Below are 56,371 nucleotides of genomic sequence, written 5' to 3' on the forward strand. Positions count from 1 at the left end.
CGTTCGTCGCCCACCACCACGTCGATGCCCAGCGGCTCGGCACGGGTGCGCAGCACGTCGAGGGTTTGCGGGTGGCAGTGGCTGGAGGCGAAGAAGGCGTGGCTGGTCTTGTTCTTCGACAGGCGCTTGCAGAAGGTCATGGCTTCGGCGGCAGCGGTGGCTTCGTCGAGCAACGAGGCGTTGGCGATCGGCAGGCCGGTCAGGTCGCTGATCAGGGTCTGGAAGTTCAACAGCGCTTCCAGGCGCCCCTGGGAAATTTCCGGCTGGTAAGGGGTGTAGGCGGTGTACCAGGCCGGGTTTTCCAGCAGGTTGCGCAGGATCGGTGCCGGGGTGTGGGTGTTGTAGTAACCCTGGCCGATGTAGCTCTTGAACAGCTGGTTGTTGCCGGCGATGGCTTTCAGCGAGGCGAGTGCGTCGGCTTCACTCTGGCCGTCTTCAGCACCGAGCACGCTGGTGCCCTTGATGCTGTCGGGGATGACCGCGGCGGTCATGGCGTCCAAGGAGTCGAAGCCCAGGGTGGCGAGCATGGCCTGTTCGTCAGCGGTGCGTGGGCCGATGTGGCGGGCGATGAATTCGTTGGCGGTGCCGAGGTTGATGGTCATGGTGCGGTTCCTCAGGCGTCGTCGTTGGCTTTGATCAGGCGGTCGTAGGCGTCCTGGTCGAGCAGGGCGGTCACTTCGCTCATGTCGGCCGGGTTGAAGCGGAAGAACCAGCCTTCACCCATCGGGTCTTCGTTGACCAGTTCCGGGCTGCTTTCGAGCTGGCCGTTGACCTCGACCACTTCGCCGGTCAGCGGCATGTACACGCCGCTGGCGGCCTTTACCGATTCGACGGTGGACGCTTCGCTGCCTTTCTCATACTGCTGCAACTCTGGCAGTTGCACGAAGACCACATCGCCGAGGGCGTTCTGGGCGTAGGCGGTGATGCCCACGGTGACGCTGCCGTCAGCTTCGACGCGCAGCCATTCGTGATCTTCAGTAAAACGCAACTCGCTCATGGGAAATCCTCGAAAAGCAGGGCGGTAGGCGTGGTCAGCCACGCACTTGTTGGATTTCCTGTAGCAAAAATGTGGCCAATAAAATAAAACACTTATAAATCAATGGCTTGATCGATTATCGAAGTGCTCGTGAAAACGAGACCGGAATGAAATCGATACAGAAGGTCCACGGCCCAAATCGCCAGTCGTGGCAAACCCTTATAGATACAGATCGGTGTGGGTGTGTATCGATTCCATTACGATGTATTGAAATCAATACACACACGTCATCTAAGCCTAGCGGTCGGCCCTGGCTCAGGCTGGCGACGCTTGGCGCTGTTGCAGGCGCACCGTCAGCATCCCCGACAGCGAGATCAGCCAGAGCACCAGGAACACGCCTGCGATCGCCAGGTTGGACGCCAACGGCAGCGCACTGACGATGCCCGACGCCAGCGACCCGAACACCAGCATCAGGCAGCCTTGCAGGCTTGCCGCTACGCCTGCGCGGTCGGGGAACAGGGACATGGAGCGGGCCATGGCGTTGGAAAAGATAAAGCCCTGGCCGAACGCGACAAGCATGATGCCACCCAGGATGCTGACCAGGTTCAACCCGGCGGGCATGGCGGCGATGCTCAACACACCGAGCAGGAACAGCAGCATGCCCGTCCACATCAACGTGGCCGCCTGGACCCTGCGGATCAACGCGCGATTGACCAGCGTCCCGACCAGATAGCAACTGCCCACCGCCAGTGCCGTGGTGCCGAAGTATTGTGCGTCATGGCCCAGCCGCTCCTGGACGATATGCGGGCCAATCACGTTCCACAGCAGAAACGCCGAGAAACTTGCCCCCAGTACGATGACCGAAGAGCGGAAGCGCCCGTCAGCCAGGATGCACCGGTAGCCCACCAACGTTTGCATGGCACTGCGGCGAGCAGTGGCGGGCAGCGATTCCTTGAGCCCAGCCAGGACGAACGCCATCACGATCACGGCATAGACCGCATACAGGACGAAATTGTAGCGCCACCCCAGGTAGACCTCGATCATGCCGCCCACATAGGGTGCGATGACGGGCCCGAGGCCGAACGCCAGGCTCAGGTAGATGATCGCCACATAAAAGCGCGGGCCCTTGACGATATCGACCAGCAAGGCACGGGCAACCACTTGGCAGGCACCGATCGCAAAACCTTGCAGTGCGCGGGCCACCAACAGCATTTCGATGGAGGTCGAGAAGGTGGCCAGCAGGCTGCCGCTGAGGAACAGCGCCAGGCCCAGGATTACCGCCGGCCTGCGCCCGCGCGCATCGGTCATGATGCCGAAAAATAGCTGGCCGATGGCATAGAACAGCAAGGTGATGGTGATGGTGTTTTGCATGAGCGACGGGCTGGCGCCCAGCTCATGCCCGATTGACGGCATGCTAGGCGCATACAGGTCGATGGCGATCCCCCCGACGCTGTTGATCAGGGGCGCAAGGAACACGATGAAATTCTCGTAACGCTTGTTTGCGTTCATGGTTACCTCCAGTGCTCCGGGCACGGCCATGCCCGGAGCCAGATGTGGTCAGGCGGATGCCTGGCAGGTGAAATGCGGCTGGCTCAGCGCCAGGGCGGGGGCATTGCCCCAGGTACTCGGTGCAGACAGGCGCGAAGCCACCACCCGCGGTCCGTGTTCGTAGTAGTTGCCCCAGTTGACGCCAGGGTCCTTGAGCCTGTTGCGGTCGGCACCGCCCAGGTCCTCAAGGGTGTCTACCAGGGGGATCAGCAGCTGGCGCACCTGCTCGGTCGCGGTCAGCACCACCAAGCCGAAATTTCGCAGGGCCAGTGTCTTGATCACGTTGTTGAGCAAGTACTTCCCGGCCCCACTGCCGCTATGGAACGAGGCGAAGGCGCCCACTTCGGCAATGCGTGCCCGATCGATGTGGTAGCGCTGATCCAGGCTTTGATCCAGGTAGTACTCGCTGAACAGCTTGCCGGAATCGCCGTAGCTGATCCCCGCACAGGCGTAACCTGGGGCCCCACCGTTGGCACCGGTCAGGCAGACGAACAGATCGGGCTGGGGCTCTGGCGTCGCGCCATAGTGCTTGAGGTAGTGGGCACGTACCGCTTCCTGCAGGCATCGATAGCCAGGTCGGCCTTTGTAGAAATTACGCACGATGTACATGGTGGCTTCCTCAGGCGTACATCTGGTCGATGAATCGCGCTTCGATCTCAGCCCTGCGTGGCCGCCCCGTGACGGTGTAGAACTGATCACGGAAGGAGGCGATGTCAGCGATGACACGAATCTGCCTGACCCTGGCAAAGTCGGCGAGCCGGTGCTCCAGGCGCGCCATTTCCTGGCGGACCGAGTCAGCGCAGGCGCTGCTCAAGACGATGGCGCAGGGCTCGTCCTTGCCTTCGCCCATGACGATCATGTCGTCTACCAGGGCGCTCTCTTTGTAGACGTTCTCGACCCATTCAGGCGAAATGTTGCGTGCGGTAGACAGGATGATCACGTGCTTCTTGCGGCCGGTGATGTACAGATAACCGTCGCGAAATTCGGCGATATCGCCGGTATGCAGATACCCGTCGGACAGGTCGCAGGCAGTATCGTCGGCGTTGTAGTAACCGGCGCAGAGGGTCGGCGTGCGGACCAGCAATTCACCGTCGACCAGCTTGGGTTCGATACCATCGAGCAGTGTGCCTGCCGAGCCGATACGCCGTTGCGCCGGTGAGTTGAGCGAAATGATCGAAGAGTTCTCGCTCAGGCCATAGGCTTCGAACACCTGCACGCCGTGCGCTTCCAAGGCTTCCAAAACCGTTACCGGAATCTTCGCGCCGCCGGTGATGATGTGCGGGCGTTGTGGCCCGAACAGTTCCTCGACCGAGCAGTGCTCGAGCAGCAGGTTGGCCTCTTCCAGCAGCTTGGGCGGCAGGTACAGGAAGTTCGGCTGGTTGGGTGCTATCAGCTGCAGGTACTGCCGTGCGTTGCCGCTGGCTGCGCCGTATTCGGTCATGCCTTCGGGCATGAGGGTCAAGGTGCCGCCGGACAGAATCGGGATGAATACCCCCAGCACCTGCTCGATCAGCAAACTCATGGGGACGATCGAGAAGTAGTGCAGCGGCTGTTGTGGCAGGCGCTTCATCACGTTATCGACCAGCAACCCGACGGCCTCGTCGCGGATCATCACCCCTTTGGGTTTGGAGGTGGTGCCGGACGTGTGGATGATCGAAACAATGCCGTCCGGGATGAGCTCGTCCTCCTGGCGCCATTCATCACCAATGGTCTCGTGCATGAGTTGCGCGGGGATGAAGCACGCCTTGTCCGGCAAAATAGCGTGCAGGCGGCCGGCGGTTTGCTCATCGCTGACGAACACTGCCGCTGCCTTGCCCAGCAGGCTGCCGATCTGGTCGTCGGAGAACTCGATGGGCACCGGTAGCAACACACCGCCCACTTTCTGGATCGCCAGCAAGGTGTACACCCACTCGTAGCAAGAGCGCATGGCGATGCCGAACACTTTGCGTTCGCAGCGGCCAACCCGCCCCTCGAGGGCACTGGCCAGTCGCATCACGTCACGGCGCAATTCGTGCAACGTGTAGGCGCGACCGTTCATTTCCTTGATCACTACGCGGTCGGGGGTGGCGGCCAGGTAGTTCTGCATTTTTTGGCTGATCATTGGCCGATACCTCCAAGGCGGTAGCTTTGCGCGCCGAATATGCGCCGTGAGGGGTCATCCAGGCGTCGGCGACCGTGCATCACCCGGGTGTTGTCGATTACCACCAGGTCGCCCTTCTGCCAGAAGTGGCTATAGGTATTGCGGGCGGTGACTTCTTTGATTTCGTCCCAGATATCCAGGGCGATATCTTCACCATCGGCCCACGTGATAAGCGGCGGTTCATAATTGACGCTGGGGCCGAGCATTGAATTGCAAAACGCTTTCTTGCCGCTGAAGCAACTGGTTTCAACCGCGGAAATAACCAGTTCGGACGCAATCAGGTTCTGATCGATGCGACGGTAAGTTTGGCCACTGACGAGTTGATTGACGTGGTGCAAATGCTCGTCGGTAATGTCATCGATGGGCAGTTGCAGTTCAATGCTCAGAAAACGTTTTACATTGTTCCAAGGGATGCGCCGGCTGTAACGAATCTCACGGTTCTCAAAACACTTTCGGGTTTTCGAAGACAAGTCGAACAGTACGCGTTGGCCGTCGCACAAGGTCGTCTCAGAGCCCACGGCTGCCGGCTCCAGGCAGTAGAACCACTGCAGGTCGGGGTTGAATGGCAAGTTACCGTTCTCACGGTGAAGCCCCATTTCATTCACCCCGGCCTCGATTTCTGCCGTGTTGGACGTGGCGGCTTTGCGGGCCGGGTCGAATGTCACGCGGGCGGAATGCGCACTGACGAAGTCGTTGAAGTCCGGCAGTGTATCGGCAAAGTCGCGGTAGATAATTGCGCCACTGTGGGCGAGGTCTTCATACAGTGTTGCACTGTTGATTGAATCGCCTACCCGCAGGTCGCGGTCGACGGCATAGATACATTCGAAACCGTAGCACGGTGTCGGTTGTCGATAGAACGGAAACACCGTGGGTTGTACGTGCGCCAGCATGACTTATTCCTCCGTGAACTGTGGGTCAGGTAGAACACCGCTACCCGATGACCTCACAGTAAGTGAAAAGAACAAGCTGCTGGTTTTAAGAAATTTAAACGCGATGGGAAAATTTAATAAAGCCGGGTCATCGTTCCGTCAACAGCGTTTGCGCCACCGCTTCGACCAGTGCGCGCAGGCTGGAAATATCCTTGCTGTCGCTGCGGTCGCGCGACCAGATCATGTCGAGGGTGAAACTGGGGAACCCCAGTGGCGGTTTGCACACCTTCAGCCCAGGCGCGATGCGCAGGTGCGGCAACAGGCGTGCGGGCAGTGCCACCGTGGCGGGCACGGCGGCCACGATATTCACGCAGGCCTGATAGCCGTTGGCGCGCACCAGCACGTTGCGTGATCGGCCAACCTTGTCCAGCCAGCTGTCGACCATGTTCTTTTCCGATATCCACGGTGTGGGGAACACATGGGGCGACGCACAGAACTCGTCCAGGCTCATGGCCTCTTCACTGGCGAGCATGCCTTGGCTGGTTACGCACACGAAATCATCGCTGAGCACGGGTTGCCACTGCAGTTCGGGGTGCATCTGGTGATAGCCGGGGCCAAAGCCGATGGCAATGTCGATGTCGCCTGAAATCAGCCGGTCCACCGGCAGGTCACGGCTCAGGCGTTCGAGGTGCAGCGAGGTATTGCCGTGGGTACGTGACAGTACCGCCAGCGCCTGCGGCAAGAAGGACAGTTCGAAATACTCGGGCGCGCAGATGCGCCAGATCTTGCGCTGTGCTTGTGGCGAGGCGCTGCTGTCGTCCTCGGCACAGCGGTTGACGGACTCGACCACCACGCGCAGGTACGGCGCAATCTTTTCCGCTTTGGTGGTGGGTTTCAGCACCCCTTGCGACGACGAGAACAAGGTGTCGTCGAAGCACCCGCGCATGCGCTTCAGGCAATAACTGACGGTGGGCTGGCTGACATTCATCAATTCGGCAGTCCGCTTGGCGCTGCGCAGTTCGAGCAGGTTGATGAACACCACGATGTCCTGCAGATCCAATTGCTTCAGGTAATTGCTGTGAAGCATGAAAATTCCTCCTGAATTTTCCAGTTCATTGCCTGGGCGCACCCTCACCTGGCAGATGAGCGAGCATTTGCTTCAACAGCTGAGCGAAGTGTGCTCGCTGCTCGGCGCTCAGGGGGGCCAGTACCAGCTCCTGGATCTCAGTATGGGTAAGGACGGCCTTATCAATCAATGCCTTGCCCTGTGCTGTGAGGGCCACTTGGGAGCTGCGCTTGTCTTGATTGTCGGCAATGCGCTCGACCATCCCGGCGCTTTCCAGTCTCGCCAAGCGGTTGGTCATCGCGCCGGACGTTATCAGCAACGAGCGATACAGCTCGGTGGGCGTCAGGCGGTAGGGCGCCCCCGCACGGCGCAAGGTTGCCAGGACGTCGAATTCGCCCTCCTTGAAACCATACTGCGCCAGGGCTTCTGCACGCATGCGCTCCAGGTGCTTGCTGATACGCGCCATTCGGCCAAAGATTTCCATGGAGGAAACATCCACGGAAGGCATCGCCTGCGCCCACTGCGCGACGACGAAATCGACATGATCGTTCATTGCTGCACTCATCGTTCAACCTGGAAATGTGTAACCAGTGCACCTTCTGAACCCCCGCACCTTTTAACAATCTTAACGTTAAGCTATCTTGGCGCGGTGAAGCTCAAGGATCAGGAGGCAGCATGGCTTTTTTCATACATGGACAGCATCGTCACTATTATCATGACACCGGCTCCGGTAGCCCTGTACTCCTGCTGCACGGGTTGGGCAACAGCGGCAGGGCGTGGATGCCGCAGCTCAGCGCGCTGCTTGGCCTCGGGCACCGTGTCATCGTACCCGACCTGCTAGGGCACGGTGCATCCAGTGATGCACCCGAAGGCATCACCGCGCACGCCCAAGCCTTGGAGATGCTGGCGCTGCTGGACCACCTTGGGCTCGACAGCATCCAGCTGATCGGCTTGTCCCTGGGGGGCATGGTGGCCCTTGAGATGGCCTGCCATGCACCTCACGCCGTAGAGAAACTGATCGTTGCCGGCACCTTCGCCAGCATGAGCACGGCGCATCGCCGAGGGCTGCTCAGCGAGTGGGCGGCCGCCTTGGACAAGCGGGATGGTTGCCTCAAGCGGTTCAAATCGAGCTGGCCTGCATTGGTGGGTGCGGACTTCGCCGCCTCGCCCGATGGTCAGCGGCTTTACCAGGCGTGGCACGCCCAGGCGGCGCAGTTACGGGCGCACAACCAGGTCCGCTGGTGCGAGGGCATGAAGCAGTACGACCTGACTGGCGATTTGCAACGCATTGAGGCTGCCACACTGGTGCTCGCCGCAGAGTTTGACCCGATCAGCCCCAGCGCCGAGGCCGAAACCATCTGCAGCAACATCGGTCACGCTCGCCTGGCCACCCTCGCTGGCGAGGGGCACGTATTCAACGTACCGCTGGCACAGGCATTCAACCAGGTAACCGGTGCGTTTCTGCAGGAGCCCCTCCATCATGTCTGATACCCCCAACAAAGCTTGTGTCGGGTTGCTGGCGATACTGATCGGCTTGAACCTGCGCCCGGTCATGGCTGCCATCGGCCCGTTGCTGCAATTGCTGCAGCACGACCTGGGGCTGAGCAATACCCAAGCCGGCCTGCTGACAACCTTGCCGGTGATGATGATGGGCGTGTTCGCGTTGTCCGGCCCCTGGCTGCTGCGTCTGGTCGGCGAGACCACGGGCGTGGCGACAGGCATCGTGCTGATTGCGCTGAGCTGCGCTGCACGCGCCTACGTCAGCACTGCCGAAGCGCTCATCGCCACGGCGGCACTGGGCGGTATCGGCATTGCGATCATTCAGGCGCTGATGCCAGCGTTCCTCAAAGGCAGCCATCCGCAAAGTGCCGGCATGCTGATGGGGTTGTTCACCACCGGCATCATGGCGGGCGCCGCGTTGGCCGCCGCCACGGCAGCACCCGGCGCGAGCCTGTTCGGCTGGCAACTGTCGTTGGGCTACGCTGCCGTCCCGGCATTGGTCGCCCTGATCGTCTGGCTGTTGCTAGCGCGTGGTACGCCTGGCGGACAGGTGGCGGCCACATTGCCCTACCGCAGCGCGCGGGCCTGGCTGCTGTTGCTGTTCTTCGGCATTGGCACTGGTGCCTACACCTTGGTGCTGGCCTGGTTGCCGCCGTTCTACATCGAGTTGGGGTGGACAGCGGCCCAGGCGGGTTACCTGCTGGGGGCACTGACCGTCACCGAAGTGGTTGCCGGGTTGCTCGTGTCATCCTTGATCCAGCGCTTTCCTGACCGCAGGCACCCCTTGGTGTTGGTCATTTTGTTGTTGATAGCAGGGTTGGCGTGCCTGATGGTCGCGCCGGTAGCGTTGGCGGCCGTGGCGACGGTATGCCTGGGCCTGGGCATTGGGGCGCTTTTCCCTCTCTCGTTGATCGTTGCCATGGACCACGCGGATTCACCGTCCAAGGCCGGCGCGCTGTTGGCGTTCGTGCAAGGTGGTGGGTACCTGATTGCCGCCAGCATGCCACTGCTCGCCGGTATCGTGCGTGACCAGCTCAGCTCATTGCACTGGGCTTGGGCGGTGATGATGATTGGTGCCTTCGTGCTGTTGGGGTTGAGCACCCTGTTGCGTCCAGTCAATAACCTTCGGGCTGTTCAACAGGCCTCATGACTTTCCGGGTATACCGTACTTGCGCAGCCGCTGCGCAATGGCGGTATGCGAGGTCTGCAGCCTGCCGGCCAATTGCCGTGTTGAGGGGTAACTTGCATATAAGCGCTGCAAAAGTTCCCGCTCGAAGTCGCCCACAGCCTGCTCCAGGCTCGCCACTACGCCGTCCTGGCCGCGGGCCACCGAAGTGCCGGCGATGTCCAGGTCGCCAATGTCCACCAGGTTGCCTTCGCAGATGGCCGCAGCGCGGAAAATCACGTTCTGCAACTGCCGCACGTTGCCTGGCCATGGGTTGGCAAGCAGCGCCGAGTGGGTAGCTGGCGTAAGCCGGCAGGGTGGGCGCTGGATCTGCGTGCAGGCCTGCTGCATGAAGAAGTGCGCCAGCATCAGGATGTCCTGGCCACGGTCGCGCAGCGGTGGCACCTGCAGGTTGAGCACGTTGAGGCGGTAGAACAGGTCTTCACGGAAGGTGCCTTCGGCCACCATGCGCTCCAGGTCGCGGTGGGTGGCGCTGATGATGCGTACATCCACCTTCACCTCACGGTCGCCACCCACGCGACGGAAGCTGCCGTCGCTGAGAAAACGCAGCAGCTTGGCCTGCAGGTAGGGCGACATTTCGCCGATCTCGTCGAGAAACACCGTGCCTTGGTTGGCCAGTTCCATCAGCCCCGGTTTGCCACCGCGTTGCGCACCGGTAAAGGCGCCTGGGGCATAGCCGAACAGCTCGCTCTCGGCCAGGCTCTCGGGCAGCGCGGCGCAGTTCAGGGCAAGAAACGGCGCGGCATGGCGGCTGCTGATGGCATGGCAGGCGCGGGCCACGAGCTCTTTGCCAGTGCCGGTCTCGCCATGTACCAGCAAGGGTGCGTCGAGGGCCGCCACGCGCAGGGCACGGGCTTTGAGGGTACGGATGGCCGGTGACTCACCGAGCAAGGCATCGAAGCCTTCGGCGTGGTCGTGGTGCAAGGCTGACAGGCGCTCGCCCATGCGCGTCGGCGGGTACAGGGTTAGCAGGCCGCCGGCGTTGGTGATGGGGGTGGCGTCGAGCAGCAGGCTCTGGCCATTGAGCTGCATCTCGCGCATTGGCAGGTGGAAGTTGTTGTCTTGCAGGGCCTGAAGCAGGCCGTTGTCGCCGAACAGTTCACCCACCGAGCGCCCGGCCGACTCGCGCCCGCACAGGGCAATCAACGCCGGGTTGGCCAGCAGCACCAGGCCTGCGCTGTCCACCGCCAGCACCGGGTCGCTCATGGCCGCGAGCAGGGCGTCGAGCTGCAGGTGGCGGCGTTGGCCCGGGAGGATGTCGACCACATCCACCGACTGCACGCCCTGCACTTCGAACAAGGCGTCGTGCAACTCTTCGAGCACGGCGGGGCTGAGGGTCGGGGCGTCGATGTAGACGTTCGGCGGGACCATCTCCACGGCGTCCAGGTTGAGGTTGCGGGCACCGAGCAGGGCGAGGACTTCCTGGGTGATGCCGACGCGGTCGATGAAGCTGACGTGGATGCGCATGGGGAGGGTTGCGGTGATGGCCGGGGAGGGCGCTAGTATGCCTTAACATTGCCGGGGCCGCTTTGCGGCCCATTCGCGACGCAAGGCCGCTCCTACAAAGGTAGAGCGTCTTCTGTAGGAGCGGCCTTGCGTCGCGAAAGGGTCGCAAAGCGGCCCCAATTGCATTGTCACTCCAGATGTTCAGGCTTGATCGCGTCGCCCGATTTCACGTCCAGCTTTTCGCGAATGTCCGCGAACATGTAGTCGTAGAGTTTGTGCGGTGAACTCAGGTTCTCGAACTTCTTCGGCGGGGCCAGGTAAGACTGAGCCTTGCGGGTCAACAGCATGAGGAAGCTGGGCAACACTTGGTCCTTGGCGAGGAAGAACTTTTCTTCCACCGGCTTGCCTTCGATGCTGCCATGCATGTGAAACTGAATGCCTCTGCCTTCCTTGGGGTCCGTCGCGGCCTCGTATTCGATGTTCAGGTCATAGCTGTGGTCATTGGTGTTCAGCGCGCTGCGCTCGATGTGTACATGACCAGGGTGGTACTGGGCCATGGCAAGCTCCTTTGGAAGGTCGAAAATGGCGGGCGCTAGGCGCCCACCCACTGCATTCAACGGTAGCTGATCCCAGGCTTGGCGGTGGAAACCCGGGTGCCGGCGGTGCCTTTGACGATGTCTTCGATGTTCTCCAGCGAGCTGATCACCGCCACTTTGCCGGTGTTGCGGGCAAAGTCACTGGCCGCCTGCACCTTCGGCCCCATGGAGCCAGCGGCGAAGCCCAGGCGTTCGAGTTCGTCGGGGTGGGCCTGGGCAATGGCTTTTTGCGTAGGCTTGCCCCAGTCAATGTAGGCCGCATCGACGTCGGTGGCGATTATCAGAAGGTCGGCTTCCAATTGCTCGGCCAGCAGTGCCGAGCACAGGTCCTTGTCGATGACCGCTTCGATACCTTTGAGCTTGCGGTTTTCGTCGTACATGGTGGGGATGCCACCGCCACCGGCGCAGATCACGATGCTGCTTTTTTCCAGCAGCCACTTGATCGGGCGGATCTCGAAGATGCGCTTGGGTTTGGGGCTGGCCACCACACGGCGGTACTTGTCGCCGTCGGCCTTGACCACCCAGCCTTTTTCCTTGGCCAGGCGCTCGGCTTCTTCCTTGCTGTAGACCGGGCCGATGAATTTGGTCGGGTCTTTGAAGGCCGGGTCGTTGGCGTCCACTTCGACCTGGGTGAGCAGGGTGGCGAACGGCACTTCGAACGCCAGCAGGTTGCCCAGCTCTTGTTCGATCATGTAGCCGATCATGCCTTCGGTTTCGGCACCGAGCACGTCCAGCGGATAGGCTTCGTCCGGCTTGTAGGACAGCGCCTGCAGCGACAGCAAGCCCACCTGTGGGCCGTTGCCGTGGGCGATGACCAGTTCGTTGCCGGGGTGAATCTTGGCGATCTGCTCGGTGGCGGTGCGGATATTGGCGCGCTGGTTGTCAGCGGTCATGGGCTCGCCGCGACGCAGCAGGGCGTTGCCGCCCAATGCAACAACGATACGCATGGGGAATGTCCTTTATCGGAAATGTTGACGGTCGACGCCGATCCTGTGGGAGCGGGCTTGCCCGCGAAGGCGTCAGCTCAGGCAACGCGTTGTTGCGGCTGGCCTATTCGCGGGCAAGCCCGCTCCCACAGAGATCAGGTGTGGCTTTTAAAGGTCAGCCAGGGTCGACACCAGGATCGCCTTGATGGTGTGCATGCGGTTTTCCGCCTGCTCGAAGGCGATGCAGGCCGGCGACTCGAACACGTCATCGGTCACTTCGATACCGTTGGCCAGGTCTGGGTACTGTTCGGCGATCTGCTTGCCCACCTTGGTGTCCGAGTTGTGGAAGGCCGGCAGGCAGTGCATGAACTTGGTCCGTGGGTTGCCGGTGGCCTTCATCAGCTCGGCATTCACCTGGTAAGGCTTGAGCTGCTTGATGCGCTCGCCCCAGGCTTCGATCGGCTCGCCCATCGATACCCAGACGTCGGTGTGCACGAAGTCCACGCCCTTGACCGCCGCTTTCGGGTCTTCGGTGAGGGTGATGCGTGCGCCGCTTTCTTCCGCGTATTTCTTGCAGCGTTCGACCAGGTCGTCGTGTGGCCACAGCGCCTTGGGCGCGGCGATGCGTACGTCCATGCCGAGCTTGGCGCCGATCAGCAGCAGCGAGTTGCCCATGTTGTTGCGGGCATCGCCCAGGTAGGCGTAGCTGATGTCGTGCAGCGGCTTGTCGCTGTGCTCACGCATGGTCAGCACGTCGGCGATCATTTGGGTGGGGTGGTATTCATCGGTGAGGCCGTTGAACACGGGCACGCCAGCGAACTTGGCCAGCTCCTCGACGATCTCTTGCTTGAAGCCGCGGTACTCGATGGCATCGTACATGCGCCCGAGCACGCGGGCGGTGTCCTTCATGCTTTCTTTGTGGCCGATTTGCGAGGAGTTGGGGTCGATGTAGGTGACGTTGGCGCCCTGGTCATAGGCGGCGACTTCGAAGGCGCAGCGGGTGCGGGTCGAGGTCTTCTCGAAGATCAGGGCGATGTTGTTGCCCTTCAGGTGCTGCTGCTCGGTACCGGTGTATTTGGCGCGCTTGAGGTCGCGGGACAGGTCCAGCAGGTAGCGCAGCTCGCGCGTGGTGTGATGTTCGAGGCTGAGCAGGTTGCGGTTGTGAATATTGAACGCCATGACAGTTTCTCCTTGAGTTTGGCAAACATCCCGGCCGCCGCTTTGTGGGCGCGGCCGGGCGTATGGTCGTTAGTAGTCGATTGGGTCGCGCACGATTGGGCAGGTCATGCAGTGGCCGCCGCCACGGCCCCGGCCCAGTTCGCCGGCGCTGATGGTGATGACCTCGATACCGGCCTTGCGCAGCAGGGTGTTGGTGTAGGTGTTGCGGTCGTAGCCGATGACCACGCCCGGCTCAATGGCCACCACGTTGTTGCCGTCATCCCACTGTTCGCGCTCGGCGGCAAAGCTGTTGCCGCCGGTTTCGACCACGCGCAGCTTGTCTTTCTTACCCAGCAATTGCTCGGATACCACTTCGAGGAAGGAGGCATCCTGCGGCGCGATGTTCATGCCATAGGGCTTGCTGGAGTCTGGGGTGATGATGAAGGGTTTGATCTCCTTCACCACCTCGGGGAATACCGTTACCAGGTCGCGGTCGCAGAAGCTGAACACGGTGTCCAGGTGCATCGCTGCGCGGGACTTCGGCAGGCCAGCGACGATGACTTTTTCGGCAGCGCCTTTCTCGAACAGATTCTGAGCCAGTTGGCCGATGGCATGGCGCGAGGTGCGCTCACCCATGCCGATCAGCACGATACCCTTGCCGACTGGCATCACGTCGCCGCCCTCGAGGGTGGCATTGCCGTGATCCTTGTCCGGGTCGCCATACCAGACCTGGAAGTCGGCACCGGTGAACTCCTTGTGGAACTTGTAAATGGCGGTGGTCAGCAGCGTTTCCTGGCGCCGCGCAGGCCAGTACATCGGGTTGAGCGTTACACCACCGTAGATCCAGCAGGTGGTGTCACGGGTGAATTGGGTGTTGGGCAGCGGCGGCAGGATGAAGCTGGAGTGACCCAGGTACTTGTTGTACATCTTGATCACTTCGGCGCCTTCGCTTACTGGAAGGTCCTGGCCGGCCACGCCGCCAATCAGGAACTCCGCCAGGTGGCGTGGTTCCAGCCCTTCGAGCCAGCTACGCACCTCGTTGGTCAGGCCGACACCCACGGTGTCAGAGGTAATCTTGCGGTCCAGGATCCACTTGAGGGCTTCCGGTTGCTGCACGATGTCGGTCAGCAGGTTGTGCATTTCCAGCACATCGACGCCGCGCTCGCGCATCTTGGTGACGAAGTCGAAATGGTCGCGCTTGGCCTGGTCGACCCAGATCACATCGTCGAACAGCAGTTCATCGCAGTTGCTCGGGGTCAGGCGCTTGTGGGCCAGCCCAGGGGAGCAGACCATCACTTTGCGCAGTTTGCCGGCTTCGGAGTGGACACCGTACTTCTGTTTTTCAGCGGACATTGTTCATTCCTCCATGTGTGCGAAGACGTGGGTCAAAGGGTCAGGAAGCCGTCGTACAGGCCATAGGCAGCCACCAGGGCGCCGACGACCACGGCCGCGAAGATCAGTTTTTCCACGTTGGTAAAGATGGGTTGGCCAACCTCGCGCTTGGCCTTGGCGAACAGGATGGCCCCAGGGGCGTACAGCAGGGCCGAGAGCAGCAGGTACTTCACGCCGCCGGCGTACAGCAGCCAGATGGCGTACAGCAAGGCGACGGCGCCGATGAACAGGTCCTTCTTGCGTTCGGCCAGGGCTTGCTCGTAGGTTTCGCTGCGCAGTGCCAGCAGGAAGGCATACGCCGCCGACCACAGGTAAGGCACCAGGATCATCGAGGTGGCGAGGTAGATCAGCGACAGGTAGGTACTGCTGGAGAACAGCGTGATGACCAGGAAGATCTGCACCATGGCGTTGGTCAGCCACAGGGCGTTGGCCGGCACCTGGTTGGCGTTTTCGCGGCGCAGGAACTCCGGCATGGTGTGGTCTTTGGCGGCCGCGAACATGATCTCGGCGCACAGCAGCACCCACGACAGCAGTGCCCCCAGCAGCGAGATGATCAGGCCGACGCTGATCAGCACCGCCCCCCAATGGCCGACCACATGTTCAAGCACGGCGGCCATCGATGGGTTCTGCAGCTTGGCCAGTTCCGGTTGAGTCATGATGCCCAGCGAAAGTACGTTGACCAGCACCAAGAACAACAGCACGGTGACAAAGCCGATGACGGTGGCCTTGCCCACGTCACTGCGTTTTTCCGCCCGTGACGAGAAGATGCTCGCGCCCTCGATGCCGATGAACACCCAGACGGTGACCAGCATCATGTTGCGCACCTGGTTCATCACGCTGCCCAGCTCTGGTGTGCCCAGGCCCCAGATATCGGCGGTGAACACATCCAGTTTGAAGGCGAACAGGCAGATGAGGGCGAACAGCACCAGCGGCACGATCTTGGCGACCGTGGTGACCAGGTTGATGAACGCCGCTTCCTTGATCCCGCGCAGCACCAGGAAGTGCACGGCCCACAGCAGGATCGAGGCGCCAATGATCGCGGCGGGGGTATTGCCCTCACCGAAGATCGGGAAGAAGTAACCGAGGGTGCTGAACAGCAGCACGAAGTAACCGACGTTGCCGAGCCAGGCGCTTATCCAGTAACCCCAGGCCGACGAGAAGCCCATGTAGTCACCGAAACCGGCTTTGGCGTAGGCGTACACACCGCCGTCCAGGTCAGGTTTGCGGTTGGCCAGGGTCTGGAACACGAACGCCAGGGTCAGCATGCCGACCGCGGTGATGGCCCAGCCGATCAGCACTGCACCAACCCCCGCGCTGGCCGCCATGTTTTGCGGCAATGAGAAGATCCCGCCGCCAATCATTGAGCCCACTACCAGTGCAACTAACGCACCGAGTTTTAGTTTTCCGGATGAATCAGACATTTAACAACTCCTGCCAGGAGAAAGTTGACGACAGAGTAAATCCGACGCCTGCACCATGGGCTGACTTGGGTCAGTTCACGGGCACGTAAAGTAGGAAAAATCCTTCACGTGGCTCCTGGAGAGTGCCGACAGCTTTGCTGCAGGCCTTGCACGCTGGCACCTCCATGTCCTTCTAGAGCAAACGCTCTGTTCGGCCTGCGATGCTTGAAGCTAGCTGTTTTTGAGGCTTTCGCAAATTTTTCACAAGAATTTCGAGTTTTAACAGTTTCTTCCCTAGTTGCTGGGCAGCTGCTAGTTTTTACTGAGGCATCGCATAGACAAAGCAGTTATGACTGCTATAGCTTTTATGGCCTTATTCAATATAAATCATGCCTTTTATATGGCCGCCACGGCTGTTTCAAACGCATGACAGCGGGTGAAAAAAGGGAGGCACATGAGCGAACCGGGACAGAAGCTGCGCTTGGGCGCGTTGATCGCACTGGTGGTTGGCTCGATGATCGGCGGCGGGATCTTCTCGCTGCCACAGAACATGGCGGCGCGTGCCGATGTGGGGGCGGTGCTGATCGGTTGGGCCATCACCGCGGTTGGCATGCTGGCCCTGGCGTTCGTGTTCCAGACGCTGGCCAACCGCAAGCCCGAACTGGACTCGGGTGTGTATGCGTACGCCAAGGCCGGCTTTGGCGACTACATGGGCTTTTCGTCGGCCTGGGGTTACTGGATCAGTGCTTGGCTCGGCAACGTCGGCTATTTCGTGCTGCTGTTCAGTACGCTGGGGTTTTATTTTCCGGTGTTTGGCGAGGGCAACACGCCCATCGCCATCGGCTGCGCTTCGCTGCTGCTGTGGGCGGTGCACTTTCTGGTGTTGCGCGGGATCAAGGAGGCGGCGTTCATCAACCAGGTGACCACCGTGGCCAAGGTGGTGCCGTTGCTGATCTTCATCGTCATCGCGGCCTTCGCATTCCGGGCCGATATCTTTACCCGTGATATCTGGGGCTTGAGCAACCCGCAGTTCGGCAATGTGCTGGACCAGGTGCGCAACATGATGCTGGTGACCGTGTTCGTGTTCATCGGTATCGAAGGCGCCAGCGTGTATTCCGGGCGTGCGCAGCGCCGCTCGGATGTGGGCAAGGCCACGGTGATCGGTTTTCTGGGGGTGCTAGCGCTGTTGGTGCTGGTCAACGTGCTGTCCCTGGGGGTGATGACCCAACCCGAGCTGGCCGGGTTGCAGAACCCGTCGTTGGCCTCGGTGCTGGAGCACATCGTCGGCCCGTGGGGTGCGTTGCTGATCAGTATTGGCTTGGCCATTTCGCTGCTCGGCGCACTGCTTTCCTGGGCGTTGCTGTGTGCGGAGATCCTGTTTGCCACCGCGCGTGACAAGACCATGCCGCGCTTTCTGGCCAAGGAAAACGCCAACCATGTACCGGCCAACGCCCTGTGGCTGACCAACTGCATGATCCAGGGGTTTCTACTGATTACGCTGTTTTCGGCCGGGACCTACACCAGCCTGATCTACCTGGCGTCGTCGATGATTCTGGTGCCTTACCTGTGGTCAGCGGCGTATGCGGTGTTGTTGGCGGTACGTGCAGACACCTACGCCGGGCAAGCGGCGTTGCGGCGCAAAGACCTGCTGGTGGCGTTGGTTGCTCTGCTGTATGCGGTGTGGCTGCTGTATGCCGGTGGGCTCAAGTACCTGCTGCTGTCGGCACTGTTGTATGCCCCTGGGGTGATTCTGTTCGCCAGGGCCAAGCACGAGCAGGGGCAGACCCTGTTCACGACGTGGGAGAAGCTCATTTTTGCCGCGGTGCTGGCGGGCGCTGCGCTGGCGGCGTATGCCCTGTATTCAGGGTTGCTGAGCTTGTGAGCCGGCTGGGCAGGCCTGTTCTGGGCGTGACCAGATCCACAGGTTGCCCAGGGTCATGCCGCCAATCGCCAGAAACACGGGCCAGTGATGGTCGAGGAAGGTCAGCATCAGCCCCGCGCACAGCAGCATGCTGAGGGTTGCACTGACCTTGGCCCGACGCTGAATCACCTTGCCATTGCGCCAGTTGAACAGAATCGGCCCGAACAACCGGTGGTTCTCCAGCCAGGCAGAAAGGCGCGGTGAACTGCGGGTGGCGGCCCAGGCGGCCAGCAAGATGAACTCTGTGGTCGGCAGGCCAGGAATGACGATCGCGACCAGGCCTATCCCCAAGCTGACGTAAGCCAGGATTCCATACAGCAGGCGGGCGATTTTCGAGCGGGCAGGTTGGGTCATGGTCTCACTGCAAAAAACGGTTCGGCCACCGGTGGGGTGGCCGGGCATAGCGTGTCAGACCAACGCGGCATCCGCGGCATAGGCGTGTTTGAGCAGCTCGGTGAAGCGCTCGAAGGCTGCGACTGCGCCGCGTTCGGCGGCGGCCTCTTCGTCGGCCGACAGCGCCAGGCCATCGAGGATACGGGTGAACTGTTTCCAGCCTTCGGCACGGCCGCCGGCCGGTTCGCCCAGGTGGCGAGCGCCAAAGCTGTCGGACAGCTCCAGGGCCACGGCCCGCTTGATCAGAAACGCAGCGCCCAGTTTGGAGCCTTCGGAGACGAAGATCCAGCCCATGGCTTCGCCCAGGCTCGGATTTTGTACCGCGCCGGGCACTGGGCCAGGCACTTCGGTGTCGAGGTCGGCGAGGTCCAGGCGGGCCTGCTCGGCGCGGCAGCGCTCGGCCAGATCGGGGACGATGGCGATCAGTTGCGGGTCGGTGTACAAGGCCTTGAGTTCGGACTGGAACAGGTACTGGGCGACCACGAAGCGGGCGAAGCTTTCACGGCTGTCGAAGGGCGCGTGGGACTTGACCAGGGCATCCAGCTCGGCGTGCGGGGCGTGGGTGATCTGGTTGAGGCGCTGGGAGCGCAGGGCTGGGCGTTCGGTCATGGGGGCAGTCCTTGGAAAAAGGGGGCGTCTAGAGACAAGACGAAATAGCGGGGGCGGGACAGTAAAAAAACTGGGGTTTTCTGCTGTGGGCATTGAGTGGTGTAGCGCCTGGGAAATCGAGCGCCGCGCGGGCGGCGCTCGGTCTCATACGCGCTATAGCACCCAAGGCCTACCTCAGATATCCCACACCACATTGATTCCAAAGTTACGCCCCGGCATGGTCAGGCGGTCCATGTTGGCCGGTTGGGTCACAGCCGCTTCACCCTGGCCGTCGTAGCTGCGCACCGAATCCCACTGCCAGTACTTCTTGTCGGCAAGGTTGTACAGGCCGGCGTTGATGGTGACGTCGTCGGTCACCTTGTAGAAGCCGGTCAGGTCCAGCACACCATAGCCGGGGGTGCGGAACTTGCTGCTCGAACCGTCGGGCGCGTAGAAGTGGGTGTCGTCCACGCGGGTCTTGCGCTTGACCAGCGTCCAGCTCAACAGGCCGCCGTAGTTCTGCTGTTCGTAACCCAGGCCGAACACGCCCTTGAGCGGGTTGACGGTGTTCAATGGCTGGCCGGTGTCATCGTTGCGGCCGTAGGTGTAGGCAATCGAGCCCTGGGTGTACAGGCCTTGCGGCGCACCGAAGTGATCCAGGTTCAGGCGGCCCTTGACCTCGGCGCCCTTGATGGTGGCGTGCTTGATGTTGTTGGCCTGGAAGGTTTGCTCCAGGTTGGCGCTTTGCACGGCGTCTTCGTCGATGAAGTCGCGGTACTTGTTGTAGTACACCGCCACATCGAAGTTACCGGCATCGAAGTTGCCGCGCAGGCCGGTTTCGTAGCTTTTGCTCTTCTCAGGCTCAAGCCCCGGGTTGCCCTCTACGCGGTAGCCTTGTTCTAGGTTCTGGAAGCGGCCGTACATGGACTTGGCGGTCGGGGTGCGGAAGCCTTCGGCGTACTGGCCGTACCAGGTGTAGTTGTCGTTGAAGGCGTAGGTCAGGCCGAATTTGGGCGAGACGCGGTGCCACTTCTTGTCCGAGTTGTCCTGGGAGGTAGGCGCCGTGCCGGTAGACTCCAGGCCACGCAGGAAGGCGTCGGTGAACGTGGGCTCCATGTGCGTGTAGTCGTAGCGGGCGCCGGGCAGGAAGGTCCAGTTGTTCCAGCGGATTTCGTCCTGGACGAACAGGCTGTAGGTGTTCACGGTCGGGTCCGGGAAGTCGCTGACCAGGGCCTGGCCGTCTGCCGGGCGGTCTGCACCGGCGGCGCTGCAACCTGAGCCAACCGCCAGGCAGGTGCCCGTGCCACTGCGCGATCCGGTGACCTTCTCGTGCTTGAGGGTGGTGCCATAGGTCAGCAAATGGTCGGTAGCACCGATGCTGAAGGCCTTGTCCAGCTGGGCATCGAACACCCACTGGCGGTCTTTGTAGGTGGTGTCCCGGGTTCGCAGAACCTGACGGCCAGGTGGTGCGTAGACTTCCTCGGTGTGCTGGTCGGTCTTGGCGATCTGGTAGTTCAGGCTCCACTTCATGTGGTCGGCTACCAGCGAGTCCAGGCCAAATTCATGATTGATGCCGAAGCGCTCGCGAGTGATGGTGTCGTTACCACTGCGTGCCTTGTAGTAACCCATGCCGCCGAAACCTGGAATGAACGGCCCACCCACCGCACTGAGAATATTCTGGTCGCGGTCATCCTTGTAACGCTCGTAGGTGAACCCCAGACGTGCGTCGTCGGCGTAGTTCCAGCCCAGTTTGGCCAGCACGTTGGTGGTGCGCGCGTCCTGCGGGTTGGCTTCGGTGCGGGCCAGGCCGTCACCGCTGTGGCCACCGTACGATTCGGTCTCGTGGCCGTTGCGCTGGCTCAGGTGCAGCAAGCCATCGACGTCGCCCTGGCGGCCGGCAACGGTGGCGGAGGTCAGCCAGCTTTCGTCGGCCGAGCTGTAACCGGTCTTCAAGCGGGCGCCGACGTCCTTGCCGGGTTTGATGATGTCGTCTGGGTCGAGGGTGAAATAGCTCACCGCACCGCCGATGGCGTTGCTGCCGTACAGCACCGACGCCGGGCCGCGCAGGATCTCCACGCGCTTGACGATTTCGGGGTCGACATAGTTGCGCTGGGTCTGGGCGTAAGGGCCGTAGAAGAAGCTGTCGGGGATCGACACGCCGTCGACCTGGGTGAGGATCCGCTCACCGTCGATGCCGCGGATGTTGTAACCGTTCAGGCCGCTGCGTTGGCCGGTACCCGCCACCGAAACCCCCGGCTCGTAACGCACCAGGTCCTGAATGTTGTTGACGTTTTGCCGGTCCATTTGCTCGCGGGTCTGCACGCTGACGGTGCTCGGCACCTGGCTGACGTCCTGGGCGCTGCGCGTGGCGCTGACAGTCACCTGCTGCATGGCGATGACATTGCCCGTGGTCTGGCGTTCGAGCACCACATTGCCGTTACTGATCTTGCGATAGCCTAGGCCCGTGCCCTTGAGCAGGCGCTTGAGCGCAGCTTCTGGTGGCAGCGCGCCTTGCACCCCTGGCGAGGCCACGTTATCGGCCAACTCGGCACTGAAACCGACTTGCCAGCCGGTCACCTGGCTGAAGGCATTGATGGCCGAGACCAGCGGCTGCTGGCCGATGCTGAAGCGATAGTCGCCCATGCGCGGGCTGCTGGCCTGGGCAGGTTCGGCGGCCAGGGCCGGCAGGCTGCAGGCGCCGCAGGCGAGCAGGGCCAGGCTCAGCAGGGACAATTGCCCTGTACGGCGGGAAAGTGTGGACGGGCGAGTTGGACCTGTGGACATCGAAAGCGCTCCCAGACGCGCGAACTGTTATAGGTGATGACCGTTCTTGTTTTCAAACAAGAATCAGTTGCATTGGCTATAACGAGACGGGCGGGGCAGCGCGATCGCGTAAAAATAATTTATCGCGCAGGCAAGGGATGCAGCGGTCACTCAGTTGAGGATGACCACCGCGGGGTATTCATGCAGCCGGGCAGAGGTGATGTGGGCTAAGGCACGCAGGGTTTCCAACGGTTGGTCGAGGCGATAGTTGCCGGTCACCGCGACGTCTTCGAGGCCGGCGTTACGGTTGATGATCCAGCCGGGGTAGTAGCGCCTGACCTCGGCCAGCACCTGGCTCAACGGGCAGTTCTCGAACACCAGGCGGCCATCGACCCAGGCCAGGTCCTTTTGCATGTCTGCGCGCTGTCGCTGGCCAAAGCCCTGAGGGCCGACGCTGATGCTGTCGCCGGCACTGAGGCGGATGCGCTGGTCACTTGAGGCCTGCAGGTCAACGTCACCGCGCTGTACCCGCACCTGGGCTTCGCCGTCCAGGTAACGCACGGCAAAGTCGGTATCACGCACCTGGGCGCGCAAAGGGCCGGCCTGGACTTCGAGCGGCACTTGCCCGCCCTCAGGGACCTGGAAGTAGGCCTCGCCCTGGAGCAGACGGGCCACCTGACGCCCTTCGCGCAGGTCGCTGGCAAACGCCGAATTGGTGTTGAGCAGCACTTTTGCGCCGTCGTCCAGCTGCAGGCGCTGGCGCTCACCGACCACGGTCAGGTGGTCGGCCTGCAGGCGCATGGGCAGGTTGCCGAGGGTGAACAGGCCGACCAGCAGCACTGCAGCGGTGGCCAAGGGCTTCCAGTGGCTGCGCAGGCGCCCGCGCAACGACCGACGCTGGCCCTGATGCAGTTGCACGGCAGCCTGGTGCAGCGGCATGCCATTCCACAGTGCTTCTGCTTCAACGTAGGCTTCGGCGTTTTCCGGTGCGGCGCTGAGCCAGGCTTCGAAGGCCTGGGTGTCCTGTGCATCGGCGCATTGCAGGCGTACCAGCCAGTCCAGCGCCTCGTCCCTGGCACGGGCACGGGCATTGAGCCCGGCGGGTGTCGGGCGAGGGGCGGGGTGGTCGGTCACGGTGAATCCTTGAAAGGGTTATTCACGAATGATCAAGGCTAAGGCGGGGTGTGGCAAGCGCTTTGCGTTGCCTGGCGGGCCGGTGGTCGTTTCACTTGAGGCGGTCGGCGACGCCCATGCAGATCGCCATGATCAGTTTCAGTTCCTTCTGAACCGTGCTGGCCGAGACGTTCAATTGCTCGGCGATTTCCAGGTAGGTGGCGCCATGCAGGCGGCTGAGGATAAAGATGCGCTGCTGGCGCTCGCTGAGTTGGTTGAGGCTGACGCTGAGGTGCTCGAGCAACTGCTCGGCGTGGGCGGCGTCTTCGCTGCTGCTGGCAGGGGCGGCAATGCTGTGCAGCACCTCGTCGGGCACGTCGTCGACCAGCATGCGCGCCTGCACCCGGCGTGCGCGCAGGTGGTCGAGGGCCAGGTTGCGCGCAGTCTGGAACACGAAGGGTTCGATATGCTCGATGGGCCGCTCACTCAAGGCACGGGACACCCGCAGGTAGGTTTCCTGCAGCAGGTCCTCGGCCGTGCTGGGGTTGCCCACCATGCGTTGCAGGGTGCGCAGCAGGGTCAGGCGTTGGACGAGGAAGACGGAGTTGAACCGGGACTGACTCACGGGGGGACCTGGCCGACGAAAGGTTAATGATAATGCTTATCATCTGTACCAAAGGTCAAGTCTGGAAGTGTTTAGAAATGGTAAAGATTGTGATTAATCCAACCTAGCGCATCCCCCTGTAGGAGCAGCCTTGTGCTCCGAAGAGCCCGGTAGACGCCCCGAAAATGCTGGGCTGTACCGGCCTCTTCGCAGCACAAGGCTGCTCCTACAGGGAAACGTATGCCGCTGGGTTACTGGGCGCTGCACAACGCCAGGCAGTTATCCAGCATCCGGTTGGAGAAGCCCCATTCATTGTCATACCAGGCCAGCACCTTGAGCATCCGCCCATTGGCCCGGGTATGGTTGGCATCGAAGATCGACGATAACGGGTTGTGGTTGAAATCGCAGGAAACCAAAGGCAACGCGTTGTAGCCCAATACTCTGGAATGCCGGCTGGCCTCCAGGAACAGTTGGTTGACTTCGTCGGCGCTGGCTTCGCGCTTGAGGTTGACGGTGAGGTCCACCAGCGACACGTTGATCACCGGTACTCGTACCGCCATGCCGGTCAGCTTGCCGGCCAGCTCCGGCAGCACCAGGCCTACGGCTTCGGCGGCGCCGGTCTTGCTGGGGATCATCGACTGGGTGGCCGAGCGCGCCCGGTAGGGGTCGCTGTGGTAGACGTCGGTCAGTACCTGGTCGTTGGTGTAGGCATGGATGGTGGTCATCAGGCCCTGCTCGATGCCGAACTCGCGGTGCAGCACCTGGGCGATGGGCGCCAGGCAGTTGGTGGTGCAGGAGGCATTGGAAATGATCTGGTGCGAAGCGCGCAGCACGTCGTGGTTGACCCCGTACACCACGGTGGCATCGGCACCTTTGGCTGGCGCCGAGACGATCACTTTGCCAGCCCCGGCGGCGAGGTGCGCGGCGGCCTTGGCGCGTTCGGTAAACAGCCCGGTGCATTCGAACACCACGTCGATCGCTTCGGCCTTCCAGGGCAGTTCGGCCGGGTTGCGGATGGCACTGACTGCGATGCGGTCACCATTGACCGTCAGGCTTTCATGATCGGCTTCGACGCTGGCGTCGAAGGTGCCGTGCACGCTGTCGTACTTGAGCAGATGGGCGTTCATGGCGCTGTCGCCCAGGTCGTTGATGGCGACGACCTGCAGGTCCTGGCGGTAGCCTTGGGTATACAGTGCGCGGAGGACATTACGCCCAATGCGGCCGAATCCATTGATGGCGATGCGAAGGGTCATGGCATTACCTCTGGCGGTTCGAGTGAGGCCTGTGGCACAAAGGGGCTTCACTGAAACGGTTTTGTTGTTGGAATTACAAGATTATTCACTATCAGATAGAAAACAAGCCTTTTTAGTGGCAGTATTTTGTTTAAACATACAACGAGTGGTCGGGCAGGCCACCCCAGCGAGACCTCCAGGCCCTTTCCTAGAGCCTAGGTCGCAATCGTTTGGAGGGGAAATGCTCGGTAAGCCGCCCCTACAGTTAGCCTGGAGTCCAGTACATGCACCCGCGCATCCTTGAGGTCACCCAACGGCTGGTCGAACGCAGCCGTGCCACCCGTGAACGCTACCTGCAGCTGATTCGCGGCGCGGCCAGTGACGGACCCATGCGTGCCAGCTTGCAGTGCGCCAACTTCGCCCACGGCGTCGCCGGTTGTGGCGCGCAGGACAAGCAGAGCCTGCGCCTGATGAACGCGGCCAACGTCGCCATCGTCTCCGCCTACAACGACATGCTCTCGGCCCACCAGCCGTACCAGCACTTCCCCGAACAAATCAAACAGGCCCTGCGCGACGTCGGCTCGGTTGGCCAGTTCGCCGGCGGAGTGCCGGCCATGTGCGATGGCGTGACCCAGGGCGAGCCGGGCATGGAGCTGGCCATCGCCAGCCGTGAAGTGATCGCCATGTCCACCGCTGTTGCCCTGTCGCACAACATGTTCGACGCCGCGCTGATGCTCGGCATCTGCGACAAGATCGTCCCCGGCCTGATGATGGGTGCGCTGCGCTTTGGGCACTTGCCGACCATTTTCGTGCCAGGTGGCCCGATGCTGTCGGGCATCTCCAACAAGCAGAAGGCCGACGTGCGCCAGCGCTACGCCGAAGGCAAGGCCAGCCGCGAAGAACTGCTGGAGTCGGAGATGAACTCCTACCACAGCCCAGGCACCTGCACCTTCTACGGCACCGCCAACACCAACCAGCTGGTGATGGAAGTGATGGGGCTGCACCTGCCGGGCGCCTCGTTCGTCAACCCTTACACGCCATTGCGTGACGCGCTCACCGCCGAGGCGGCGCAGCAGGTCACGCGCATGACCAAGGCCAGCGGCAGCTTCATGCCGCTGGGCGAGATCGTCGACGAGAAGGCGCTGGTCAATTCGATCGTCGCCTTGCACGCCACCGGCGGCTCCACCAACCACACCTTGCACATGCCGGCGATCGCCCAGGCGGCAGGCATCCAGTTGACCTGGCAAGACATGGCCGACCTGTCCGAAGTGGTGCCGACGTTGTCTCACGTCTACCCCAACGGCAAGGCCGACATCAACCACTTCCAGGCCGCCGGCGGTATGGCTTTCCTGATTCGCGAGCTGCTCGATGCCGGCTTGCTGCACGAAGACGTCAACACCGTGGCAGGCCATGGCTTGCGCCGCTATACCCAAGAGCCGTTCCTCGACAACGGCAAGCTGGTCTGGCGCGAAGGGCCGACGCAGAGCCTGGACGAAAGCATTCTGCGCCCAGCGGCGCGGCCGTTCTCAGCCGAAGGCGGCCTGCGGGTGATGGAAGGCAACCTGGGGCGCGGGGTGATGAAAGTCTCCGCCGTTGCCCCCGAACACCAGGTGGTGGAGGCCCCGGCGCGGATCTTCCACGACCAGCAGTCGCTGGCCGATGCCTTCAAGGCTGGTGAGCTGGAGCGCGACTTCGTCGCCGTGGTGCGCTTCCAGGGGCCGCGTTGCAACGGCATGCCCGAGCTGCACAAGCTGACGCCGTTCCTGGGTGTACTGCAGGACCGCGGCTACAAAGTGGCGCTGGTGACCGACGGGCGCATGTCGGGCGCGTCGGGCAAGATCCCGGCCGCCATCCACGTGTGCCCCGAAGCCTACGATGGCGGCCCGCTGGCGCGCGTGCGCGAGGGTGATATCGTGCGGGTCGATGGCGTTGCCGGCACGCTGCAGGTGAAGGTATCGGCCGAAGAACTGGCCAGCCGTGACCTGCCACCCGCCCCCCAAGGCAATGATCTGGGTTGCGGGCGCGAGCTGTTCGGCTTCATGCGCATGGCGTTCAGCCCGGCCGAGCAGGGCGCCAGCGCCTTTACCTCGGCTTTGGAGAACCTCAAATGAAGGACTTGCTGGTTGGCGACATCGGTGGCACCAATGCCCGTTTTGCGTTGTGGCGTGACAACCAGCTGTACCAGGTGAAGGTATTCGCCACCGCGGACTACACAAGCCCTGAGCAGGCCATCGAGGCCTACCTGAAGGATCAGGGCATTGCCCGGGGTGGCCTGTCGGCGGTGTGCCTGGCGGTGGCCGGGCCGGTCGATGGCGATGAGTTTCGCTTCACCAACAACCATTGGCGCCTGAGCCGCCGTGCGTTCTGCAACACGCTGCAGGTCGAGCGGCTGATGCTGATCAACGACTTCTCGGCCATGGCGTTGGGCATGACCCGCCTGCAAGCGGGCGAGTTTCACGAGGTGTGCCCTGGCCATGCCGACCCGCTGCGGCCTGCGCTGGTAATCGGGCCCGGTACCGGGCTGGGTGTCGGCAGCCTGCTGCGCCTTGGCGAGCAGCACTGGCAGGCGCTACCCGGTGAAGGTGGGCATGTCGACCTGCCGGTGGGCAATGCCCGCGAGGCCGCGATCCACCAACAGATTCACAGCCAGATTGGCCATGTCAGTGCCGAGACCGTGCTCAGTGGCGGAGGCCTTGTGCGCTTGTATCAAGCACTGTGCGCGCTGGATGGCGACACACCGCGGCACAAGACCCCGGCGCAGATTACCGATGCCGCCCTGGGCGGTGAGCCGCGGGCGTTGGCGGTGGTCGAGCAGTTCTGCCGCTTCCTGGGCCGCGTGGCGGGTAACAATGTGCTGACCTTGGGCGCGCGCGGTGGGGTTTATATTGTCGGGGGGGTGATCCCTCGGTTTGCCGAGCTGTTCCTGCGCAGTGGGTTTGCCACGAGCTTTGCCGACAAGGGCTGCATGAGTGGGTATTTTGCCGGGGTGCCGGTGTGGTTGGTGACGGCTGAGTTTTCGGGGCTGCTGGGGGCCGGGGTGGCGTTGCAGCAGGCGCTGGATCGCTGATGGGGCCGCTTTGCGGCCCTTCGCAGCACAAGGCTGCTCCTACAGGATGGCGCTGGATTATTGATGGGGCGCTTTGCTGCCCTTCGTACAGGATGGCGCTGGATCATTGATGGCGTGGTTCCTGTAGGAGCAGCCTTGTGCTGCGAAGGGCTGCAAAGCAGCCCCAATGGCAATACCCGACAGCAGGCAAAAAGACCTGCACACAACAAGAGGACGGACCATCTTGAGCACTGCCGGAAAATCGATCCTGATGGTCGACGACGACCAGGAAATCCGCGAACTGCTGCAAACCTACCTGAGCCGCTCCGGCTTCCAGGTACACGCCGAGGCCGACGGGCGGGGCTTTCGTCAGGCCCTGGAAAACACGCCCTGCGACCTGGTCATTCTCGATGTGATGCTGCCCGATGAAGATGGCTTCAGCCTGTGCCGCTGGGTGCGTCAACACCCGCGTCAAGCGCGGGTGCCGATCATCATGCTCACCGCCAGCTCTGACGAAGCCGACCGGGTCATTGGCCTGGAGCTGGGCGCCGACGACTACCTTGGCAAACCGTTCAGCCCGCGTGAACTGCAGGCGCGGATCAAGGCCTTGCTGCGCCGTGCCGAGTTCGGCCAGGCGGCGCCGAGCAGCGCCGTGCTGGCCTTCGATGACTGGCGCCTGGACACGGTCAGCCACCGCCTGTTTCACCGCGATGGCGAAGAGGTGATCCTGTCGGGTGCCGATTTCGCCCTGCTGAAACTGTTTCTCGATCACCCCCAGCAAATCCTCGACCGCGACACCATCGGCAATGCCACCCGGGGGCGTGAACCGATGCCGCTGGACCGTATCGTCGACATGGCGGTCAGCCGCCTGCGCCAGCGTCTGCGCGACACCGAAAAGCCACCACGGCTGATCCGCACCGTGCGTGGCAGTGGCTACCTGCTGGCTGCCCATGTCTGCTGCGCTTCCTGAGCGGCGCTGGCGCCTGCTGCCTCGCTCGCTGCTGGGGCGCATGCTGCTGCTCACCTTGCTGGTGGTGCTGCTGGCCCAAGGCTTGTCCAGCGTCATCTGGGTCGCTCAATTGCGTGCCAGCCAGCTGCAAGGCCTGCGCGCCAGTGCCAGCAGCCTGGCCCATTCGATGAGTGCCAGCGTCAGCTACTTCCGGTCGCTGCCCGTGGCCTACCGGCCGATGGTGCTCGACCAGTTGCGCAGCATGGGTGGCACGCGCTTTTTCGTGTCGCTCAACGACAAGCCGCTGGACATGCCGGTGCTGCCCGTCACCCCACGCAAGCAGGCGGTGATTGAGGTGTTCCAGCAGGTGCTGCACGAACGCTTGGGGCCGCAGATGGAAGTCAGCGTGGCGTTCGTCGCCCCCGATGACCTGCGCATTTTCAACAGTGGCCTGAAACTCGATGAACTGCCACGTTCCTGGGCGCATTATTCGCTGACCCTAGAGCCGCTCAACCCACCCGTACTGGTGACACAGATCCGCCTGGGCGAGGGTGAGTGGCTGTACATCGCCTCGCTGCTGCCCGAGCCCTACACCGGCCTTGAGGCCGAGCGCCTGCCCCGCCAGCAGATCGGTTTCATCGTGCTCACCACCGCCTTGCTGTTGCTGTTCATCGGCCTGTTGGTGCACTGGCAAAGCTGGCCACTCAAGCGCCTGGCGCGCGCTGCGCGGGAGTTGTCGCTGGGCGCCGATGTGGCCCCCGTGGCCGAAGGCGGGGGCAGCGAGGTGGTTGAAGTCGGCCGGGCCTTCAACAGCATGCGCGAGCGTATCAGCCGCTACCTGACCGAACGCAGCCAGCTGTTCAGCGCTATTTCCCATGACCTGCGCACGCCCATCACGCGCTTGCGCCTGCGCGTCGAACTGCTGGAAGACGAGCGCCTGCAGGCCAAGTTCAGCCAGGACCTGGATGAGCTGGAGTTGTTGGTCAAAGGCGCGTTGCAGTGTGTGAAAGACACCGATATCCACGAGAACATCGAGCCGGTCGACCTTAACCAGGTGCTGGACATCCTGGCTGAGCCTTACCTTGGCGATGGCCGCATCACGGTGGAGGGCCAAGCGCTGGCGCCCTACCCGGGCAAGCCGCTGGCGTTGCGCCGCTGCATCGGCAACCTGATCGACAACGCCATCAAGTACGGCGAGCGCGCGCGGTTGCGGGTCATCGACAGCGCCGAGGGCTTTGTCCTGCAGGTCGATGACCACGGGCCGGGGGTGCCGCAGCAGCAGATGGAGCAGGTGTTCGAGCCGCACTTCAGGCTGGCTGGGCAGCAGCAGGGGTACGGGTTGGGCTTGGGGATTGCGCGCAACATCGCCCATAGCCATGGCGGTGAAGTGAGCTTGCTCAACCTGCGCGAGGGTGGTTTGCGGGTCACGTTGTATCTGCCGCGAGGGCTGGAGTGAGCGTGTGTGCGGGTATCCCCGCGAATGTCACCAAACGATGACATTCGCGCATCGCTTCGTTACCTGGCGCTCCGGCCACGCCGCTTAGACTGCATGCAACGCAAGCGACCGACTTGCACGGCATAACAACAAGAAAGGTGCTTCGATGAATTCCACGCTCCGTCTCGCTGCCGCGATTTCCCTCGCTTCTCTGTTCCCCCTCAGCGCCCTCGCTGCCGATGCCAAAGGCAATGTCGAGGTCGTGCACTGGTGGACCTCCGGTGGTGAAAAGGCCGCTGTCGATGTGCTCAAGGCGCAAGTCGAAAAAGATGGTTTTACCTGGAAGGACGGCGCAGTTGCCGGCGGTGGTGGGGCCACGGCCATGACCGTGCTGAAAAGCCGCGCGGTGGCCGGCAACCCGCCAGGCGTCGCGCAGATCAAAGGCCCCGATATCCAGGACTGGGCCGCGACCGGCCTGCTCGACAGCGACGTGCTGAAGGACGTGGCCAAGGACGAAAAATGGGACAGCCTGCTCGACCAGAAAGTCGCTAATGTCGTCAAGTACGACCGTGACTATGTCGCGGTGCCGGTCAACATCCACCGCACCAACTGGCTGTGGATCAACCCTGAGGTCTTCAAAAAGGCCGGCATCGAAAAAGCGCCCGCGACCCTCGACGAATTCTATGCCGCCGCCGACAAGCTCAAGGCGGCCGGCTTCATCCCGCTCGCCCACGGTGGCCAGCCGTGGCAGGACAGCACTGTCTTCGAAAGCGTGGCGCTCTCGGTGATGGGCGTGGAAGGTTACAAGAAGGCCATGGTCGACTTGGACAACGCCACACTGACCGGCCCGGACATGATCAAGGCGTTGACCGAGCTGAAGAAGATCGCCACCTACATGGACCCTGACGGCAAAGGCCAGGACTGGAACCTGGAGGCGAACAAGGTCATCAACGGCAAGGCCGGCATGCAGATCATGGGTGACTGGGCCAAGAGCGAGTGGACCCTGGCCAACAAGGTCGCGGGCAAAGACTACCAATGCGTGCCGTTCCCCGGCACGAGCAATGGCTTCCTGTACAACATCGACTCGCTGGTGGTGTTCAAGCAGAAGGACCCCGGCACGGCGGCCGGCCAGCAGGACATCGCCAGGAAGGTGCTGGGTACGGACTTCCAGAAGGTGTTCAGCACCAACAAAGGCTCGATCCCGGTGCGTAACGACATGCTCGCCGACATGGGCGCGTACGGCTTCGACGCCTGCGCCCAGACCTCGGCCAAGGACTTCCTGGCTGACGCCAAGACCGGCGGCTTGCAGCCGAGCATGGCGCACAACATGGCCACCACGCTGGCCGTGCAGGGCGCCTTCTTCGATGTGGTGACCAACTACATCAACGACCCCAAGGCCGATCCGGCCGACGCGGCGAAGAAGCTGGCAGCGGCGATCAAGGCCGCCCAATAGCCAATTCCAAATCAGGCGCATTGCTCTTGTAGGAGCGGCCTTGCGTCGCGAAGGGCTGCGTAGCAGCCCCAGGCCCTCAAGAAAAAGACAACCCGACAGAGCGTGCAGGCTGCCCGTGGGGCTGCTGCGCAGCCCTTTCGCGACGCAAGGCCGCTCCTACACAAGTGAGCAACGCCTTTAAGGTGATCTATGACCACAACCACCGCCCAACTGCGGGCCTCACCCCTGGACGCTCTCCAGCGCTGGCTACCCAAACTGGTACTGGCACCGAGCATGTTCATCGTCCTGGTCGGCTTCTACGGCTACATCCTGTGGACCTTCGTGCTGTCGTTCACCACCTCGACGTTCTTGCCCACCTACAAGTGGGCGGGTTTAGCGCAGTACGCGCGGCTGTTCGACAACGACCGCTGGTGGGTGGCGAGCAAGAACCTGCTGCTGTTCGGCGGCCTGTTCATCGCCATCAGCCTGGCCATCGGCGTGTTGCTGGCGGTGCTGCTGGACCAGCGCATCCGCCGCGAAGGCTTCATCCGCACTATCTACCTGTACCCCATGGCCCTGTCGATGATCGTCACCGGCACCGCCTGGAAGTGGCTGCTCAACCCCGGCATGGGCTTGGACAAACTGCTGCGCGACTGGGGCTGGGAAGGTTTTCGCCTGGACTGGCTGATCGACCCTGACCGGGTGGTGTACTGCCTGGTGATCGCCGCGGTATGGCAGGCCTCGGGCTTCATCATGGCGATGTTCCTGGCCGGCCTGCGTGGCGTCGATCAGTCGATCATCCGCGCCGCCCAGATGGATGGCGCCAGCCTGCCGCGCATCTACTGGACCGTGGTGCTGCCAAGCCTGCGCCCGGTGTTTTTCAGTGCGCTGATGATCCTCTCGCACATCGCCATCAAGAGCTTCGACCTGGTGGCGGCGATGACCGCCGGTGGCCCGGGGTACTCCTCCGACCTGCCGGCGATGTTCATGTATTCGTTCACCTTCAGCCGCGGCCAGATGGGCATGGGCTCGGCCAGCGCCATCCTCATGCTCGGGGCGATCCTGGCGATCCTCGTGCCTTACCTGTACTCGGAGCTGCGGAGCAAACGCCATGCATAGCCCTGCCGACAAACCGGCGCTGAGCCTCGGCCGCCTGGCCATTCACGCGGTACTGCTGCTTGCGGTGGTGCTGTACCTGGTACCGCTGGTGGTGATGCTGCTGACCAGCTTCAAAACCCCGGAAGACATCAGCACCGGCAACCTGCTGAGCTGGCCGACGGTGGTCAGCGGCATTGGCTGGGTCAAGGCCTGGGGTACCGTCAGTGGTTACTTCTGGAACTCGATCTTGATCACCGTACCGGCGGTGCTGATCTCCACGGCCATTGGCGCGCTGAATGGCTATGTGTTGTCGATGTGGCGCTTCCGCGGTTCGCAGCTGTTCTTCGGTTTGCTGTTGTTCGGCTGCTTCCTGCCGTTCCAGACCGTGCTGCTGCCAGCCTCGTTCACCCTCGGCAAGCTCGGCCTGGCCAGCACCACCGGTGGCCTGGTGCTGGTGCACGTGGTCTACGGCCTGGCCTTCACCACGCTGTTCTTCCGCAACTTCTACGTGAGCATCCCCGATGCGCTGGTCAAGGCCGCGCGCCTGGACGGTGCCGGGTTCTTCACCATTTTCCGCCGCATCATCCTGCCGATGTCGACACCGATCATCATGGTCTGCCTGATCTGGCAGTTCACCCAGATCTGGAACGACTTCCTGTTCGGCGTGGTGTTCTCCAGCGGCGACTCGCAACCGATCACCGTGGCCCTCAACAACCTGGTCAATACCAGCACCGGGGCCAAGGAATACAACGTCGACATGGCGGCGGCGATGATCGCCGGCCTGCCAACCCTGCTGGTCTACGTGGTGGCAGGCAAGTATTTCGTCCGCGGCCTCACGGCCGGCGCCGTCAAGGGGTAAGTCATGGCAACGCTAGAACTTCGCAATGTGAACAAGACCTACGGCAGCGGCCTGCCGGACACCCTCAAGGACATCCAGCTGTCGATCAAGGACGGCGAGTTCCTGATCCTGGTCGGCCCTTCGGGCTGTGGCAAGTCGACCTTGATGAACTGCATCGCCGGCCTCGAGCACATCAGCGGCGGCGCGATCCTCATCGATGACCAGGACGTCAGCGGCATGAGCCCCAAGGACCGGGACATCGCCATGGTGTTCCAGTCCTACGCGCTGTACCCGACCATGAGCGTGCGCGAGAACATCGAGTTTGGCCTGAAGATTCGCAAGATGCCCCAGGCTGCCATCGACGAAGAGGTGGCGCGGGTGGCCAAGCTGCTGCAGATCGAGCACCTGCTGGCGCGCAAGCCGGCGCAGTTGTCCGGTGGCCAGCAGCAGCGTGTGGCCATGGGCCGGGCGCTGGCGCGGCGGCCGAAGATCTACCTGTTTGACGAACCGCTTTCCAACCTCGACGCCAAGCTGCGGGTCGAGATGCGCACCGAAATGAAACTGATGCACCAGCGCCTGAAAACCACCACGGTGTATGTCACCCACGACCAGATCGAAGCCATGACCCTGGGCGACAAAGTGGCAGTGATGAAGGACGGCATCATCCAGCAGTTCGGCACCCCGCAGCAGATCTACAACGACCCGGCCAACCAGTTCGTCGCCAGCTTCATCGGCTCGCCACCGATGAACTTCATCCCAGCTCGTCTGGCCCGGCAAGAGGGGCGCCTGCTGGCGCTGCTCGACAGCGGCCAAGCGCGCTGTGAGCTGCCCTTGGGCCTGGCCAGTGATGAATTGGACGGGCGCGAGATCATCCTCGGCATCCGCCCCGAGCAGATCGCCCTGGGCACGGGGGAGGGCAACGGCCTGCCCGGCATTCGCGCCGACGTGCAGGTGACCGAGCCTACCGGGCCTGACCTGCTGGTGTTCGTCACCCTCAACCAGACCAAGGTCTGCTGCCGCCTGGCCCCGGATGTGGCGTGCCGGGTTGGCGACAGCCTCAACCTGCAGTTCGACCCGGCGCGGGTGCTGCTGTTCGACGCCGCCAGCGGTGAGCGCCTGGACGTGAGCACCGCCAACGCTTCAGTGAAAGACAACGTGACTCACTTCAAGAGCCGTTGAATCGTCTACACCATCAATAAGAAAAAAGAGGACGCAAAGGGATGGAACAGCGCAATCGCATCAAGACCTTGGGCTCATTGGCCTTGCTTGCCGTGGTGGGCAGTAGTGGGGCGCAGGCCGCCGAGGCTTTCTCCAGCGAGTCAAAATGGATGACCGGCGACTGGGGCGGCACCCGCACCGAACTGCTGGAAAAAGGCTACGACTTCACCCTCGACTACGTCGGCGAAGTGGCCGGTAACCTCAACGGCGGCTACAACGACGACAAGACGGCGCGCTACAGCGACCAGTTTGCCCTTGGCGCGCACTTGGACTTGCAGAAGATCCTGGGTTGGCACGATGCCGAATTCAAATTGGCGATCACCGAGCGCAGCGGCCGCAACCTGTCCAACGACCGCATCAGCGACCCGCGTGCCGGGCAGTTCAGCTCGGTGCAGGAAGTGTGGGGGCGCGGCCAGACCTGGCGGCTGACGCAGATGTGGGTCAAGCAGAAGTACTTCGACGGGGCGCTGGACGTCAAGTTCGGCCGCTTCGGCGAAGGCGAGGACTTCAACAGCTTCCCCTGCGACTTCCAGAACCTGGCGTTCTGCGGCTCGCAGGTGGGCAACTGGGTGGGGGGCATCTGGTACAACTGGCCGGTCAGCCAGTGGGCGCTGCGGGTCAAGTACAACATCACGCCGGAATTCTTCGTCCAGGTCGGCGCCTTCGAGCAAAACCCCTCGAACCTTGAAACCGGCAACGGCTTCAAACTCAGCGGCAGCGGCACCAAGGGTGCGATCCTGCCGGTGGAGGCGGTGTGGTCGCCCAAGGTCAATGGCCTACCGGGTGAATACCGCCTGGGTTACTACTACAGCACGGCCAAGGCCGACGACGTGTATGACGACGTCAATGGCAACCCCCAGGCCCTGACGGGCGCCGCTTTCAAGTCGCACTCGAGCAAGCACGGTTGGTGGGTGGTGGCGCAGCAGCAGGTCACGGCCCACGCCGGTGACGTCAACCGTGGCCTCAGCCTGTTTGCCAACTTTACCGTGCACGACAAGGCCACCAACGTGGTCGACAACTACCAGCAGGTCGGCCTGGTGTACAAGGGCGCCTTCGATGCTCGGCCCAAGGATGACATCGGCTTTGGCGTGGCGCGGATCCACGTCAACGACGACGTGAAGAAGCGCGCCGAGCTGCTTAATGGCCAGAGCGGCATCAACGACTACGACAACCCAGGCTTCGTGCCGCTGCAGCGCACCGAGTACAACGCCGAGCTCTATTACGGCTTCCACGTCACCAACTGGCTGACCGTGCGCCCGAACCTTCAGTACATCAAGAGCCCCGGTGGGGTGGATGAGGTGGATAACGCGCTGGTCGCGGGCTTGAAGATTCAGTCGTCATTCTGAGGGCATTTGTTGTAAATTTACGCCAATCCATTTTCGGCTCCCGGCATCCACTGGCTTGCAGTGGTTGTCGGGGATAGGCCGAGACAGCGCTATCTCAAACAACAAGAGCTCTGAACCATGCCCGAACATCCGCTACATCGCTTCTTTTCCTCGCAACGGCCACGGCCGACGTTCGAGTGGGAGCGTTACCAGCAGCGCGATGTGCTGATCATCGACCACCCCCGTTGCCAGGCTGTATTCAGCCGGCAGGGTGCGCAGTTGCTGCACTTTCAACCGGCCGGCGAACGGCCCTGGCTGTGGTGCGCCGAACAGTGGCCGCAAGTGGGCGCCATTCGTGGCGGGGTGCCAGTGTGCTGGCCCTGGTATGGCCGCCACCCCAGCGAAGACTTGTGGCCGGCCCATGGCTGGGCGCGCCTGCTCGACTGGAAGCTAGTGGACAGCCGCGAGGATGAAGAGGGTGTGACGCTGAAGTGGCGGTTGGACCTGTGCGACTGGCAGGTCGACCTGCATGCGCGGCTGGGCAGCCGTATGGAGCTGAGCCTGAGCACCGAGCACCAGGACAGCGAACCCTGCCAGCTGAGCCATGCGCTGCTGGCGTACTGGCGTATCAGTGACGTGTCCGAGATAGCGCTGTCTGGGCTCGAGGACATCGAAGGTTACGACCGCCTGAACCGCCAGGCCTGCCGCGAAGATGGCGCGCTGAAGCTCAAGGGCGGCTGCCAGAAAGTGTACCCGGGCACCCCGCGGGTGCAGCTACAGGACCCGGCCTGGCAGCGGGAGCTGTGCATCGATACCGGTGACAGCGACGATACCGTGGTCTGGCACCCGGGCAATCGCCCGCTGATGGGCGTGAGCGGTCGCGAGTGCCTGGGCTTTGTCTGTGTCGAAGCCGCCAGTGGCAGTGGCGAGGGCCTCAGCCTGGCCCCGGGGCAGCGTGCCCACTTGCGTTTGCAGGCGCACCGGCTCAGTTGAGCTCGTCGTCCTCGATCGGGTAGCGGCTGGCGTTGAGGCTTTCCTTGATCTTGCGCAGGTGCGGCTGGAAGTCCACGCCGCGGCGCAGGGTCATGCCGGTGGCCAGCACGTCGAGCACGGTCAGCTGGATGATCCGCGAGGTCATCGGCATGTAGATGTCGGTGTCTTCTGGCAACGGAATGTGCAGGCTCAGGCTGCAGGCCTGGGCCAGCGGCGAGCCGGCAGCGGTCAGGCCCAGTACCGAGGCGCCGTTTTCGCGGGCCACGCGTGCCACCTCGACCAGCTCACGGGTGCGGCCGGTGTAGGAGATGATCACGAACAGGTCGCCGGTGTGGGCCACCGAGGCCAACATGCGTTGCATCAGCACGTCGGCGTGGGCCGACACCGCCAGGTTGAAGCGGAAGAACTTGTGCTGGGCGTCCAGCGCCACGGGGGCCGAGGCACCCAGGCCGAAGAAGTGGATCTGCCGGGCCTGGATCATCATGTCCACGGCGCGGCTGACCTGCTGCGGGTCGAGTTGCTGGCAGGCACTGTCGAGCGAGGCGATGGCGCTGCCGAAAATCTTCTGGGTGTAGGCGGCAGGGTCATCGTCGGCCTCGACCGCGCGGCTGACATATGCAGCGCCACTGGCCAGGCTCTGCGCCAGTTGCAGCTTGAGCTCGGGGTAGCCGCTGACGCCGAACGAACGGCAGAAGCGGTTGACGGTCGGTTCGCTGACCTTGGCCGCCTGGGCCAGCGCAGCAATGCTGAACCGGGTGGCTTGTTGTGGGTTGAGCAGGATGACTTCGGCGACTTTGCGTTCGGCCTTGTTCAGCTCGTCGAGGCGTCCCTGGATCTGTTCCAGGAGGTTTCGCACGCGGTCCATGGGTGTGTCCTTGGGTCGGGAAGACAGCCGGCTGACGGAGCAGCAGGCCTTTTGCACGGTCGTCTATCGTACTGTCGGTGCGTGTGGCGCACCACTTGTCTGTAATACTCGTCGGTAATGTTGTTAGTTTTACTACATTACCCCTTGAAAACCGTATGTGAAAGCGGTATTCCTAGACCAACTTTAGGAAAGAACCAACATCATGGCTGCGATCAGTGTCGAACCTTGCACCTTTGCCCTGTTTGGCGCCCTGGGCGACCTGGCATTGCGCAAGCTGTTTCCTGCGCTTTACCAGCTCGACCGCGCCGACCTGCTGCACCCGGACACGCGTCTGTTGGCGCTGGCCCGCGAGAGCGGCAGTGCGCAGGACCACCTGAGCACCATCGAAGCGCATTTGCGCCGGCATGTCCCCGACGCGGACCTTGAGCCCGCGACACTGGGCCGCTTCCTCGGCCGGCTGAGCTACCAGCACCTGGATTTTCTCCAGCCCGAGGGCTACCAGGCGCTGGCTGAGCAGTCGCCGGGCGAGCTGCCCTTGATTGCCTATTTCGCCACGGCGGCGGCCGTTTATGGTGCCATCTGCGAGAACCTCGACAGAGCCGGCCTGGCCTCCCGTACCCGGGTGGTGCTGGAAAAGCCGATCGGCCACGACCTGGAGTCGTCGCGCCGGGTCAACGATGCCGTGGCACGGTTCTTCCCCGAGAACCGGGTGTACCGCATCGACCACTACCTGGGCAAGGAGACGGTGCAGAACCTGATCGCGCTGCGCTTTGCCAACAGCCTGTTCGAAACCCAGTGGAACCAGAATTCGATCTCCCATGTGGAGATCACCGTGGCCGAAAAGGTCGGCATCGAAGGCCGCTGGGGCTATTTCGACAAGGCCGGCCAGCTGCGTGACATGATCCAGAACCACCTGCTGCAGTTGTTGTGCCTGATCGCCATGGACCCGCCCAGCGAACTTTCAGCCGACAGCATTCGCGACGAGAAGGTCAAGGTGCTCAAGGCCCTGGCACCGATCACCGGCGAAGGGCTGAGCACCCGTGTGGTGCGTGGCCAGTACATTGCCGGTTACAGCGACGGCAAACCGGTGCCCGGTTATCTGGAAGAAGACAACGCCAACGCGCAGAGCGACACCGAGACGTTCGTTGCCCTGCGCGCCGACATCCGCAACTGGCGCTGGTCGGGCGTGCCGTTCTACCTGCGCACCGGCAAGCGCATGCCGCAGAAGCTGTCGCAGATCGTCATCCACTTCAAGGAAACACCGCACTACATCTTCGCCCCGGAACAACGTTTGCAGGTGGGTAACAAGCTGATCATCCGTCTGCAACCGGACGAAGGTATTTCTTTAAGGGTGATGACCAAGGAGCAAGGCCTGGACAAGGGCATGCAACTGCGCAGCGGCCCGTTGCAGCTGAATTTTTCCGATGCCTGGCGCAGCGCGCGGATTCCGGATGCCTACGAACGCCTGTTGCTCGAGGTGATGCGCGGCAACCAGAACCTGTTCGTGCGCAAGGATGAAATCGAATATGCCTGGAAATGGTGCGACCAGTTGATCGCCGGCTGGCAAAGCGCAGGTGATGCGCCCAAGCCTTACGCGGCGGGCTCCTGGGGGCCGATGAGCTCGATTGCACTGATTACACGAGATGGGAGGGCGTGGTATGGCGATATCTGAACTGCAACTGCCGGTGGCGGTGAAGGCGCACGAACTGGCGGATGCCAAGACCCTGGCCGCAACGCTGGCCCGGGATGTGGCCGAGCGCCTGCGGGCGGCAATTGCCGCCAAAGGCCAGGCCTGCGTGGTGTTGTCCGGTGGGCGCAGCCCGGTGCCGTTTCTCGAGCGCTTGGCCGCCGAGGCGCTGGACTGGTCGAAGGTCACCGTGAGCCTCGCGGATGAGCGCTGGGTGCCGGTGGAGCATGCCGACAGCAATGCTGGCCTGCTGGCCCGCCACTTGCTCAAGGGCACTGCCGCCAAGGCACGCTTCATGGGCCTGTATCAGCAGGCTGAAAATCTTGAACGCGCCGCCGCCAACGCCGACCAGGCGCTGGCAGACCTGCCCGCCATCGACGTGTTGGTGCTGGGCATGGGCGACGACGGCCATACTGCTTCGCTGTTCCCGAACAGCCCCAACCTGGACGACGGCCTGGCCCCAAACAGCTCCCGTCGCTGCCTGCCGATGCTGGCGCCCAGCGTGCCGCATCAGCGCCTGTCGATGACCCGCGCCTTGCTGGCCAGTGCCGCGTTTACCGCGCTGTCCGTGCAAGGCCAGGGCAAACTCGCTACCCTGCGCGCCGCGCTGGCGGGCGAAGACCTTACCGAAATGCCGATACGCGCCTTTCTTCACGACCCCCTGGACATCTACTGGTGCCCATGAGCCAAGGATCCACTGTCATGACCACCCTTGAACGCCCACAGACTCTGCTCTCGATGGCCGACAAAGCCGCCCGGATCGACGCGATCTGCGACAAGGCGCGCATCCTGCCGGTGATCACCATCGCCCGTGAGGAAGACATCCTGCCGCTGGCCGACGCCTTGGCTGCGGGCGGCATTCGTACCCTTGAGGTGACCCTGCGTTCCCAGCACGGCCTGAAGGCCATTCAGGTGCTGCGCGAGCAGCGCCCAGAGCTGTGCATTGGTGCCGGTACTGTGCTCGATCGCAGTATGTTCGCGGCAGTCGAAGCGGCTGGCGCGCAGTTCGTGGTCACCCCGGGCATCACCCAGGACATTCTCGAAGCCGGTGTGCAAAGCGATATCCCGCTCCTGCCGGGTATCAGTACGCCGTCCGAGATCATGATGGGCTACGCCCTGGGCTATCGCCGGTTCAAGCTGTTCCCGGCGGAAATCAGCGGTGGCGTGGCCGCGATCAAGGCGTTTGGCGGCCCGTTTGGCGACATTCGTTTCTGCCCGACCGGCGGGGTAAACCCGGCCAATGTGCGCAACTACATGGCGCTGCCCAATGTGATGTGCGTGGGTGGCACCTGGATGCTCGACAGCAGCTGGATCAAGAACGGCGACTGGGCACGGATCGAGGCGTGCAGTGCCGAGGCGATGGCGTTGTTGGACGCTAACTGAATTTGTTGTGTGCTTTACGGCTTATGGGGCGCTTGGTCGGCGCCCCTTTTTTTTGACCTTGATCCGGTTGTTAATCCCTTCTAGCTGTCCAGTGTGCATGGGCAAACGCACCCCTGCTCAGGACCCGCGCCAGTAGCCCCTCCGTCGTTTAGCAAACTGCTTCAGTGCCGGTAACGCACTTCCATCAGCAAGCCATGCCACTGCGCTTGCTTGATGAGCTTGCGTGGAAGTTTGTCATGCCGCAGGCGGTTGGCCTCATCCACTCGAACCCAGTTAATCATCATCTATCAAGCCGCCGTTCTTGTTTCTGTCTTTCCCGGGATTCCGTGAAGAACCTTTTTTAAGTGTGAAGAAGCATCTTGGCTGAAGTTGCTGTGGCAGCGACTTAGTGGTCTACACCTATTTCCCTGCGAGAAATCAATCGCAGCCGCACTTTTCCAGCATTCAGTGAAGAGCTCTTTAATGCCTGCTGTTGTGCAGTGCATTGATGCTTTCAATCTTAATGCAGTCAGCCCTCTGCTCATGGAGCTTATTCAAACGGGGTGAGAACTCTTTCCCGATTATTTATGCCATAACGTGATGGCTATGATGATGCGCCAATTTTGATCGCGGAGCGTCAGTAATGAGTGATTACGCATCAGTAAGATTTAATGGGTCGTATGAAATAGAGCGAAGTCTTTACTCCTTGAGTGTAGGCGAGTCTGGAGTTTTTGTAGGCGGTGATACGGTTCTAGGCGCTATACACGTTCACGGAAAGTCACTGGAGTGCTTCACTCGGCCGGTTTATGCGTATCTGGCGCATTGTGAGATGGTGCAAGGCACCGTCTCGGGAGGGAGTGTTCATCGCCAACCCTATCAGTGCGGTTTCAGTAGCTGGTTTTATTCCGAAGTGGTGGGGGGCTTCAAAGTCAGTCCGGGCATCGATCGAGTCAATGCCCTGTCGGGTATTGTGTGTGGTGTATCTCCGCGCAAACTGTGGGCGAAGCCAAGTACTTGTTTCAAGGACATTCCCCTGAGCGGAGCGGGGCACTTCTCTATCTATCAAATGCACATGGTGTATGCCCATTGTGCAGTGGGTAAGTCATTAAAAAAAATTCAGGGCAGTCAGGCGCTATCTGAGGCATTTCATAGCGTTGATAGCCAACGGATCATGCTGTCGTCCCTTGGCTTCGACCGGCTCTTGGCAGTCAAACTTGAGGATAGCGTCGAGCCTGAGTCGTGGAGTGCAGTTAAGCAGAAGCTACTGCAGGAATCAGCTTTCGATATGACGTCGTTCGCTGATGTTGGGCAGATTGAGAAATTCAATCGTTACATTTAAATAAGCGTGCTGGAGATGTTGCATGAGCTTTATTGATAAAGAAATGATCAGGCAGATTGATAATTTCCCACACGAGCGTGGGCTTTACGACATTGAGAAACATCTGTATGGAGGTGATGGAAAAATCAATGCTGGCTGCTGGATTTTTGGCGATACGGTCTATGGGGATATGTATCTCGGGAATCAGAACTGGGGCACCTACAGTACGCCGATCTTGGCCTATCTTGAGTACCTGGGGATGGCGCGGGTACCCAGTAGCGTTACTCATACTGAGGAAGTTTCCATTGTGGAGGGATACAGTTACGCATTCACCTCTTCCATGGAAACTGAAGTCAACCTAGGTGCTGGTTTTTTGGGCAGTGTGGTGGGGGGAAAGTTAACGTCTAGTACGACTGAGGGAATCAGCAAGTCAACGGGCCGCTCCCGAAAAATTGAAATTGAAGGGCCTGGAATTTATAATTTTTATCAGATGCATTTGGTATATGCCCATTGTGTCACGGGGGCCGGGGGTTTTGCAGATTTCTTCAAGTATGCAAAGACAAAACAAATAGGCGGTGAGACATTCAGGGAAGACCTTTGTATTCTGACCTCGATGGCAACCAGTTCCATTATCACTGTGGCCAGCGCGAACTCGGTAAAGCCATTAGGGTGGGGTGAGATTCAAGAAGCCGCCTTGATGAAGGGGCACAACTTCCCTGGAAATAGTGGCCGATGGATATTTAACTACGGCGCGTACCATACACCTGGCAGCCGATACTGAGTGAGGTTGGTGCTGTAAAAGAAACCGCACGCTGGGTGCGGTTTCTTTACAAAGCGCATCAGGCCGCTTTGGCTTCCTGCTGGCTCAGCGAGCGGTTAAGCGCGCTGAACAACGCCTTGAAGCTGGCTGTGGTGATGTTTTCATCGATGCCCACACCATGAACCGGGCGACCACCGGCCACGCGCAGTTCGATGTACGCTGCCGCCTTGGCATTGGTGCCAGCGCCAATGGCGTGCTCGTTGTAGTCCATGATTTCCACGGCAATCGGCAGGCCGGCCACCAGGGCTTCCAGGGCGCCATTGCCCTTGCCGCGCCAGTGCAGGGTGGTTTCGCCTTCGCCGGCGACTTCCACTTCCACGGCGCTGTGGCCGTTTTCTTCCTGCAGGCGGTGGCTGACCAGCGCATACGGGGCGTTGGCCTGGAGGTATTCCTTCTGCAGCAGGCTGTAGATCTGCTTGGCGGTCATTTCCAGGCCCAGGCGGTCGGTTTCACCCTGTACCACTTGGCTGAATTCGATCTGCATGCGGCGCGGCAGGCTGATGCCGTATTCCTGCTCGAGCAGGTAGGTGATGCCGCCTTTGCCCGACTGGCTGTTGACGCGGATGACCGCCTCGTAGCTGCGGCCGATGTCGGCCGGGTCGATCGGCAGGTAGGGCACTTCCCACAGCTCGCCTTCCTGTTGCTTGGCGAAGCCCTTGCGGATGGCGTCCTGGTGCGAGCCGGAGAACGCGGTGTGGACCAGGTCGCCCACATACGGGTGACGTGGGTGCACCGGCAGCTGGTTGCACTCTTCGACGACTTTGCGCACGCCGTCGATGTCGGAGAAGTCCAGCTGCGGGTCGATGCCCTGGGTGTAGAGATTCAGTGCCAAGGTCACCAGGTCGACGTTGCCGGTACGCTCGCCGTTGCCGAACAGGCAGCCTTCGGCGCGGTCGGCGCCGGCCATCAGGCCCAACTCGGTGGCGGCGATGCCGGTGCCGCGGTCGTTGTGGCAGTGCAGGCTGATGATCACGCTGTCACGGCGGCTGATGTTGCGGCAGAACCACTCGATCTGGTCGGCGTAGATGTTCGGCGTGGCGACTTCGACGGTGGCCGGCAGGTTGAGGATCAGCTTGTGCTCAGGGGTCGGGTTCCACACCTCGATGACCGCGTCGCAGACTTCCTTGGCGAATTCCAGTTCGGTGGCGCTGAAGGTTTCAGGCGAGTACTGGAAGGTCCACTGGGTTTCCGGCTGCTGGGCGGCGTACTTGACGAACAGTTTGGCCGCGTTCACTGCGATATCTTTCACGCCTTGCTTGTCCTGGTTGAAGACAATGCGGCGGAACGACGGGCTGGTGGCGTTGTACAGGTGGACGATGGCCTTCTTGGCGCCGCGCAGCGATTCGAACGTACGGGCGATGAGGTCTTCACGGGCCTGGGTCAGCACCTGGATGGTGGTGTCGTCCGGGATGTGGCCGTCTTCGATCAGGGTACGGACGAAGTCGAAATCGGTTTGCGAAGCGGACGGGAACGAGGCTTCGATTTCCTTGACGCCAACCTGCACCAAGGTCTTCCAGAAACGCAGCTTCTTCTCCGAATCCATCGGCTCGATCAGCGACTGGTTGCCATCACGCAGGTCGGAGCTGCACCAGATCGGCGCTGCAGTGATGGTTTTCGACGGCCAGGTGCGGTCAGGCAGGTCGATGGTCGGGAACGCGCGGTATTTCTTCGAAGGGTCTTTGAGCATGGTCATGGAAGCAATCCTTTTGTATGCGGCCGAGATCGGGCCTGCCGAGCAATAACGAGATGAAAAGGCGAGGCGACGCGATTCACCCTGGTAGTCGGGCACTGACCAGGCAGAGGCTGCGATGTTGTCGGAGCAGAATGAGGGTGCTGAAGGTTTTCATGCCTCAACCCTAACCAGTGGGGTGAGGGATGGCAAGTGTTCGTAAAAAATTGAGAGAAATGCTTAAAAAAAGCTATATAGCGAGATTTTGTAGCGCTTATTGCGGCAAGGCTTTGAGGTTTTTGCGCGGTACTTTTTGATGGCGCAAGACAAGGGAAGTGGGGGTGTTTGGCCCGGCCTCTTCGCGGGCAAGCCCGCTCCCACAGGGATCTGAGCTGCGCCGCCAGCCTTGTGGGAGCGGGCTTGCCCGCGAAAAGGCTGGCGCCGATCTCAGGGTTGAAACGCACCAATGAAGATGGCCGGGTCGACCCGCGCATCGTTCAAGCTGACATTCCAGTGCATGTGCGGCCCGGTAGCTCGACCGGTCGAGCCAACCCGGCCCACCACATCGCCGCGACGCAACGCCTGCCCCACCTTCACATCGATCTTCGACATGTGGCAGAACATGCTGATAAAGCCCTGGCCATGGTCGACGAACACGGTACGGCCATTGAAGAAGTAATCCCCTACCAGGATTACCTGGCCATTGGCCGGGGTCTTGATTGGCGTGCCGGCCGGCACGGCGAAGTCCAGACCGGCATGCGGGTTGCGCTCTTCGCCGTTGAAGAAGCGGCGCACGCCGAACTTGCTCGACAGCGGGCCGCTGACCGGTTTGTCGAGGATCAGGTTGCTCGGCAAGGTCGGGCTGAAACTGCGGTAGGCCTTGATCTGCTCGGCCAGCTCGCGGTCGATGCGCTTGAGGTCGGCCGGGTTTGGGTTGACCTGGCGCGTGTTCTTCAGGGTGATGCGCTGCTCGGGGTACTGCTTGCTGCCGACCGTGAAGGGCAGGCTGCGGCCACCTTGGCTCAACACCGCGGTGCCGGGCTTCTGGGTCAGTGGAATGCCGACGATCGCCAGCCAGTTATCCTGCTCCTTGACCACCAGCACCGGCTTGCCGTCAAAGCGCGCGTTCGGCGCTGCGCTGCCGGGCCCTAGATCGACCACCGCCACGCCGCCGGGCACCGGTTTGTTCAAGGCACGGGTGATATAGCTGGCCTGGGCGCCGCTGGCCAGCAACAGCAGGGAAAGGGCGAGCAGGGGCGCGAACAGGCGGGGCATGGGTCAATCCAGTAGTGAGAGGGTGATGGGCGTCAGGTGGTTGTCTTCGACGCGCACCTGCAGTTCGCCTTCATTGAGGCGGGCGGTCAGGCGCTGGCCGTTGTGGGTTTGCTCGGCGCTGCGGATGGCCTGGCCACGCTCATCGAGCAGGATGCTGTAGCCGCGGGCGAGGGTGGCCAGCGGGCTGACCACTTGCAGCGTCTGCAGTTGTGCCTGGAAGCGCTGGCGACGGTCCTTGAGCACCTCGCGCATGGCCCGAGGCAGGCGTTCGGCGAGGCTGTCCAGGCGCTGGTTGAGCAGCTTCAGGGTGCGGCCCGGGTGTTGCGCGGCCAGGCGCGTGTCGAGGCGCCCCAGGCGCTCGCGGCGCTGGTTGAGGGTGTTCAAGAAGGCGCGGCGCAGGCGCATGTCCAGGTCGTCCAGGCGCTGGGCTTGCTGGCGCAGGCGCTCACCCGGATGGCGCAGGCGTCGGGCCAGCGATTCCACGCGCAGGCGGTCGTGGCTCAAGCGGTTTTGCATGCGCAGCAGCAGGCGCCGTTGCAGGCCGTCGAGGCGTTGCTGCAGGCCGCTGTTGTCGGGGGCCAGCAGTTCGGCGGCGGCCGATGGCGTGGGGGCGCGTACGTCGGCGACGAAATCGCAGATCGACACGTCGGTCTCATGGCCGACGGCGCTGACGATGGGCGTGACACAGGCGGCCACGGCACGTGCCACAGCTTCCTCGTTGAAGCTCCACAGGTCTTCCAGCGAGCCGCCGCCACGGGCCAGGATCAGCGCATCGAAACCGAGGCTGTCGGCCAGTTGTACGGCGCGCACGATCTGGGCGATGGACTCGCGGCCCTGTACCGCCGTGGGGATCAGGTTCAGTTCGACCTGCGGGGCGCGGCGGCCGAATACGCTGATGATGTCGCGGATCACCGCGCCGGTGGGCGAGGTGATGATGCCGATGCGCTGCGGGTGGGCCGGCAGCGGCTTTTTGCGCTCGGCGCTGAACAGGCCCTCGGCGCCGAGTTTTTCTTTCAAGGCCTCGAACGCCAAGCGCAGGGCGCCATCCCCGGCCGGTTCGACGGTGTCGAGAATCAGCTGATAGTCGCCACGCCCCTCGAACAGCGAGACCTTGCCACGCACCCGCACCGCGAGGCCATCACGCAGGGCCTGGCGGACCCGCGTGGCGTTCTGGCGGAACAGCGCGCAGCGCACCTGGGCGCCGCTGTCCTTGAGGGTGAAGTACATGTGGCCGGAGGCCGGGCGGGCGAGGTTGGAAATCTCGCCTTCCACCCAGACGCTGCGGAATACGTCTTCCAGCAGCACCCGGGCGCGGCCGTTGAGTTGGCTGACGGTGAGGACCTCGCGGTCCAGGCCGAGTCGTTCGAAAGGGTCTCTGATCATGGCAGGCATCATAAAGGACATCGGGGGGTGGCGGGAATTGGGTTGGGGCGTGCGGGTGTAGGGGCGCTCGATCTCAACTCCGCCGAAAATCCCCCGTCATGCACCAAGGCCCCCATCACGCCCCCCTGCATCGCCGCCAAAAACTGGCGCACCATCAGCCCAGCATCCCGCCGACACGCCAGTGCCACCGTACTCTCACACACCTCACCCAGCGCCACGAACCTGACCGATGCCGGCGCAATATCGCGCATGCATGCCGGCAACAGCGCCACCCCGAACCCTGCCTGAATCAGCTGCAGCTGCGTGGTCTTGCGTGAAACCACCTGGGCCGCCTGCGGGAAAAACCCTGCATTCATGCACAGCGAGGCCGACAAGTAGCTCAACCCGCCGCGGTCCCGGTGAGGAATCGAAATGAAGCGCTCGCCACGTAGCTGCTCCAGTTGCACGACCGGCGCTTTAGCCAAGGGGTGCCCGGCGGCGACAGCCAGCAACAAAGGCTCGCTGAACAGCTCATGCAGCACCACGCCTTCATGCTGGCGCAGCACCGGCAGCCGCAACAGGCCGATATCCAGCCGCCCAGCGGCGATATCCTCCAATTGCGCCTCCGAGGACTGCTGCGCAATCTCCAGTGCAATCCCAGGGTTGCCTTGCAAGTACGCGCCCAAGCGAGCCAGCAGAGGCCCGGTCAGCGGCACGGTGCTGGAGTGGTTCAGGCGCAGGCTGCCTTGCAAGCCGTCGCCCATGTCGCGGGTGATGCGCTCGGCCTGTGCCAGGTCGGCCAGCAAGCGGCGGGCACGCTGCAAAAAGGCGTCCCCGGCGAGCGTCAGGCGTGGCAGGCGCGCAGTGCGTTCGAACAATGGCGTGCCCAGGTGCTGCTCCAGCTCCTTGATCTGCCGGCTCAGCGCCGACTGGGCGATGTACAGCCGCTCGGCGGCGGCGCTGAAACTGCCGCTCTCGGCAATTTCCACGAAGTAACGCAACTGGCGGATCGACGTCATGTCATGCCTTTTCGAGATGGGTAATGGCGCAAAGGCATATTAGTCGGCATGGCTCATGGCTGGCTAACCTTTGCGTAACATCTCAGGAACACACGCCATGTTCACCTCATTGTCCTTTTCCGGCCTCGATTGGCTGCCCATCCTGCTCGGTGTCGGCCTGGCCTACATCGTTTTCGGCATTGCCGGTTTCGGCACTGCGCTGGTCGCGGCGCCGGTGCTGATTCACTTCATGCCGCTGTCTCGGATCATCCCGCTGTTGGTGCTGCTGGACTTCGTGGCGGCCTTCGGCAACTTGCTGCCGTCGCGCCGGGATGTGGTGCGCGGCGAGCTGCTGCGTCTGCTGCCCTTCATGGCGATAGGGTGCACCTTGGGGGTGGTGTTCCTGCTGCGTCTCAAGTCCGACCTACTGCTGTTGCTGATGGGCCTGTTCGTCAGTGCCTATGCGTTCTATAACCTGGCGGTGAAGGTGCGTCCGGCGACCTTGTCCGGCTTCTGGGCGGTACCCATGGGCACGGTAGGGGGCTTGTTCGGCGCATTGTTCGGCAGCGGCGGTTTTCTCTATGCGCTGTACCTCAGTGCTCGCCTGGAGGCGAAAGAGCAGGTGCGGGCTACCCAAAGTGCGTTGATCAGTTGCAGCACGGTGGTGCGCCTGTCGCTGTTCCTGATTGCCGGGGTCTACGCCGACAGCAGCCTGCTGTTGCTCGCTGCCTGCCTGTTGCCGGTGATGTTCTTCGGCTTGTGGGTAGGACGCCGGCTGACGCTGAAACTGTCCCGCGAGGCCTTTGTGCGCCTGGTCACGTGGCTGGTGCTGGCCAGTGGCTTGGCCATGATTGGTCGCTACCTGAGCCTGTGAGCGGTAGAATTGCGGCATTACCGCAGTTCGCAGGTTTGCTTCCTTAATGAACACCCAGAGCATCATCGTCCCCAAGCTTTCCACCGTTCCGGCCAACGAGGCCCGCGCCCGGGCGATCGTACGCTGGCTGGTGCGCGAGAAAATCGTCGAAGAGCAACTCACCACCTGTGGCCGCACCGGAAACCGCATGGGCCATGCCTTGGCCGAAGGTGCGCGCAAGGTAGCCCTGCACCCCGAGAAACTGCCCTTCGGTGAGCAGGCCAGCGGCCTCGAGATCATGCTCAAGCGCTGCATCTATACCCCGACCGACGGTTTTCTCGAAGAAGCCGGCTGCCCGGAGTGCCGCCGTGAAGTCGGCGAGCCGCTGTTCGAGAGCCTGGAGGAGTGGATGCCAGGGGTCAGTGACAACTTCACCTGCCCGCTGTGCGGCTTCGAAGACGACATCAATGGCTTTCTTTACCTGCAGCCATGTGCCTTTTCCAACCTGGGGTTCATCTTCAACAACTGGGGCGAGGCTGGGTTCACCCAGGCCTTTCTCGACAGCTTCGCCGACTGGCTCGACCAGCCAGTGGCGGTCGTGCAGGTAAAACTGCCAGAACGCTGACCGAAGGCCCTTATTTTGCATTGAGCGGCGCGCCGTGGATGAGTATAATGGCGCGCTTCCATTTTTCCCGCCCGGGAGCCCCCGCGATGCTGCGTATCAGCCAAGAAGCCCTGACTTTCGACGATATCCTCCTTGTACCTGGCTATTCCGAGGTACTGCCCAATGAAGTCAGTCTCAAGACCCGTTTGACTCGTGGCATCGAGCTGAACATCCCTCTGGTTTCCGCCGCCATGGATACCGTGACCGAAGCGCGTCTGGCCATTGCCATGGCTCAGGAAGGCGGCATCGGCATCATCCACAAGAACATGACCATCGAACAGCAGGCCGGCGAAGTGCGCAAGGTCAAGAAGTTCGAGGCTGGCGTGGTCAAGGACCCGATCACCATCGAAGCAGACGCCACCGTGCGCGACCTGTTCGACCTGACCCGCCTGAACAACATTTCGGGTGTTCCGGTGCTGGAGAACGGTGACCTGGTCGGTATCGTCACCTCCCGTGACGTGCGCTTCGAAACCCGTCTGGATGCCAAGGTCCGCGATGTGATGACGCCCAAAGAGCGTCTGGTCACCGTGCGCGAAGGCGCCAACAAGAACGAAGTCCGCGAGCTGCTGCACAAGCACCGCCTGGAAAAAGTCCTGATCGTCGACGACAAGTTCAGCCTCAAGGGCATGATGACCGTCAAAGACATCGAAAAAGCCAAGGCCTACCCGCTGGCCAGCAAGGACGACCAAGGTCGCCTGCGCGTCGGCGCTGCCGTCGGTACCGGCAAGGACACTGGCGAGCGCGTTGCTGCCCTCGTTGCCGCTGGCGTTGACGTGGTGGTGGTCGACACCGCCCACGGTCACTCCAAAGGCGTGATCGACCGCGTACGCTGGGTCAAGGAAACCTACCCGCAAGTGCAGGTGATCGGCGGCAACATCGCCACCGGCGCTGCGGCCAAGGCCCTGGCTGAAGCTGGCGCTGACGCCGTCAAGGTCGGTATCGGCCCAGGCTCGATCTGCACCACCCGCATCGTTGCCGGTGTCGGCGTGCCGCAAATCAGCGCCATCGCCAACGTCGCCGCTGCGCTGGAAGGCACGGGCGTCCCGCTGATCGCCGACGGTGGCATCCGCTTCTCCGGTGACCTGTCCAAGGCCATCGTTGCCGGTGCTTCCTGCGTGATGATGGGTTCGATGTTCGCCGGTACCGAAGAGGCCCCGGGTGAAGTCGAGCTGTTCCAGGGCCGCTCCTACAAGGCCTACCGCGGCATGGGCTCGCTGGGTGCCATGGCACAGGCGCAGGGTTCGTCCGACCGTTACTTCCAGGACTCCTCGGCCGGCGCCGAGAAGCTGGTACCGGAAGGCATCGAAGGCCGCGTACCGTACAAGGGTGCCTTGGCAGCCATCATCCACCAGCTGATGGGCGGCCTGCGTTCGTCCATGGGCTACACCGGCAGCGCAACCATCGAAGAGATGCGCACCAAGCCGGAATTCGTGCGCATCACCGGTGCCGGCATGGCCGAGTCCCACGTGCATGACGTGCAGATCACCAAAGAAGCCCCTAACTACCGCGTAGGCTGAGGCTTCCAGCACTATCAGCATGCGGGGCTGTCACGACAGCCCCGCGTCGTTTCCGATTTCCACTGACGAGATTGAGTCATGGCCCTCGACATTCACGCTCACCGCATCCTGATCCTCGATTTCGGTTCCCAGTACACCCAGCTGATCGCCCGCCGCGTGCGCGAGATCGGTGTCTACTGCGAACTGCATCCGTTCGACATGGACGATGAAGCGATCCGCGAATTCAACCCGCGCGGCATCATCCTCGCCGGCGGCCCCGAGTCGGTACACGAAGCCAACAGCCCGCGCGCGCCGCAGGCTGTGTTCGACCTGAACGTACCGCTGCTGGGCATCTGCTACGGCATGCAGACCATGGCCGAGCAACTGGGCGGCAAGGTGACCGGTTCCGACCTGCGCGAATTCGGCTACGCCCGCGTTGATGTGGTCGGCAAGAGCCGCCTGCTCGATGGCATCGAAGACCACGTAGACGCCGACGGCGTGCTGGGCTTGGACGTGTGGATGAGCCACGGTGACAAGGTCACCCAGATGCCTGGCGACTTCCACGTGCTGGCCAGCACCCCGAGCTGCCCGATTGCCGGCATGTTCGACGACGCGCGCGGCTACTACGGCGTGCAGTTCCACCCGGAAGTGACCCACACCAAGCAGGGCGGTCGCATCCTCTCGCGCTTCGTCCAGGACATCTGCGGCTGCGAAGCCCTGTGGACCCCGTCCAACATCGTCGAAGACGCCATCGCCCAAGTGCGTGAGCAAGTTGGTTCGGCCAACGTCCTGCTGGGCTTGTCCGGCGGCGTGGACTCCTCCGTGGTTGCCGCGCTGCTGCACCGCGCCATTGGTGACCAGCTGACCTGCGTGTTCGTCGACAACGGCCTGCTGCGCCTGCATGAAGGCGACCAGGTGATGGCCATGTTCAAAGAGAACATGGGCGTCAAGGTGATCCGTGCCGACGCCGAGGCGCAGTTCCTGGGCAACCTGGAAGGCGAAGCGGACCCTGAGAAGAAGCGCAAGATCATCGGTCGCACCTTCATCGACATCTTCGATGCTGAAGCCAGCAAGCTGGAAAACATCCAGTTCCTGGCCCAGGGCACCATCTACCCGGACGTGATCGAGTCGGCTGGCGCCAAGAGCGGCAAGGCCCACGTGATCAAGTCGCACCACAACGTCGGTGGCCTGCCAGAGGAAATGAACCTCAAGCTGGTCGAGCCGCTGCGCGAGCTGTTCAAGGACGAAGTCCGCAAGATCGGCCTGGAGCTGGGCCTGCCGTACGACATGGTCTACCGCCACCCGTTCCCAGGCCCGGGCCTGGGCGTGCGTATCCTCGGTGAAGTGAAGAAGGAATACGCCGACATTCTGCGTCGCGCTGACCACATCTTCATCGAAGAACTGCGCAAAGCCGACTGGTACCACAAGACCAGCCAGGCCTTCGTGGTGTTCCAGCCGGTCAAGTCGGTTGGCGTCGTTGGCGACGGCCGTCGTTACGCTTGGGTCGTGGCCCTGCGTGCCGTCGAGACCGTGGACTTCATGACCGCGCGTTGGGCACACCTGCCGTACGAGCTGCTGGAGACCGTCAGCGGCCGTATCATTAACGAAATCGAAGGCATCTCGCGCGTCACTTACGACGTGTCGAGCAAGCCGCCGGCCACTATCGAGTGGGAATGATTTCGCGCCCGGCCACGGCCGGCGTCCGATAGCAGGAAGCTACCAAAAGCCCGCATGATTGCGTAATGATGTTCACTTAAGAATGCCGGGGCCGCTCTGCGGCCCATCGCGGCACAAGGCCGCTCCCACACCGACCGCGTTATGCCCCTATTTACAGGGCATGCGCGAACATTGTGGGAGCGGCCTTGTGCCGCGATGGGCCGCAAAGCGGCCCCAATACAGGCGATGGATAACTTAAGTGAACAGCATTACGCATGATTGCGGGCTTTTGCGTTTTACCCAGCGCGTGTATCGACCCTGAGCTGCAAGATCTCATCTCCCGCTTCGTCCTGCTCGCCTGTCGACGTCCAGCCTAGGTGCCGATAGAACCCATACGAGCGCACGTCAGGGTCGCTGGAGCACGCCAGGAACAGCCGCTCGAACCCCAGCGCCCGCAGGTGGTCGACGACCTTCTGCAGCAAGCGCTTGCCGATCCCTTGGCCCTCAAAGGCAGGCAGCAGGGCAAGCACGGTCACCTCGCCACTGTCCTTGTCGGCGAAGCAGTAGCCCACTATCTGGTTGCCCTTGCAGGCCACGAAGCCTGGGCCGCTTCCATCGCGAATGCCGCTGCTCCAGGAATCGACGGTGATGCCTAGCGCGCGCAGGTCTTCTTCTGTGAACGCGTTTTCCCGGGTCAATGCCCGGAGGGTCATGCACGCTGCGGCATCTTCAGGTACTGCAGGGCGACAGGTTATGGCTGTCATACGTTCGGCCTCACGTTGAAAGCGCCATTGTGCGTATACGACGGTCTGCGAGTCTGTGAGCAAACGTAAGCTGCCGGACGCCATTGAACGTGAATACGATTGTTCACAGACGTTAAGGCTGCCTTTGCGCACACTACGCTTCCTCGGTTTTGCGCAAGGACAAACGCAATGGCACGCAAAGTTCCTCATGTAGTGGTGGTGGGCGGCGGTATCCTCGGCGCCTCCATCGCCTGGCACCTGGCCCGGCGGGGTGCTCCGGTCACCGTGCTTGAACGCGAGCGTGCCATTGCCCGGGGTGTCACCGGGCACTCGTATGGTTGGGTGGGCAACGGCAGCCGCCTCCCTTCCGAGCACCCGGCAAGCTTTGCCTTGGAGCAGCTTGCCCTGGCTCAATTTGCGCAGCTGACGCAAGCGCTCGGGCCGCTGCCGGTGGCAGCGCAAGGTGGCTTGATCTGGCTCGACAGCGAGCAGGAGACCTTGGCCATGCTTGCCGAGCAGCAGGCGGCAGGTGTGTCGATGATGGCGGTGGGGCGCGAGCGCATCCGCGAGCTGGAGCCCGGCCTGGTGCGGGCACCGGACATGGCAATCTGGGCGCCGGACGATTTTGCGGTCGAGCCTGATGCACTGGCTGAGCGCTTGTTGGCGGCAGCCCAGGGCGAAGGCGCTAAGGTGCTTGAGGCGTGCGAGGTACTGGCGCTGGAGGTGCAGGGCACGCGCATTACCGGTGTGCGTACCCACGCGGGCATCGTGCAGGCGGATGTCGTTGTACTGGCCAATGCCATGGGCGCCCAGAGCCTGACCCGGCAACTGGGGCAGGATCTGCCCATCCACGAAGCGCCTGCGGTGCTGCTGCGGTTCGATGCCGCCCAGGTGCCGCTGCGCCATCTGCTGTACGGGCAGTCGCTGGAAGTGCGGCCCGCTCGAGGTGGTGGACTGCTGTCGGCAGCTGACTTCCCAGGTGAAGCGGGGATGGCCGAGCTCGGTCGTAGCAGTCTAGAAGCGGTTGCCAGTCTGTTTCAGCCCAGTTGCGAAATGTCGCTGCGATCAATCCGGGCAGTGTACCGGCCAAAAACCGACAGTGGCCTGCCACTGCGTACGTTCCTTGAGGGGTTCGAAGGGCTGTACGTCACGGTCGCTCACCCAGGCGTTATTCTGGCGCCGCTCATGGGCAGCGAGGCCTGCGAAGACATCCTCAAAGGGCAGATGCCATGACGAGGCGCACACCTGCCGAGCAGCTCCTGCCAGCAGGCTGGCGAGAGGCCCATGGCGTTGTGGCGATGGAGGTTCAGGCGCTTGGCGAGTCTGGGGCCAGTGTCTGGCGCCTGCGCCGCGAATGCGCCGAGGATCTGTTCCTCAAGTCCGAGCCCGTGGCGGCGCTGGCGGAGCTCCCGGGCGAGGTCAGCCGCCTGCGCTGGATGGCGGGGCAGGGCATGTCAGCGCCTCGGGTCATCGACGCCGCTACTGAACAGGGACGGCACTGGTTGTTGATGACTGCAGTGTCAGGTCAGAGCTTGGCTGAATCGACTAAGCGTGCGCCAGCGGCCACGGTTGCCCTGATGGCCGAGGCACTGCGCCAGCTGCACCAGCGACCGGTCGGGGAGTGCCCGTTCGATCATGCGCTGGCGGCGCGGGTGAGGTTGGCGCAAGCGCGCATTACGGCTGGCCTGGTCGATGAGGCAGACTTCGATGAAGAGCAGCTTGGGCGCACGGCCAGTGATGTGTTCGCCGACCTGTTGGCGGCGCGCCCGGCGAAGGAGGACCGGGTGGTGACCCATGGCGATGCCTGTCTACCGAACGTGATGGCTGAGGGTACACGCTTCAGCGGTTTCATCGACTGTGGCCGCCTGGGTGTGGCCGACCGTTGGCAGGACTTGGCGTTGGCAACCCGGGATATCGCCGCTGACCTGGGGGATGAGTGGGTGGCGCCCTTTCTGGCAAGCTATGGGATCGAAGCGGATCCTGCCCGGATCCGCTTTTATCGATTGCTGGACGAATTCTTTTGACGCTGCGCTCAGCTACCAGGCCCAGACCTCCCTGCGACAAGACTTCACTTAATCTTTCCCATTTGCAGGTGTATCGTATTCGCCCTTCATCGCCAGCCCTGCTGGCAGCTTGATTGCGCCGAACACGAGGTACCCGCACCGATGTCCTTCACCCGTCGACAAATGCTCAAGGGCCTCACCGGCCTGGTTGTGGTAGGCCTGGGCGCCGGAGGCGCAGCGCGGTACTGGCTGGGCAAGGTCGAGGACGAGAATGCCGGGCACGACTACGAGCTGATCGCCGCGCCCCTGGACGTGGAACTGGTGCCGGGCTTCAAGACCGAGGCTTGGGCCTTTGGCCCTTCGGCGCCAGGTACCGAGCTGCGGGTACGCCAGGGCACCTGGTTGCGGGTGCGGTTCATCAACCACTTGCCGGTCGAAACCACCATTCA

The 56,371-nt window shown here is 62.3% G+C and carries 51 protein-coding genes and 1 pseudogene (2 of these 52 running past the window's edge); 25 read left to right on the plus strand and 27 right to left on the minus strand.

The genetic code is table 11. From position 1 onward, the window contains the following. The 8 genes from gcvP to ACMCNM_RS07300 all read right to left on the minus strand — a co-directional run. A protein-coding gene (gene gcvP / locus ACMCNM_RS07265; RefSeq protein WP_412764142.1) for an aminomethyl-transferring glycine dehydrogenase crosses the window boundary here: on the minus strand, nt 1-602 show its beginning. It extends 2,254 nt beyond the left edge of the window; 602 of the gene's 2,856 nt are visible here — the first part of the coding sequence; it begins with the start codon at nt 600-602; its stop codon lies off the left edge, out of view. Between the two features lie 11 nt (nt 603-613). Then, on the minus strand, nt 614-997 hold the full coding sequence (gcvH, locus tag ACMCNM_RS07270) for a glycine cleavage system protein GcvH (protein ID WP_016501301.1): 384 nt from the start codon (nt 995-997) through the stop codon (nt 614-616). Between the two features lie 294 nt (nt 998-1,291). Further along, nucleotides 1,292-2,485 carry a multidrug effflux MFS transporter gene (locus ACMCNM_RS07275; protein ID WP_186675671.1) on the minus strand — a complete coding sequence of 398 codons (1,194 nt, stop codon included), beginning with the start codon at nt 2,483-2,485 and terminating at the stop codon, nt 1,292-1,294. Nucleotides 2,486-2,533: 48 nt separating this feature from the next. Continuing rightward, nucleotides 2,534-3,133: a thermostable hemolysin gene (locus ACMCNM_RS07280; RefSeq protein WP_412764143.1), complete on the minus strand. Its 600-nt coding sequence runs from the start codon at nt 3,131-3,133 to the stop codon at nt 2,534-2,536. Nucleotides 3,134-3,143: 10 nt separating this feature from the next. Further along, on the minus strand, nt 3,144-4,625 hold the full coding sequence (locus tag ACMCNM_RS07285; RefSeq protein ID WP_412764144.1) for an AMP-binding protein: 1,482 nt from the start codon (nt 4,623-4,625) through the stop codon (nt 3,144-3,146). Beyond that, complete coding sequence (locus ACMCNM_RS07290; protein WP_186675675.1) at nt 4,622-5,554, minus strand: TauD/TfdA family dioxygenase; 933 nt, start codon at nt 5,552-5,554, stop codon at nt 4,622-4,624. The genes ACMCNM_RS07285 and ACMCNM_RS07290 overlap by 4 nt, the downstream gene beginning before the upstream one ends. A gap of 127 nt (nt 5,555-5,681) precedes the next feature. Then, complete coding sequence (locus tag ACMCNM_RS07295; RefSeq protein ID WP_412764145.1) at nt 5,682-6,620, minus strand: LysR family transcriptional regulator; 939 nt, start codon at nt 6,618-6,620, stop codon at nt 5,682-5,684. A 25-nt stretch (nt 6,621-6,645) separates the two neighbouring features. Next, nucleotides 6,646-7,152 (minus strand): MarR family winged helix-turn-helix transcriptional regulator, encoded by a 507-nt coding sequence (locus ACMCNM_RS07300; protein WP_252826805.1) that lies wholly within the window; start codon nt 7,150-7,152, stop codon nt 6,646-6,648. 122 nt (nt 7,153-7,274) lie between these two features. Here ACMCNM_RS07300 and ACMCNM_RS07305 point away from each other — a divergent pair, with 122 nt between their 5' ends. Then, nucleotides 7,275-8,087, plus strand: coding sequence for an alpha/beta fold hydrolase (locus ACMCNM_RS07305; RefSeq protein WP_412764146.1), 813 nt, complete (start codon nt 7,275-7,277; stop codon nt 8,085-8,087). Beyond that, nucleotides 8,080-9,249: an MFS transporter gene (locus ACMCNM_RS07310; RefSeq protein WP_412764147.1), complete on the plus strand. Its 1,170-nt coding sequence runs from the start codon at nt 8,080-8,082 to the stop codon at nt 9,247-9,249. The genes ACMCNM_RS07305 and ACMCNM_RS07310 overlap by 8 nt, the downstream gene beginning before the upstream one ends. Here ACMCNM_RS07310 and ACMCNM_RS07315 read toward each other — a convergent pair. The 6 genes from ACMCNM_RS07315 to arcD (ACMCNM_RS07340) form a co-directional block, all read right to left on the minus strand. After that, nucleotides 9,244-10,752: a sigma-54-dependent transcriptional regulator gene (locus ACMCNM_RS07315; protein ID WP_412764148.1), complete on the minus strand. Its 1,509-nt coding sequence runs from the start codon at nt 10,750-10,752 to the stop codon at nt 9,244-9,246. The genes ACMCNM_RS07310 and ACMCNM_RS07315 overlap by 6 nt on opposite strands. Nucleotides 10,753-10,919: 167 nt before the next feature. Next, the gene (locus ACMCNM_RS07320) at nt 10,920-11,288 is read right to left on the minus strand and encodes a DUF5064 family protein (protein ID WP_186675687.1); all 369 of its coding nucleotides are present in this window, start codon (nt 11,286-11,288) and stop codon (nt 10,920-10,922) included. Nucleotides 11,289-11,344: 56 nt separating this feature from the next. Further along, nucleotides 11,345-12,274: a carbamate kinase gene (arcC, locus tag ACMCNM_RS07325; RefSeq protein WP_085272675.1), complete on the minus strand. Its 930-nt coding sequence runs from the start codon at nt 12,272-12,274 to the stop codon at nt 11,345-11,347. 147 nt (nt 12,275-12,421) lie between these two features. Continuing rightward, nucleotides 12,422-13,432 carry an ornithine carbamoyltransferase gene (locus tag ACMCNM_RS07330; protein ID WP_099453034.1) on the minus strand — a complete coding sequence of 337 codons (1,011 nt, stop codon included), beginning with the start codon at nt 13,430-13,432 and terminating at the stop codon, nt 12,422-12,424. A gap of 69 nt (nt 13,433-13,501) precedes the next feature. Then, nucleotides 13,502-14,764 carry an arginine deiminase gene (arcA, locus tag ACMCNM_RS07335; RefSeq protein ID WP_019471749.1) on the minus strand — a complete coding sequence of 421 codons (1,263 nt, stop codon included), beginning with the start codon at nt 14,762-14,764 and terminating at the stop codon, nt 13,502-13,504. 32 nt (nt 14,765-14,796) lie between these two features. Next, entirely contained in the window at nt 14,797-16,224 is a 1,428-nt protein-coding gene (gene arcD, locus ACMCNM_RS07340) for an arginine-ornithine antiporter (protein WP_186675694.1), read from the minus strand. Nucleotides 16,225-16,657: 433 nt separating this feature from the next. On the opposite strand from arcD (ACMCNM_RS07340), the gene arcD (ACMCNM_RS07345) reads away from it, so the two are divergent. Next, the gene (gene arcD, locus ACMCNM_RS07345) at nt 16,658-18,085 is read left to right on the plus strand and encodes an arginine-ornithine antiporter (protein WP_186675695.1); all 1,428 of its coding nucleotides are present in this window, start codon (nt 16,658-16,660) and stop codon (nt 18,083-18,085) included. Here arcD (ACMCNM_RS07345) and ACMCNM_RS07350 read toward each other — a convergent pair. From ACMCNM_RS07350 to gap, 6 genes are all read right to left on the minus strand, one after another. Further along, on the minus strand, nt 18,065-18,478 hold the full coding sequence (locus tag ACMCNM_RS07350; protein ID WP_186703521.1) for a YbaN family protein: 414 nt from the start codon (nt 18,476-18,478) through the stop codon (nt 18,065-18,067). The genes arcD (ACMCNM_RS07345) and ACMCNM_RS07350 overlap by 21 nt on opposite strands. Nucleotides 18,479-18,532: 54 nt before the next feature. Then, the gene (locus ACMCNM_RS07355; RefSeq protein WP_027595655.1) at nt 18,533-19,126 is read right to left on the minus strand and encodes a biliverdin-producing heme oxygenase; all 594 of its coding nucleotides are present in this window, start codon (nt 19,124-19,126) and stop codon (nt 18,533-18,535) included. A 174-nt stretch (nt 19,127-19,300) separates the two neighbouring features. Continuing rightward, on the minus strand, nt 19,301-21,889 hold the full coding sequence (locus ACMCNM_RS07360; RefSeq protein WP_412764149.1) for a TonB-dependent receptor: 2,589 nt from the start codon (nt 21,887-21,889) through the stop codon (nt 19,301-19,303). A gap of 150 nt (nt 21,890-22,039) precedes the next feature. Next, entirely contained in the window at nt 22,040-23,002 is a 963-nt protein-coding gene (locus ACMCNM_RS07365; protein ID WP_186675698.1) for a FecR domain-containing protein, read from the minus strand. 91 nt (nt 23,003-23,093) lie between these two features. Continuing rightward, nucleotides 23,094-23,606 carry an RNA polymerase sigma factor gene (locus ACMCNM_RS07370; RefSeq protein ID WP_027595658.1) on the minus strand — a complete coding sequence of 171 codons (513 nt, stop codon included), beginning with the start codon at nt 23,604-23,606 and terminating at the stop codon, nt 23,094-23,096. A gap of 230 nt (nt 23,607-23,836) precedes the next feature. Continuing rightward, the gene (gap, locus tag ACMCNM_RS07375; protein WP_027595659.1) at nt 23,837-24,838 is read right to left on the minus strand and encodes a type I glyceraldehyde-3-phosphate dehydrogenase; all 1,002 of its coding nucleotides are present in this window, start codon (nt 24,836-24,838) and stop codon (nt 23,837-23,839) included. A gap of 263 nt (nt 24,839-25,101) precedes the next feature. Between gap and edd the strand changes: the two genes are divergently transcribed. The 10 genes from edd (at nt 25,102) to ACMCNM_RS07425 (ending at nt 37,151) form a co-directional block, all read left to right on the plus strand. Next, nucleotides 25,102-26,928 carry a phosphogluconate dehydratase gene (gene edd, locus ACMCNM_RS07380; RefSeq protein WP_085272682.1) on the plus strand — a complete coding sequence of 609 codons (1,827 nt, stop codon included), beginning with the start codon at nt 25,102-25,104 and terminating at the stop codon, nt 26,926-26,928. Continuing rightward, complete coding sequence (locus tag ACMCNM_RS07385; RefSeq protein WP_412764150.1) at nt 26,925-27,884, plus strand: glucokinase; 960 nt, start codon at nt 26,925-26,927, stop codon at nt 27,882-27,884. The genes edd and ACMCNM_RS07385 overlap by 4 nt, the downstream gene beginning before the upstream one ends. A 223-nt stretch (nt 27,885-28,107) precedes the next feature. Beyond that, complete coding sequence (gltR, locus tag ACMCNM_RS07390) at nt 28,108-28,833, plus strand: two-component system response regulator GltR (RefSeq protein ID WP_186675702.1); 726 nt, start codon at nt 28,108-28,110, stop codon at nt 28,831-28,833. Beyond that, on the plus strand, nt 28,814-30,268 hold the full coding sequence (locus ACMCNM_RS07395) for an ATP-binding protein (RefSeq protein ID WP_027595663.1): 1,455 nt from the start codon (nt 28,814-28,816) through the stop codon (nt 30,266-30,268). Before gltR ends, ACMCNM_RS07395 begins: the two co-directional genes overlap by 20 nt. A 145-nt stretch (nt 30,269-30,413) precedes the next feature. Next, nucleotides 30,414-31,700, plus strand: coding sequence for an ABC transporter substrate-binding protein (locus tag ACMCNM_RS07400; RefSeq protein ID WP_412764151.1), 1,287 nt, complete (start codon nt 30,414-30,416; stop codon nt 31,698-31,700). A gap of 189 nt (nt 31,701-31,889) precedes the next feature. Beyond that, on the plus strand, nt 31,890-32,798 hold the full coding sequence (locus tag ACMCNM_RS07405) for a carbohydrate ABC transporter permease (RefSeq protein WP_027595665.1): 909 nt from the start codon (nt 31,890-31,892) through the stop codon (nt 32,796-32,798). Continuing rightward, nucleotides 32,791-33,636, plus strand: coding sequence for a carbohydrate ABC transporter permease (locus tag ACMCNM_RS07410; protein WP_099428424.1), 846 nt, complete (start codon nt 32,791-32,793; stop codon nt 33,634-33,636). The genes ACMCNM_RS07405 and ACMCNM_RS07410 overlap by 8 nt, the downstream gene beginning before the upstream one ends. 3 nt (nt 33,637-33,639) lie before the next feature. After that, nucleotides 33,640-34,794 (plus strand): ABC transporter ATP-binding protein, encoded by a 1,155-nt coding sequence (locus ACMCNM_RS07415; RefSeq protein WP_186675708.1) that lies wholly within the window; start codon nt 33,640-33,642, stop codon nt 34,792-34,794. Between the two features lie 41 nt (nt 34,795-34,835). After that, entirely contained in the window at nt 34,836-36,179 is a 1,344-nt protein-coding gene (locus ACMCNM_RS07420; protein WP_099428426.1) for a carbohydrate porin, read from the plus strand. Nucleotides 36,180-36,296: 117 nt separating this feature from the next. Continuing rightward, nucleotides 36,297-37,151 carry a D-hexose-6-phosphate mutarotase gene (locus tag ACMCNM_RS07425; RefSeq protein ID WP_027595669.1) on the plus strand — a complete coding sequence of 285 codons (855 nt, stop codon included), beginning with the start codon at nt 36,297-36,299 and terminating at the stop codon, nt 37,149-37,151. On the opposite strand, the gene hexR is transcribed toward ACMCNM_RS07425, so the two are convergent. Further along, the gene (hexR, locus tag ACMCNM_RS07430; protein WP_172960401.1) at nt 37,144-38,007 is read right to left on the minus strand and encodes a DNA-binding transcriptional regulator HexR; all 864 of its coding nucleotides are present in this window, start codon (nt 38,005-38,007) and stop codon (nt 37,144-37,146) included. The genes ACMCNM_RS07425 and hexR overlap by 8 nt on opposite strands. Before the next feature lie 211 nt (nt 38,008-38,218). Between hexR and zwf the strand changes: the two genes are divergently transcribed. Genes zwf through ACMCNM_RS07445 form a run of 3 tightly spaced genes read left to right on the plus strand, consistent with a single transcriptional unit; the run spans nt 38,219 to nt 41,086 of the window. Continuing rightward, nucleotides 38,219-39,688: a glucose-6-phosphate dehydrogenase gene (gene zwf / locus ACMCNM_RS07435; protein WP_085272690.1), complete on the plus strand. Its 1,470-nt coding sequence runs from the start codon at nt 38,219-38,221 to the stop codon at nt 39,686-39,688. Beyond that, entirely contained in the window at nt 39,675-40,388 is a 714-nt protein-coding gene (gene pgl, locus ACMCNM_RS07440; RefSeq protein ID WP_027595672.1) for a 6-phosphogluconolactonase, read from the plus strand. Before zwf ends, pgl begins: the two co-directional genes overlap by 14 nt. A 17-nt stretch (nt 40,389-40,405) precedes the next feature. After that, entirely contained in the window at nt 40,406-41,086 is a 681-nt protein-coding gene (locus ACMCNM_RS07445; protein ID WP_027595673.1) for a bifunctional 4-hydroxy-2-oxoglutarate aldolase/2-dehydro-3-deoxy-phosphogluconate aldolase, read from the plus strand. Nucleotides 41,087-41,247: 161 nt separating this feature from the next. On the opposite strand, the gene ACMCNM_RS07450 is transcribed toward ACMCNM_RS07445, so the two are convergent. Continuing rightward, on the minus strand, nt 41,248-41,370 hold the full coding sequence (locus ACMCNM_RS07450; protein ID WP_263970706.1) for a hypothetical protein: 123 nt from the start codon (nt 41,368-41,370) through the stop codon (nt 41,248-41,250). Nucleotides 41,371-41,708: 338 nt separating this feature from the next. Here ACMCNM_RS07450 and ACMCNM_RS07455 point away from each other — a divergent pair, with 338 nt between their 5' ends. Beyond that, nucleotides 41,709-42,404 (plus strand): monalysin family beta-barrel pore-forming toxin, encoded by a 696-nt coding sequence (locus ACMCNM_RS07455; RefSeq protein ID WP_412764152.1) that lies wholly within the window; start codon nt 41,709-41,711, stop codon nt 42,402-42,404. Nucleotides 42,405-42,426: 22 nt separating this feature from the next. Next, nucleotides 42,427-43,164 carry a monalysin family beta-barrel pore-forming toxin gene (locus ACMCNM_RS07460; protein ID WP_412764153.1) on the plus strand — a complete coding sequence of 246 codons (738 nt, stop codon included), beginning with the start codon at nt 42,427-42,429 and terminating at the stop codon, nt 43,162-43,164. 58 nt (nt 43,165-43,222) lie between these two features. On the opposite strand, the gene leuA is transcribed toward ACMCNM_RS07460, so the two are convergent. From leuA to ACMCNM_RS07480, 4 genes and pseudogenes are all read right to left on the minus strand, one after another. Then, nucleotides 43,223-44,896, minus strand: a complete 1,674-nt coding sequence (gene leuA, locus ACMCNM_RS07465; protein WP_085272692.1) for a 2-isopropylmalate synthase — start codon at nt 44,894-44,896, stop codon at nt 43,223-43,225. Between the two features lie 423 nt (nt 44,897-45,319). Continuing rightward, nucleotides 45,320-46,147: a peptidoglycan DD-metalloendopeptidase family protein gene (locus ACMCNM_RS07470; protein ID WP_412764154.1), complete on the minus strand. Its 828-nt coding sequence runs from the start codon at nt 46,145-46,147 to the stop codon at nt 45,320-45,322. 3 nt (nt 46,148-46,150) lie between these two features. Next, on the minus strand, nt 46,151-47,530 hold the full coding sequence (gene xseA, locus ACMCNM_RS07475) for an exodeoxyribonuclease VII large subunit (protein WP_186675752.1): 1,380 nt from the start codon (nt 47,528-47,530) through the stop codon (nt 46,151-46,153). 122 nt (nt 47,531-47,652) lie between these two features. Continuing rightward, nucleotides 47,653-48,528: pseudogene (locus tag ACMCNM_RS07480) on the minus strand (LysR family transcriptional regulator); the annotation flags it as partial. A gap of 97 nt (nt 48,529-48,625) precedes the next feature. Between ACMCNM_RS07480 and ACMCNM_RS07485 the strand changes: the two are divergent. From ACMCNM_RS07485 to guaA, 4 genes are all read left to right on the plus strand, one after another. After that, a complete protein-coding gene (locus tag ACMCNM_RS07485; protein WP_412764155.1) occupies nt 48,626-49,381 on the plus strand; it encodes a sulfite exporter TauE/SafE family protein in 756 nt (251 codons plus the stop codon). A 46-nt stretch (nt 49,382-49,427) separates the two neighbouring features. Then, nucleotides 49,428-49,985, plus strand: coding sequence for a hypothetical protein (locus ACMCNM_RS07490; RefSeq protein ID WP_027595679.1), 558 nt, complete (start codon nt 49,428-49,430; stop codon nt 49,983-49,985). An 86-nt stretch (nt 49,986-50,071) separates the two neighbouring features. Continuing rightward, nucleotides 50,072-51,541, plus strand: a complete 1,470-nt coding sequence (gene guaB / locus ACMCNM_RS07495) for an IMP dehydrogenase (RefSeq protein WP_027595680.1) — start codon at nt 50,072-50,074, stop codon at nt 51,539-51,541. A 78-nt stretch (nt 51,542-51,619) separates the two neighbouring features. Further along, nucleotides 51,620-53,197 carry a glutamine-hydrolyzing GMP synthase gene (gene guaA, locus ACMCNM_RS07500; protein ID WP_099453063.1) on the plus strand — a complete coding sequence of 526 codons (1,578 nt, stop codon included), beginning with the start codon at nt 51,620-51,622 and terminating at the stop codon, nt 53,195-53,197. A gap of 275 nt (nt 53,198-53,472) precedes the next feature. On the opposite strand, the gene ACMCNM_RS07505 is transcribed toward guaA, so the two are convergent. Beyond that, on the minus strand, nt 53,473-53,940 hold the full coding sequence (locus ACMCNM_RS07505) for an N-acetyltransferase family protein (protein WP_412764156.1): 468 nt from the start codon (nt 53,938-53,940) through the stop codon (nt 53,473-53,475). A gap of 168 nt (nt 53,941-54,108) precedes the next feature. Between ACMCNM_RS07505 and ACMCNM_RS07510 the strand changes: the two genes are divergently transcribed. The 3 genes from ACMCNM_RS07510 to ACMCNM_RS07520 form a co-directional block, all read left to right on the plus strand. Continuing rightward, a complete protein-coding gene (locus ACMCNM_RS07510) occupies nt 54,109-55,152 on the plus strand; it encodes an NAD(P)/FAD-dependent oxidoreductase (RefSeq protein WP_265969759.1) in 1,044 nt (347 codons plus the stop codon). Further along, on the plus strand, nt 55,149-55,943 hold the full coding sequence (locus ACMCNM_RS07515; protein ID WP_265969758.1) for an APH(3') family aminoglycoside O-phosphotransferase: 795 nt from the start codon (nt 55,149-55,151) through the stop codon (nt 55,941-55,943). The genes ACMCNM_RS07510 and ACMCNM_RS07515 overlap by 4 nt, the downstream gene beginning before the upstream one ends. 141 nt (nt 55,944-56,084) lie before the next feature. Continuing rightward, nucleotides 56,085-56,371, plus strand: the start of a protein-coding gene (locus tag ACMCNM_RS07520) for a multicopper oxidase family protein (protein WP_027595684.1). Its footprint extends 1,096 nt past the window's final position; the window shows 287 of its 1,383 coding nt (coding positions 1-287); its start codon is at nt 56,085-56,087; its stop codon lies off the right edge, out of view.

This window comes from Pseudomonas sp. NGC7 (assembly GCF_047159675.1).
Lineage (GTDB): Bacteria > Pseudomonadota > Gammaproteobacteria > Pseudomonadales > Pseudomonadaceae > Aquipseudomonas > Aquipseudomonas kermanshahensis.

Bases quoted from the DNA above. Each gene is read 5' to 3' on its own strand.
- xseA (WP_186675752.1), bottom strand. From the start codon at position 47,530: ATGATCAGAGACCCTTTCGAACGACTCGGCCTGGACCGCGAGGTCCTC.
- ACMCNM_RS07510 (WP_265969759.1), top strand. From the start codon at position 54,109: ATGGCACGCAAAGTTCCTCATGTAGTGGTGGTGGGCGGCGGTATCCTC.
- ACMCNM_RS07350 (WP_186703521.1), bottom strand. From the start codon at position 18,478: ATGACCCAACCTGCCCGCTCGAAAATCGCCCGCCTGCTGTATGGAATC.
- ACMCNM_RS07400 (WP_412764151.1), top strand. From the start codon at position 30,414: ATGAATTCCACGCTCCGTCTCGCTGCCGCGATTTCCCTCGCTTCTCTG.
- ACMCNM_RS07490 (WP_027595679.1), top strand. From the start codon at position 49,428: ATGAACACCCAGAGCATCATCGTCCCCAAGCTTTCCACCGTTCCGGCC.
- ACMCNM_RS07305 (WP_412764146.1), top strand. From the start codon at position 7,275: ATGGCTTTTTTCATACATGGACAGCATCGTCACTATTATCATGACACC.
- ACMCNM_RS07450 (WP_263970706.1), bottom strand. From the start codon at position 41,370: ATGATGATTAACTGGGTTCGAGTGGATGAGGCCAACCGCCTGCGGCAT.
- ACMCNM_RS07290 (WP_186675675.1), bottom strand. From the start codon at position 5,554: ATGCTGGCGCACGTACAACCCACGGTGTTTCCGTTCTATCGACAACCG.
- arcC (WP_085272675.1), bottom strand. From the start codon at position 12,274: ATGCGTATCGTTGTTGCATTGGGCGGCAACGCCCTGCTGCGTCGCGGC.
- ACMCNM_RS07320 (WP_186675687.1), bottom strand. From the start codon at position 11,288: ATGGCCCAGTACCACCCTGGTCATGTACACATCGAGCGCAGCGCGCTG.
- guaA (WP_099453063.1), top strand. From the start codon at position 51,620: ATGGCCCTCGACATTCACGCTCACCGCATCCTGATCCTCGATTTCGGT.
- edd (WP_085272682.1), top strand. From the start codon at position 25,102: ATGCACCCGCGCATCCTTGAGGTCACCCAACGGCTGGTCGAACGCAGC.
- ACMCNM_RS07415 (WP_186675708.1), top strand. From the start codon at position 33,640: ATGGCAACGCTAGAACTTCGCAATGTGAACAAGACCTACGGCAGCGGC.
- ACMCNM_RS07330 (WP_099453034.1), bottom strand. From the start codon at position 13,432: ATGGCGTTCAATATTCACAACCGCAACCTGCTCAGCCTCGAACATCAC.
- ACMCNM_RS07420 (WP_099428426.1), top strand. From the start codon at position 34,836: ATGGAACAGCGCAATCGCATCAAGACCTTGGGCTCATTGGCCTTGCTT.
- ACMCNM_RS07280 (WP_412764143.1), bottom strand. From the start codon at position 3,133: ATGTACATCGTGCGTAATTTCTACAAAGGCCGACCTGGCTATCGATGC.
- ACMCNM_RS07505 (WP_412764156.1), bottom strand. From the start codon at position 53,940: ATGACAGCCATAACCTGTCGCCCTGCAGTACCTGAAGATGCCGCAGCG.
- ACMCNM_RS07285 (WP_412764144.1), bottom strand. From the start codon at position 4,625: ATGATCAGCCAAAAAATGCAGAACTACCTGGCCGCCACCCCCGACCGC.
- ACMCNM_RS07425 (WP_027595669.1), top strand. From the start codon at position 36,297: ATGCCCGAACATCCGCTACATCGCTTCTTTTCCTCGCAACGGCCACGG.
- ACMCNM_RS07300 (WP_252826805.1), bottom strand. From the start codon at position 7,152: ATGAACGATCATGTCGATTTCGTCGTCGCGCAGTGGGCGCAGGCGATG.
- ACMCNM_RS07295 (WP_412764145.1), bottom strand. From the start codon at position 6,620: ATGCTTCACAGCAATTACCTGAAGCAATTGGATCTGCAGGACATCGTG.
- ACMCNM_RS07310 (WP_412764147.1), top strand. From the start codon at position 8,080: ATGTCTGATACCCCCAACAAAGCTTGTGTCGGGTTGCTGGCGATACTG.
- gcvH (WP_016501301.1), bottom strand. From the start codon at position 997: ATGAGCGAGTTGCGTTTTACTGAAGATCACGAATGGCTGCGCGTCGAA.
- ACMCNM_RS07445 (WP_027595673.1), top strand. From the start codon at position 40,406: ATGACCACCCTTGAACGCCCACAGACTCTGCTCTCGATGGCCGACAAA.
- ACMCNM_RS07395 (WP_027595663.1), top strand. From the start codon at position 28,814: ATGTCTGCTGCGCTTCCTGAGCGGCGCTGGCGCCTGCTGCCTCGCTCG.
- zwf (WP_085272690.1), top strand. From the start codon at position 38,219: ATGGCTGCGATCAGTGTCGAACCTTGCACCTTTGCCCTGTTTGGCGCC.
- ACMCNM_RS07460 (WP_412764153.1), top strand. From the start codon at position 42,427: ATGAGCTTTATTGATAAAGAAATGATCAGGCAGATTGATAATTTCCCA.
- ACMCNM_RS07485 (WP_412764155.1), top strand. From the start codon at position 48,626: ATGTTCACCTCATTGTCCTTTTCCGGCCTCGATTGGCTGCCCATCCTG.
- ACMCNM_RS07275 (WP_186675671.1), bottom strand. From the start codon at position 2,485: ATGAACGCAAACAAGCGTTACGAGAATTTCATCGTGTTCCTTGCGCCC.
- ACMCNM_RS07355 (WP_027595655.1), bottom strand. From the start codon at position 19,126: ATGACCGAACGCCCAGCCCTGCGCTCCCAGCGCCTCAACCAGATCACC.
- ACMCNM_RS07470 (WP_412764154.1), bottom strand. From the start codon at position 46,147: ATGCCCCGCCTGTTCGCGCCCCTGCTCGCCCTTTCCCTGCTGTTGCTG.
- arcD (WP_186675695.1), top strand. From the start codon at position 16,658: ATGAGCGAACCGGGACAGAAGCTGCGCTTGGGCGCGTTGATCGCACTG.
- ACMCNM_RS07405 (WP_027595665.1), top strand. From the start codon at position 31,890: ATGACCACAACCACCGCCCAACTGCGGGCCTCACCCCTGGACGCTCTC.
- ACMCNM_RS07455 (WP_412764152.1), top strand. From the start codon at position 41,709: ATGAGTGATTACGCATCAGTAAGATTTAATGGGTCGTATGAAATAGAG.
- ACMCNM_RS07315 (WP_412764148.1), bottom strand. From the start codon at position 10,752: ATGCGCATCCACGTCAGCTTCATCGACCGCGTCGGCATCACCCAGGAA.
- ACMCNM_RS07410 (WP_099428424.1), top strand. From the start codon at position 32,791: ATGCATAGCCCTGCCGACAAACCGGCGCTGAGCCTCGGCCGCCTGGCC.
- arcA (WP_019471749.1), bottom strand. From the start codon at position 14,764: ATGTCCGCTGAAAAACAGAAGTACGGTGTCCACTCCGAAGCCGGCAAA.
- ACMCNM_RS07515 (WP_265969758.1), top strand. From the start codon at position 55,149: ATGACGAGGCGCACACCTGCCGAGCAGCTCCTGCCAGCAGGCTGGCGA.
- pgl (WP_027595672.1), top strand. From the start codon at position 39,675: ATGGCGATATCTGAACTGCAACTGCCGGTGGCGGTGAAGGCGCACGAA.
- gap (WP_027595659.1), bottom strand. From the start codon at position 24,838: ATGACCCTTCGCATCGCCATCAATGGATTCGGCCGCATTGGGCGTAAT.
- leuA (WP_085272692.1), bottom strand. From the start codon at position 44,896: ATGACCATGCTCAAAGACCCTTCGAAGAAATACCGCGCGTTCCCGACC.
- guaB (WP_027595680.1), top strand. From the start codon at position 50,072: ATGCTGCGTATCAGCCAAGAAGCCCTGACTTTCGACGATATCCTCCTT.
- ACMCNM_RS07360 (WP_412764149.1), bottom strand. From the start codon at position 21,889: ATGTCCACAGGTCCAACTCGCCCGTCCACACTTTCCCGCCGTACAGGG.
- arcD (WP_186675694.1), bottom strand. From the start codon at position 16,224: ATGTCTGATTCATCCGGAAAACTAAAACTCGGTGCGTTAGTTGCACTG.
- ACMCNM_RS07385 (WP_412764150.1), top strand. From the start codon at position 26,925: ATGAAGGACTTGCTGGTTGGCGACATCGGTGGCACCAATGCCCGTTTT.